This window comes from Amycolatopsis regifaucium (assembly GCF_001613935.1).
Classification (GTDB): domain Bacteria; phylum Actinomycetota; class Actinomycetes; order Mycobacteriales; family Pseudonocardiaceae; genus Amycolatopsis; species Amycolatopsis regifaucium.
The window spans coordinates 55048-112108 of record NZ_LQCI01000010.1 but is presented as its reverse complement, the minus strand read 5'-3'; the positions used below and the strand labels follow the sequence as shown (position 1 = coordinate 112108).

Sequence of the window (57061 nt, the reverse complement as noted above, 5' to 3'; positions counted from 1 at the left end):
CTTAAGTCGAAGTCAAGGCTAGCCTGGCGACGTGACGAGACTGGCTGAACACCTGAGCATCGGGCAGGTCGCCGACCGCAGCGGCGTGCCCCACACCGCTTTGCGCTTCTACGAGGACAAAGGGCTGATCAGCTCGGAGCGCTCGGCGGGCAACCAGCGGCGGTATCCGCGTTCGGTGCTGCGCCGGATCGCCTTCATCCGGGCCGCGCAACGGGTCGGGCTCAGCCTCGACGACATCAGCTCGGCACTGGACACCTTACCCAAGGACCACGCCCCCACGAAGGCGGACTGGGCACGGCTTTCCCGCGGCTGGCAGGACGAATTGGACGCGCGGATCGACGCACTGCAACGACTGCGGGACAGGCTGACCGGCTGCGTCGGCTGCGGTTGCCTGTCCCTGCGCAGCTGCGGGCTGTACAACGCCGACGACCAGATGTCCCGGTTCGGCCCCGGCGCGGGCAAACTGCGCCCGGCTTCCGAGGGCGGCATCTGAATTGCCGTTGCCACGCCGGTGCCGGATATGCGTCACTGGACGCGTAATGGACAAGAAACACCTCATCCGAGCCTCGAAACGGCTCTCCCGGCACCTGCGGCACGCACCCGGTGACATCGGCATCACCCTCACCTCCGACGGCTGGGTCGAAGTCGAGACCCTCTTGGCCGCCTTGGCCCGGCACGGAACGCGGCTCAGCCGTGCCCAGCTCGACGAAGTGGTGGAGGGCAACGACAAACGACGCTTCGCCTCCGACGAAAGCGGGCTGCGGATCCGCGTCGGCCAAGGGCACAGCGTCGACGTCGACCTCGAACTGCCCGCCGCCACCCCACCCGATGTCCTCTATCACGGGACGGTGTCGCGGTTCCTCGACGCGATCCTGCGTGAAGGCCTCCGGCCGATGAAGCGGCACGCCGTGCACCTTTCGGCGACCACGGAGACCGCGCGGGCCGTCGGAGCCCGGCGCGGGGTCCCGGTCCTGCTCACCGCCGCGGTCCCGCCGGAGTTCCTCCGCCGTCTCCCGTGAGTACGCCGTTGGCGCGCAGGAGCCCCAACATGCCCACGGTGAACATCCCGTTCCACTCCAGCGTGGCCGCGGGCGAATAGCTGGCGTAGTCCACCCGCCAACCGCCGTCTTCGCGCTGCCCGCCCGCGATCCGCCGGAGATCGGCCTCGACGACCTCGGGATCGAAGAGCTTCCGGGCCGGGCCACCGGGTTCGGGGGCGAAGTCGAGCGGGCGCATGGCTTCACCCTCGATCCCGCCGCCGACCGCGACCACGCCGTCGTCCGGGACGAACCGGCCGAGTTTCTCGACCAGGCGGGTGTCGCCGAGCGCGTCCACCAGTTTCATCGCGAAAGCGAGGACGAGCGCGTGCGGTGCCTCGTCGATCTTCTCGATCTCGTCGAGGCAATAGCGGGTGGCCTTCGTCAGCCAGGGATGGGCAGCGACCGCGGGGTCGTGCGCGGCGACCCGGTGCGCGGCGACCGCGACGATCGCGGTGATCTGAAGCGAAGAGACCGACGCATCCGCGCCCGCCCAGAACGGCGCGCTGCCGAACGGATCCGGCATCGGCAGGGCGAAGGGGACGCCGCCGTCCGGCAGAGAGACCGAGTCGAGCCAGTCGCAGAGTTCGGCCGCCCGCGGGCTGGTCACCGGGCCGATGTCGGCGAAGACCTCGAAGGCGTGCAGTGCTCCCCCGGGCTGACTGGTGACCGAACGGCAGTCCGGTTCGAGGCCGTGCCCGTAGCCGCCGTCGGGATTGCGGTAACCCTCCAGTGCGGCGAGGGCGGCCGCCGGGTCGCCGTCGCGGAAGAGGACCTCGAACCGCCGCCGGTCGAGCAACCTGGCCTGGGTGGCCATGAAGGTGGCGGCCCCGTTCAAATCGATGCGCATACCGCCAGGGTCGCGCGCATCGCGGCGCCTGTCTTGAACACATCGGTCAGGTGCGGCGGCGGGGGCGGTTGTAGAGCTTGCGGCCGACGCTGAGGAGCGTTTCGCGCAGCGTCTCGTCGTCGAGCGAGGCGACCTCGGGCGAGCCGCCGGCGAGGGCGATCCCGGCCAGGAGCACCTGCGCGGTGACCATCCCCAGCACGTCCGGCTCCGGTCCGGCGAGAATCTCCAGCAGCCGGTTCTTGAAGCTTTCCGAGCGGTGGACGGATTTTTCGACCGCCCGCGCGATGCCGGGGTCGCTGGAGAACAGGGCGACCAGTGCCCGATGCCGCACCACGAGGTCGACGAAGCCGTCCAGCAGATGGTCGATCTGCGCGCCGCGGCTGCGCTGGGCGCGGGCGTCGTCGACGATGCCCTCCAGCTCGCGCAGCACCGGCTCGGCGACGGATTCGGTGATTTCCGCCTTCGTCTTGAAGTGGTAATAGACGGCCGCCTTGGTGACCCCCAGCGCGTCCGCGATCATCTGCAGCGAGGTGCCTTCCACGCCGTGTTCGCTGAACAGCCGCAACGCCGTGCTCAGCAGTCGCGTGCGGGTGTCCTCCGCCCGGACGACGTCCATGATCCCTCCTCGTTCAGCCGTCGGAGGTTACGTCAAGCCCAGCCGTCCGGCCAAACCAGTACTAGCCGTGCGGCTAGTCACATACTTGCCGATCGGCTTGTTGCGCCCTAGCCGATCGGCTAGCTTGAAGTGAACCTGATCGAGTGAACGGGAGACTCTTGTGGCCAGCTTCCTGTACCGCCTCGGCCGGTTCTCGTTCCGGCGCCGGGTACTGGTGACGGCGGTCTGGGCCGCCGTCCTGGTCGCCCTCGGCGCGGGCGCGCTGACCCTGTCCGGCCAGCTTTCGAACTCGGTGACCATCCCCGGGACCGAATCCCAGCGGGCGATCGACCAGCTCGCGGACCGCTTCCCCGAGGCGGCGGCCGGTGGCGCGACCGCGCGCGTGGTCATCTCGACGCCCGGCGACATCACCGACGCCGGCGGACAGGCGACGATCGCGGGCTTGGTCACCGGCCTCCAAAACGCGCCGAAGGTCGCCGGAGTGGTCAACCCCCTGCAGGCCCAGGCCGTTTCGCCGGACAAGCACGTCGCATTGGCCCAGGTCAGCTACCGCGTGCCCGGCTTCGAACTCACCGACGCCGACCGCGAGGGCCTGATGGCCGCCGCGGGCCCCGCCAAGGCCGCCGGGTACACCGTGGAATTCGGCGGTGACGCCGTCCAGGCGATGCCCGCCACGAACGCCACCGAAGGCATCGGTGTCGCCGTCGCCGCCGTCGTCCTGATCATCACCTTCGGTTCGCTGCTCGCGGCCGGGATCCCGCTGCTGACCGCGCTCATCGGCGTCGGCATCGGCATGGCGGGCATCACGACGGCGTCCGGCTTCCTCGAGCTGAACACGAACACGCCCGTCCTGGCGCTGATGATCGGCCTCGCCGTCGGCATCGACTACGCGCTCTTCATCGTTTCCCGCTACCGGCACGAACTCGAGGTCGGCCGCGACCCGGAAGAAGCGGCGGGACGTGCCACCGGCACGGCGGGCTCCGCCGTCGTGTTCGCCGGGCTGACCGTGATCATCGCGCTCGCCGGACTCACCGTCGTCGGCATCCCGTTCCTCGGCGAGATGGGCGTCGCCGCGGCGATCACCGTCGCCATCGCCGTCGTCATCGCGCTCACCCTGCTTCCCGCCATCTTCGGGTTCGCGGGCGGCAAGCTGCGGGGCGGCAAGATCCGCCTGCGCCGCAAGGAAGGCGCGACGACACATGGCGAGCGCTGGGCGCGGTTCGTGGCCCGCCACCGGATCCCGGTGCTGATCGCCGCGATCGCCGGACTCGCGGTCGTCGCCGTCCCGGCCGCGAGCATGCAGCTCGGCCTGCCGAACGACAGCACCGCCGCGCCGGACACCACCCAGCGCAAGGCCTACGACACCGTCGCCCGCAGCTTCGGCGAAGGCGCCAACGGGCCGTTGGTGATCGTCGTCGACCTCGCGGGCAGCAAGGACCGGCAAGCCGCGCTTCAACAGGCCGCCGCCGGGATCGGCGGACTGCCGGAGCGTCCGATCCTCACACCGCCGAAGACCAACCGGGACGGCGACCTCGCGCTGCTGACCGTCATCCCGAAGAGTGGCCCGAGCAGTACCGCGACCGAAGACCTCGTCAGCGACATCCGCGGCCTGAACGCGGGGCTGGGCACGGCCACCGGCGCCTCGCTGGCGGTGACCGGGCAGACCGCGGCCAACATCGACGTCTCCGAGAAGCTCGCGGACGCGATGCTGCCGTACCTCGCGCTGATCGTCGGGCTCGCGTTCCTGTTGCTGATGCTGGTGTTCCGGTCGGTCGTGGTCCCGCTGAAGGCGACACTGGGCTTCCTCGGCTCCGTGGTCGCGACGTTCGGTGCCGTGGTCGCGGTGTTCCAGTGGGGCTGGCTCACCGACCTGCTCGGGGTGAAGACGACCGGGCCGATCATGAGCATGCTGCCGATCCTGCTGATCGGCGTGCTGTTCGGGCTCGCGATGGACTACCAGGTGTTCCTGGTGACACGGATGCGTGAGGAGTACGTCCACGGCGCCGACCCGCAGCAGGCGATGGTCACCGGCTTCCGGCACGGGTCCCGCGTCGTGGTCGCCGCCGCGCTGATCATGATCAGCGTGTTCGCCGGCTTCGTCCTCGCCGAGTCCTCGCTGATCCAGTCGATCGGATTCGCGCTGGCCTTCGGCGTGCTGGTGGACGCGTTCGTGATCCGGATGACCATCGTGCCGGCACTGATGTCGCTGCTCGGCCGCGGTGCCTGGTGGCTGCCGAAGTGGCTCGACCGGGTGCTGCCCGACGTCGACGTCGAAGGCGAGAAGCTCACGAAGCAGCTCGACAGCCGTGACGAGCGCGAGCTGGTACGGAGCTGACGGACGGGAGCCTTTCCCCGCTGCCCCATGGGGAAAGGCTCCCGTGCTTCACAGATCCGCTTCGGTACGGCCGAGAACCAGCCGGTCGAACAGCGCGCCCCCGCCGTTGGACCGGAGGCCCACCGCTTGGATCACCGGCGGTTTGCCCGGACTCGTGTCTTAGGCCAGCCAGGCGATGGCGCCGCCGATCGCCAGGAGCGCGCCGATGCCCAGGATGACGGCCAGGAACTTGACGCTCTTCCAGGTCGCGTAGACGCCGCCGATCAGGAAGCCGCCGAGCGCGAACAACAGCACGGCGATGGTCGAGTTACTCACGCCGGTCACCCTGCCACACGGCCGCGCCCGCCCGGCCCCCGGGTACCGCCGCGTTTCGTCCTCTGAACGCGGTAGTTGCACACGCAAGAACCGCACTTAGAGGACGAAACGCGTGGGTCAGAGGACGCCCTTCGTGGACGGGATGCCGCCCGCGCGCGGGTCCGGCTCGGTGGCGGCACGCAGAGCGCGCGCCACGGCCTTGTACTCGGCTTCGGCGATGTGGTGCGGGTCGCGGCCGTGCAGGACACGCACGTGCAACGCGATCTGCGCGTGAAACGACAGCGAGTCGAACACGTGCCGCGTCAGCACGAACGGGTAGTTCCCGCCGATGGTGAAGCCGTTGAACTGCTCCGGCTCGCCGAGGTGCACGCAGTACGGGCGCCCGGAGACGTCGATCGCGGCGTGCGCGAGGGTTTCGTCCATCGGGATCCAGGCGTCGCCGAACCGGCGGATGCCGCTCTTGTCACCCAGTGCCTGCCGCAGCGCCTGGCCGAGCACGATCGCGGTGTCCTCGACGGTGTGGTGCGCGTCGATGTGCACGTCACCGGTCGCCTGCACCTTCAGGTCGAGCGAGCCGTGCACCCCGAACGCGGTGAGCATGTGGTCGTAGAACGGGACACCGGTGTCGATCTCCACCTGGCCCGTGCCGTCCAGGTCGAGCTGGACCGAAATGGACGATTCCTTGGTGGTGCGGTCCACCTTGCCGACGCGACTCATCGCGGCACCTCCTTGCTGGCCTCGAGAAAGGCGTCGTTCTCTTCCGGCGTACCGATGGTCACCCGCAGATGTCCTTCGATGCCGACGTCCCTGATCAGCACACCGTTGTCCAAATAGGACTTCCAGGTCGCGGGCGCGTCCGCGAAGCGTCCGAAGAGGACGAAGTTCGCGTCGCTCGGGACCGGCGTGAACCCCAAGCCCAGCAACGATTCCACCACGCGGTCGCGTTCGGCCGCGAGTTTGGCGACCGAGGCGAGGGTGGCGTCCGCGTGCCGCAGGGCCGCGCGTGCCGCGGCCTGCGTGAGCTTCGAGAGGTGGTACGGCAAGCGCACCAGCTGCAAAGCGTCGACGATCGCCGGCGCCGCCGCGAGATAACCGAGCCGTCCGCCCGCGAAGGCGAACGCCTTGCTCATCGTGCGCGACACGATCAGCTTCGCGGGATACTCCTCGAGCAGCTCGATGGCACTCGGCTGCGACGAGAACTCCGCGTACGCCTCGTCGACCACGACGATCCCCGGTGCGGCTTCGAGCAGGCCGCGCAGCTCGCCGAACGGGATCGACCCGCCCGTCGGGTTGTTCGGGCTGGTCACGAAGACGATGTCCGGACGGCGTTCGCGCACCAGCGCGGCCGCCTTCTCGGTGTCGAGGGTGAAATCGTCGCGGCGCGGCACCGGCAGCCAGTCGGTGCGGGTGCCGGCCGAGATGATCGGGTGCATCGAGTACGACGGCTCGAAACCCAGCGCCGACCGTCCGGGGCCGCCGAACGCCTGCAGGATCTGCTGCAGGATCTCGTTGGACCCGTTGGCGGCCCACACATTCGACTCCGAAAGCAGCACGCGGGTGGAGACCGCGAGGTAGTCCGCGAGGTCCTGCCGGAGCGCGACGGCGTCGCGATCGGGGTAGCGGTGCAGTGAAGCGGCCTCGGCGCGGACGGCCTCGGCGACGTCCGCCACCAGCGCGTCCGGCGGCGGGTACGGGTTTTCGTTGGTGTTGAGCCGGATCGGCACGTCCAGCTGCGGCGCGCCGTACGGGGTCTTGCCCCGCAGGTCCTCGCGCAACGGGAGCGAGTCGAGCGTGATCTCCTCGCCGATGGTCATGCCCGCTCTCCCTCGAATCGCGCCGTGATGGCCTCGCCGTGCGCGGGCAGGTCCTCGGCGTTCGCCAGCGCGACGACGCGGCCCGCGATCTCACGCAGCGCGTCCTGGCTGTAGTCGACGACGTGCACACCCTTGAGGAAGCTCTGCACCGAAAGCCCGGACGAGTGCCGCGCGAACCCGCCGGTGGGCAGGACGTGATTCGACCCGGCGCAGTAGTCGCCGAGCGAGACCGGCGCGTAGGCCCCGACGAAGATCGCGCCCGCGTTGCGCACGCGAGCGGCGACCTCCCGCGCGTTCGCGGTCTGGATCTCCAGGTGCTCGGCCGCGTAGGCGTCCACGACGCGGATACCGTCGTCCACCCCCGCCACCAGGATGATGCCGGACTGCTTGCCGCTCAACGCCTCCGTCACCCGCTCGGCGTGCTTGGTCGCGGCGACACGCCCGGCCAGTTCCTTGTCGACCGCGTCCGCGAGTTCCTCGGACGTGGTGACCAGCACGCTCGCGGCGAGCGGATCGTGCTCGGCCTGGCTGATCAGGTCGGCGGCGACGTGCACCGGATGGGCGGTCTCGTCGGCGAGGATCGCGATCTCGGTCGGCCCCGCCTCGGAGTCGATGCCGATGATCCCGCGCAGCAGCCGCTTGGCCGCGGTGAGGTAGATGTTGCCGGGACCGGTGACGATGTCGACCGGCTCCAGCGTCGTGCCGTCGGTGTCGGTACCGCCGTAGGCCAGCAGCGCGACGGCCTGCGCCCCGCCGACGGCCCACACCTCGTCGACACCCAGCAGCTCCGCGGCCGCGAGGATCGTCGGGTGCGGCAGCCCGCCGAACGCGGCCTGCGGCGGCGAGCACAGCACCAGCGTGCCGACACCGGCGATCTGCGCCGGGACGACGTTCATCACCACGGTCGAGGGGTACACCGCGAGCCCGCCCGGCGCGTACAGCCCGACGCGCTCGACCGGGATCCAGCGCTCGGTGACGGTGCCGCCGTCGACGACGTCGGTCGTGACGTCCTGACGGCGCTGATCGCCGTGGACCTTCCTGGCGCGGACGATGGACTCCTCCAGCGCCTCACGGACGACCGGATCCAGGTTCTCCAGCGCGCGGGTGAGTTCCGCGGAGGCGACGCGCACACCGCCGGGGCGGACCTTGTCGAACTTCTCCGTGTATTCGAGCACCGCGTCGACGCCGCGGTCGCGGACGGCCTCGACCACCGGCCGTACGTGATGCAGCGCCGCGTCCACGTCGTACTCGGCACGCGGGAGCGTGCTCCTGAGTTCGGCCACAGACGGGAGGTGTCCACGCAGGTCGGTACGGTTCAGCATGGCTCAAGGGTACGAGGTGGCCGGATCGCCCCGAGCAGGCACACTGGGGTGGTGACCAGTGATCCCACGATGAGGGAGACCGCCGTGCCGCGGATCGCGTTGTGCCAGCTCACCGCGACCGAGAGTCCAGAAACGAACCTGAAGCTGATTCGCGAAGGCGTGGCGGCCGCGGCGGCCGACGGCGCGCGGATCGTGGTCTTCCCCGAAGCGACGATGGCGCGCTTCGGGGTCCCGTTGAAACCATTGGCCGAGCCGCTGGACGGACCGTGGGCGTCCACTGTGGCGTCCATCGCCGAAGAGCACGGTGTGGTGATCGCGGCGGGCATGTTCACGCCGTCGCCCGATGGTCGCGTGAGCAACACGCTGCTCGTCACCGGCGGCGGACATCACTTCGGCTACGACAAGATCCACCTGTACGACGCGTTCGGATTCGCCGAATCCGACACGGTCGCGCCGGGGACGGCGCCGGTCACGTTCGAGATCGACGGGGTCACGTTCGGCGTCGCGACCTGCTACGACATCCGCTTCCCCGAACTGTTCCGGAAGCTGGCCGACGACGGGGCCGACATCGTCCTCGTGCCGACGTCCTGGGGCGCGGGCGAGGGCAAACGCGAGCAGTGGGAGGTGCTCGTGCGCGCCCGCGCGCTCGACTCCGGCTGCTGGGTCCTCGGCTGCGGGCAGGCGGATCCGGCCGCGAGCGGGACTCAGGTGAACCCGAAGGCGCCGACCGGGATCGGCTACTCGACGGTGTCCGACGGTTTCGGGCGCGTCCACGCGCGACTGGGGGCCGGACCGGAAACGGTGGTCCTCGACATCGATCCGGCGGTCAGCGGGAAGGCGCGGGCGGCGACGGGGGCGCTGGCGAACCGTCGCCTTTAGCGTCGACTGATCGCTCGAAGAAGGATTCGAGCACCACGATCGTCTGTGTGCCGGTGACGCCTTCGATGGCGTACAGGCGGCGCAGTGACGCCTGCAGTTCCTCGGTGGTCGGCGTGCGCACCTTCACCAGCAGCGAGGCCGGCCCCGCGATGACGTGCGCCTCCACCACCTCCGGCAACGCCTCCAGTGCGGCCTTGGTCGGCGAATCGCCCATCCACGAGTTGGCCTCGACCAGCACGAACGCCATCACCCCTCGGCCGACCGCGGCCGGGTCGACGTCGACGGTCGTGCGCCGGATGACGCCCTGCTCCCGCAGTTTGCGGACTCGTTCGTGCGCGGCGCCCGCCGACAATCCGACCGTTTTCCCGAGCGCGGCGTACGCCTGAGTCGCGTCCTGCTGCAGCTCGGTGAGCAACATGCGATCTACGTCATCCATAGGTTGACCATATCAAGTTCGGCGGCTCATGATGATTGCAATATCTTATTCAGTCAACTGGGGGTTTACATGGACATGGTCAAGGCGCGCTTCGAGGTCCTCGACGAACGATTCGCCCGCGTCAACGGGGACGAGTGGATGCAGCGCCTGCACACGGGCTGCCGGTGGACCGAGGGGCCCGCCTACTTCCCCGCCGGCCGGTACCTGGTCTTCAGCGACATCCCGAACGACCGTGTGCTGCGCTGGGACGAGACGACGGGCGCGGTCGGCGTGTTCCGTGAACCGGCCGGATTCCACAACGGGCACACGGTCGACCGGCAGGGCAGGCTCGTCAGCTGCGAACAGGGCAACCGCCGGGTGACACGCACCGAACACGACGGCACCACCACCGTGCTCGCGGAGACCTATCAGGGCAAGAAGTTCAACAGCCCCAACGATGTCGTCGTGGCCTCGGACGGCGCGATCTGGTTCACCGACCCCAGTTACGGGATCGACAGCGACTACGAAGGCCATCAGGCCGAAAGCGAGATCGGCGGCTGCCACGTCTACCGTGCCGACCCGGTGGACGGCTCCGTGCGCATCGTCGCGGACGACTTCTCGCGTCCGAACGGGCTCGCGTTCTCGTTGGACGAATCACGGCTCCACATCGTGGACACGCGGCAGAAACCCAGTCACATCAGGGTTTTCGAGGTGAAGGACGGAACACTCTCCGGCGGCGCGATCTTCGCGACCTGCGACGCCGGTGGCTTCGACGGCGTCCGGGTGGACGCCGCCGGCCGGGTGTGGGCCGCCGCGCACGACGGTCTGCACTGCTTCGCACCCGACGGCACGCGGATCGGGAAGCTGCTCGTCCCCGAGGTGTGCTCGAACCTGACCTTCGGCGGGCCGCGACGGAACGACCTGTTCATCACCGCGTCGAGTTCGGTCTACACGCTGCGGGTGAACTTCTCCGGGCCACGCGTTTAGTCCTCTGAACGCGGTGGTCGCGCGGGGCGACTACCGCACTTAGAGGACTGAACGCGAGGATCTAGCGCAGCAGGCCTTCCCGGATCGCCACCCGCACGAACCCGGCCCGCCGCCGTTCCCCGGTCTTGTCCCGGATGCGGTCGAGATAGGACCGCACCGTCCGCACGCTGATGTTCAGGATCTCCGCCACGTCGACGTCCCGTTCACCGGCCGCGACCAGCCGCAGGACCTGCTTCTCCCGTTCGGACAGCACGATCTTCGGACCGGCGTGCCGGTCTTCGCTGTCCTGGATGATCATCCCGGCCAGCGTCGGCGACACGTACGCGTTGTCGTCGGCGATGGTGCGGATGGCGCGCAGAAGCTCATCGCCGTCGACGTCCTTGGAGAGGAAGCCCTTCGCCCCGGCCTGCATGGCGCCCAGCACTTCGGGCTGTTCGGCGTGCGCGGACACCACGAGCACCTTGTGCCCCATCTGCCCCACTTCGAGGACCGCCGCGGCGTCCTGGACGCCGCGCAGCTTCAGGTCGAGCACGACGACGCTGCCCGGAGGCTGTTGCTGGACGGCGAACCGCGCGACCGAGTCGGCGACGGCGCCCAGCGCGATGTCGGGCGCTTCGGTGAGGACACGTGCGACGGCGTCCCGGTACAACGGATGGTCTTCGATCACCCCGACGTTGATCGGTGTGGTGCGTTTCGGCTGCTCGTCTGCGTTCACCGGCGTCCTTCGAATCCGCCCGCGTCGTCGCGGGGCGCGATCGGCCGAGACGGGCCGGGCACCTCCGACGGAGACGCGAGCCCGAGCTGGATGGCCTTGCGGACCAGACCGGCCCGCCTTCTCTCTCCGAGTTTGTCACGGATCCGGTCCAGATAACCGCGCACCGTCCGGACCCCGATACCGAGGATGCGGGCGATGTCGACGTCGCGTTCGCCCGCGGCGACCAGCCGCAGGACCTGCTTCTCCCGCGCGGAGAGCGCGACGTCCGGGGCCGGCACGGGCCGGTCGGCGTTGTCCTTGATGATCATTCCGGCCACCACCGCGGAGACGTAGGCACGGCCCTGCGCGACCGTCCTGATCGCGGTCAGCAGTTCGTCGACGTCGACGTCCTTGGACAGGAATCCCTTGGCACCGGCGGCGATCGCGCCGAGCACCTGTTCGGATTCCGCCTGCGCGGACACCACGAGCACGTGATGCCCCAGTTCGCACACCTGCAGTACGGCGGCCGCCCCGGCGATCCCCGGCAGGCCGAGGTCGAGCAGCACCACACTGCCGGGCGGTTGCGGGTGGGCGTGGAACTTGGCGACCGAATCGACCACCGCGCCGAGTTCGATCCCTTCGGCCTCGGTGAGGACCCGGACCACGGCATGCCGGTACAACGGATGGTCTTCGATCACCGCGACGTCGACCCGGTCGGTCTCCGGCCTGTCTTCAGTCATCTGCACTTTCCCGCTCACCCCGTCCCACCTGCCGAGGACACCGTCCGGCCCGCCCGCGCCGGATCCAGCGCGGGCCCTCGCGGCACCAGTGCCAGTAATCCATTCGGAACCGGTTGCCGTCCGGCTTGGCCGTATCCGAGCGAAGCGAGTGCCTCGGTACTCGCCACCGGGTACTTCGACCCCGTGTCGGTCACGACGTACACCGTGCCGGAACCGGATTCCGTCACCACCGCACCTCCCGACGGAGGTACGAAAACCTCATCGGCGACCAACGCGTCCGTACGCGCCGTCACCGGGATCGCCTTCGCACCTTGCGGCAACGGGACCTGTGCGGAGATAACGATTCGAGAACCCTGCGCGCACAAGGTCACGGACTGTCCGGTAACGGGCGCTTTTCGCGGGATCCGGTCCGGATACTCCGCGGGATCGGCCCCGCCCGCCCTGGCCGTGCCGACCTTCGGCACCGCGGCGACGTCGGCCGCGCGCACCGCGACGGGCGCCGGGACGCCGGTGTAGGCGTCGGCGTTCTGCGGTGTGTTGATCAGCAGGCTCGCCTCGGTCTGGCCGATCGGTTCGAGTCCGTCGGCGTGGACGAGGTAGTACGAAGTCGCGTCGCCCGGCGACGCCATCGCGTCGATCACGCCGAGCACCGAACCGACCTTCGTCGCGGTGTCACCGACCCGGGGACCGCTCCGCCCGGCGTCCTCGACCGCGCGGTAGGCCAGATCGCGTCCGGCGGCGACGGTGCCGATCCACCGGGAGGACACCGCGATCGCCGGATAGGTGTCGAACTGCAGCGCCGCGGCGGCCTCCGGGGTGAGCTTGTAGCGGCGCCCCGCCGTCACGAGATAGCGCTCGCCCTCGGGGACGCGGACCACGACGGCCTGGTCCCTCGGGAGGTCGATTCCGGCGGCGGGCGCGCCGAGGAGCACCGTCGTCGCGGGTTCGGCCGACGCGGGCGCGTCCTGTGTCGTGCGTGAGCAGCTCGTCCACGGCGTGGTCACCAGCGCGGCGGCCGCGGGCAGCGAATCGGGGGCCCCTGGGATGCCGATCTGCGCGCCGCGCGGCGCCTTCGCGAGCTTCTCCGAGGGGACGGTGACGGTGGCATCGCCGTTGCCGCCCGCCATCAGCCGCGCGGAGGCGTAGTTGAGCACCGGATGCAGCGCGCCGTCCTGGCCGAGGATGTACCGCGCGCCGGTTTCCTCCTCGACGATCACCTTGCCGCCCGCCAGCCAGTCCTTACCGCCGGAGGGGTTCAGCAGGCCGATCACGCCGAACACGGCGGTGATCAGGAGGGCGACGCCGAGACCGCACAACGTCCCGATGACCAGTCTGCGGCTCGGGGCGACGGGATGATTGGCGTCCGCCGAGACCAATGCCGAAACCAGTCTCCTGCGGAGGAATTGGTAGGCCTGGATCTGGTCCCGCTGCGTCCACACGCTCCCGTCCCCCGCCGTTCGTACCCGCCCCGATCGAGGGTGTTCACGTTAGGTTCCGACCGCGATCTGCGGTGAGGGTAATTTTTACGCCCTCCCGCGCGCGAGCGGGCACTACCGTCGGGCGCGTGCACGGAGGAGGGGAATTCCTTGTCGGTTGACGCCCCGGCCCGCCCGGCCCCGGAAGAGGCGCCCGCTCGCGGCACCGCGGGCACGGCGCCGCTGCCCTGGCTGCTGCCGATCCGCCCGCTGCAGGCGGCGCTCTGGGAGATCGCCGGGATGGCCGTCCTGCTGGCCTTCACCGTCGACGGGATTCCGCAGCCGGCGCGGATCAGCATCATCGTCGCGGCAGGCATCCTCGTGCTGACGACGTCGGTCCGGTTCGCCGGACGCCACGCCGCCGGGTGGCTGCTCACCTGGGCCGCTTACCGGCTGAAGCGGCGCGACAAGAGCGAAGTCCCCGATCCGCTGCACCGGCTCGCCGGTCCCGTCCGGGTGCGCCAGCACGTCGACCGCGCGGGCAACCGGTTCGGGGTCGCCGAGGTCGGCGACGGCTGGAGCGCCATCGTGCGGCTCACCCCCGGCGCGATGTCACCCGGGCCGGACACGCTGGTCGGCATCCTGCGCGAGACCTACGCGAGCACCGGGATCCCGCTGTCCAGTGCGCAACTGCTGACCTGGACCGTCCCCAATGGACAGTCGGTGCTCCGGGTCCGCTGGCTCGCCGTCCGGTACCGGCCAGCGGACGCGCCGATCGCGGCGCGAGCCCGCGGCGGCGGCGAACTCGGCGCGCTGCGGAGCACCGCATGCGCGGCACTGGCGCTGATGGGTTCGTTGGCGGAGGCCGGATTCGAGAGCACCGTGCTCGAATCCGGTGAGGTGGCGCGGGAACTGCGCGTCGCGCTCGGCAGCGGCCAGGACGCGCCGGTGCACGGCTGGCGATCCTGGGACTGGGGTGGCGCTTCGCAGGTCTGCTACCGGCCGCGGTCGGAGCGGGATCTCGCGCGCACACTGGATCTTCACGTACCCGGTTCGGCGTTCACCGCGACTTCGTACACGCTGCACCGTTCTCCTGGCGGGCGTGAGAAGTCCGAGGTGACCATCCGGGTCGGCGGACGGCCGGGAGCGGAGCCGGTGCGGCCTCATGGGATCGCGGTTGCTCCGCTGCACGGACGGCACGCGGCGGCGGTCCGGCGGACCCTGCCACTGGCCCTGGAGGACTGAGGGGACGGTTCGCGGAGGGCTCCTTTCCTCTCTGAGGGTAGGGAAGGAGCCCTCCACGAACGTAAATCCACCGCATTTCGTCCTCTGAATGCGGTAGTTGTGTGGGGCAAGTACCGCATTCAGAGGACGAAACGCGTGGGAGGCGAGGGGTGGTCAGCCGCGCACGGCCTCGTAGACCCCGGCGATCATGCCCACGAACGGGATCAACGAGAGCAGCACCAGGAACTCGATGATGTCGAGAGTCCTTGCCCAGTAGGGAGAACGGCGTCCCTTCGCGACGCGCGTCGCGTAGGTGAGGCAGACGCCCGCCGCGACGACGACGGCACAGCCCGCGCCGAACACGAACGAGCGCGGTCCGCCGGCGGCGAGCCAGAAACCGGCGGCCGCCAAGGCCGCCGCGCCGAAACCGATGAGCACGACCCGCTGCGAGCGACCGGCGAACGCGCGCGAGCGCAACATCAGCGCCAGTCCCAGCAGCGCGCACAAGCCCGCCTCCCAAGCCCCGCCGGAAGACGACAGCACCACCGAAGCCGAGACCACGACCAGCCCGAGCGCGACGAGCAGGCCGGTCAGCAAGGCCTGCGCGTAAGTCGTGCCGCCGACCATGTCCTCGCCGAGCGAGGGGTTCTCGTCGGCGCGGAACGCGTCCATGTCGTCGGGCACCCGGGGCAGCGGCAGCCTGCCGAGCCGCAGCGCCAGCATCGGCGCCACCGCGGCCAGCGCCGTCGCCACGACGGCGACCACCGCGGCCGCCGAAACCGCGCGGACCTCGGCCAGCAGGGTGATGGCGGTGGTGATCGCGCCGAGCCCGGCGGAAACCGTCACCGCGACGAACCACGGCAGCCGGTCCGCCACCGAAACGGCCGCGATCACGCCGTACACGGTCACGACGGCGAGTCCGGCGGCCAGCGGTCCCGCCGACAGCGAGAACAGCGGATGCGGCGGCAGGACCGACATCCCGGCCAGCAGCGCGGCACCGACCCCGGCGAGCGCACCGGCGGCACCGGCCTCCGCGTCACCGTACGCGCGGCTCAGCGCGCCACCGCCGAGCACGAGGACCAGCGCGAGCAACCCGGTCCCGATCGGCGCCAGCACACTGCCCGACGCGGCCGCCTGCACGAGCAGGCCACCGGCGAGCAGCAGCACCACCGACGCGACGATGCCCGCCTTGCGCGCCACCGCCGGACCCCAGCGGCCGGGGCCCGACTCGGCGACGCTGGCGATCGAGTCGACGACGTCGTCGAACAGCAGCGGGCCCCGCGGGCGTTCCCGCGGGGTCAGGTGCAGCACTTCACCGTCGCGTACCTGCGCCGCGGCGACCGTGAGCCCGAGCGCCAGCGGAGCGCCGCCGAGCCGCGACAGCACCCAGCCCGGATGCTCGGCCGACGCCTGCCCCGAAGCGCCCGCGAGCCGGACGAGCTGCGGGACCAGTTCGGCGAACGTGCTCTGCTGCGGCAGCGCCACGTCGACGCGCGCCCGCGGTGTCACCACCGTGACGCGCCGGGTGGAGCCCGCGATCGCGGCGGTCATGCTTCGATCGACTTGGCGGACTCGATGACCGGGGCGAACTTGGCGCTGCTGGCCTCGGCCAGTTTCTGCAGCCCGTTGTTGACCGCCTCCAGCACGATCTCCGAGAGGTTGCGCGCGTCGTACTGGCGCAGCGCGCGCGGGTCGATGTCGATCGAGGTGAACCGGCCGTCACCGCGCAGCACGACGGTGACCTCGTTCTGCCGCGAGTGCGCCTTGACCTCCATCGCCTCGACCGAACGCTGGATGCGCTGCACCTCTTCGGTCTGCTTGCGGACCTGGTCCAGCAACTCGTCCATGTCCGGCATGGCGTAGGGGTCGGTGGTCACGAGTCTTCTCCTTCATCTGCGGGGAAATCCCGCCGGACGTGGACACTGCCCACGAACCGGCGGAAGTCGTCGCCGAGCCGGCGTGCCGTCTCGGGCGTCGCGGTACAGGCGATCTCGAGGATCAGCCGGTCGGCCGGGGTCGTGCCGGGTACGGTCAGCAGGACCTGGGTCTGCACGAGTTCCTGTCCCTCGCCGGTGCGGACGCGCAGGACCTGCGTCACACCGGGAGCGTCCGGAGCGCCGATCACCTTGCGCCGCAGCACTTCGAGCGCGGCCATGGTCCGGCCGAGGCGTTCGACGGCCTCGTCGGCGATGTCGGTGACCCCCGCGTGGTCGGGCCGCTGCCCGACACTCAACGTGATGTTCGGGGTGAACTCCCCGTCCGGCGCGGAGTGCACGGCCACGAAGACCGCCCCCTCGGCGCCGACCGACGCGGGCTCGACCGGTACCCAGCCTTCGGGGATGTCGAAGCCGAGCGGGAGGGAAACCCGGTCCTGGGCCATCGTTTCACTCATCCCGGTCACCAGGTGCCCACGTAAGACACAGCGTCGTCCCACGCCTCGCCGACGGCGTCCGCCGCCTGGCCCGCGGCGCCGCTCACCGCGTCGACGGCCGCACCGCCGTACTCCCCCACGGTGTCCGCGATCTTCGGCAGGTCGATGTCGATCTTCGCGCCGACCCCGGCGCCGAGGCCGAGTGCGACACCCGCCTTGAAGTTGACCTTGATATGCCCGGCGTCGTAGACGGCTTGACCGTCGAGCTGCGCGCCGAGTCCATATTGGAGGGTGCCGCTCGCACCGACACCGATGCCCGCCACGTCGGCGGCGAGTTCACCTTCGACCTTGCCACCGACGAAAGCGTTGGCGTGCAAGCCGACACCGTGCGCACCCGCCTGGACCGAACCGTTGACCTCACCGCCGACGAACGCGGTCCCCTTGGCGCTGCCCGAAGCGACGCCCCATTCCTTCTTGCCTTCGAGTTCTTCCTTGAACGCCGCCAGTTCGGCGTGCCCGGACGCCTTGACGTCCCAGCCCTGCGAGGAGACCTTGGCGTCCCAACCCGGAGTGAAACCGTCTTGTTCTTGCTTCCATTTGGCGTACGTGATTTCGGTGCTGTGCCACGCCTTGTCACGAAGGCCTTCGGGCTTCGGCCTGCCGAACGGCGTGTCGGCGGCACGCGGGGCACGCGTGCCTTCGAGACCGTCCCAGGTGAGCTTCTTCCAGCCGGAATTGCCGAACCAGGACGGCTGCGACCGCGGCCGTTTGCGCCCGTCGAGGGTTTCGCCGTTGAGCCAGTACAGCGGCCCGCGGCCCCATTTGCCGAGTTCGTGCTCGATCCGGCCGACGCCTTCCGGGGGGAACAGCCGCGCGAGTTCGTCGCTCAGTTCGTCGGCGATCTCCTGCGCCGCCTGCGCCGCGCGTTCGCCGAGCTGCCGGGCGGCGGAGATGAACGCGTCGACCGCGCCCGCGTTCGCCGTCCGCGCCTGGCTGGTGAGCTGGGCGGCGTACTGGTCGAACTGCGCGAGGATCGAGTCCACACAGGACCGTGCGCCCTGCAGTGCCCGCGCGCCCGCACGGAGCCTGCTCGACTGGTCGCTCAGTTTCGCGCCGAGTTCGGCGAGTTCCTGGCTCAGTTTCGCGGCCGAAGTGGCGAACGCGAGGTAGGCGTCGCCCTCCCAGGACGCGTTCAGCGTCTTGGCCGCCTGGCCGATCTCCTCCGCGCGGCCCGAAACCGTGGAGGCCCGCTCGCCGCAACGTTGCGCCGACCCGTTCAGCGCCGAGGGATCACCGGTGACCCGCTGCTGGTACTCGACCACGAGCCGCCGGTAATTCGACAGGATCGAGCCGACGACGCCCGACGCGTCGACCACACCGCTCCCCCACACGGCTACCTGCCCTTCGCCGGTGAATCCGCGCCCGCATCGATGTCGATGTGCTGCTCGAAGTGCTTACCGCCGTAATTCATGTCGATGTCGATATCGATGTCCTGCCCGCCCGGCGCCTGCACGGTGGACTTCCCGGTGCTCAGGTCGGTGGTGATGGTGACCGTGTTCCCGGTGCCCGCGCTCGGCAGCGCTCCGCCGGTGGATCCGGAACCCGCGCCACCACCCGAGGGTCTGTCCACCGGGATCCACGCGTCGGCGCCGCCGGGCCAGTTGCCCTGGGAGCCGTTGCCGCCCAACGCCGGCGGCCGGTACTGGGTGAACGGCGGCGTCTCGCCCGGCGTGGAACCACCTCCGGAAGCACCGCCCGCGCCGCCACCGGTGCCGCCGATCGCGCCCTGCCCCGCACCGCCGGCGACCGAACCCGGTGCCTGCGGGCTGGCGACCGGCGTACCGGAGACGGCCGCGTTGCCCGCGGAAGGATTGCCGGAGTCGTTGTGCCCGAACAGTTTCTGGACCTCGCCGATGATGGCGGCGATCTGGGTGATCTGGTTCGCGAGGTCGACGACACCGAGCGCTTTCAGCAGCGCGCCGATCGCGGTGATGAACGCGCGCAACGAGGCGCTGGTGGCGGTGGAAAGCGCGACGGCGGCGCCGTAGGTCCACGGATTCGACATCAGGCCCGCGACCGTCGGGTTCACCGCCGAGACCACCGCTTTGTAGGCCGTCTGGGCGGTCTTGACGAGCGTCCCGGCGACGCCGAGCAGTTCGGCGCCCTTCTGCACCACCTGGATGATCTTGTTGAGCGAGTTCAGCGAGTCGGTGATCTTCTTCAGCGCCGAGTCGGACGCGCCACCGGACCAGACCTTGCCCAGCTGCTCGGCGGCCTTCGTCACCTCGTTGTACATGGTGAGGAACTCGTTGGCCTTCTTGAGCACCTCGAGCACGTGCTTCGCGATCTGCTCCGGCTGCCCGGTGAGGATCTGCGGCAGGATGGTGATCGGCCCGCCCGAGGACGCCGTGGCGTCCATCGCGCTGGAATTCGGGTAAGTCAGCATGGAACCTCGCTCCTCAGGCCGGAAGTCAGACGGACGCCGGGCGGTACACGCTGACCTTCGCGAGGCCGTTGATGTCCGCTTCGACGATGCCGTGGTTGTAGAGCAGCCCGCCTTCCCCGGCGATGGCGATGATCGGCTTGCTGTCGGAGAACAGGAGCGGTTCGACCACGACGACGTCGCCGCTGTGCACCCCACCGGGGACGTCGCCGAAGTTGCGCGCCGTGCCCGCGTAGACCTCGATGACCCCCACCCGCGCCTGGTTGTCGGCGTCACCGGCGAGCCAGTCGTTGAAGTCCGAGACACCCTGGAACCGCGCGTCGGTGATCGGGTGGTCGCCGAGCTGCCCGAGCCGCGCGTCCCCCAGGTAGCGCAGGACGTTGCCGACGGACGACGGCTCGCCGTTCGCGCCCGCGCTGTCGTTGATGGCCAGCGTCGCCAGTTCGGAAGCGTGCGAATTCCCCCAGATCGACGACCCCGACCCGGCCCCGCCCGCCGGACGGCCGCCGTAACCACCCGCGACCGCCTCGTCGGCGGCCTGGTAGGCGTCGGCGCTGCTCTTGATGAAGCCGTTGATCTGCTGCAGCAGTTGCAGGAGGGTGCGGACGGCGACCACCTGCTGGCTCTGCATGGCCGCGTTGGCCGCCGCCACCGCGCTGCCGAACGTGGCGAACGACGTCGGCTGCAGTACGGTGCGCTCGAGGTCGGCGACGACGTTGATGCCCTGCATGATGATGCCGCCCAGGTTCCCGACCGCCGAGCGCATGGCCTCGGGCTCCGCCCGGTACTCGCCCGTGCCGACCATGGCTCTCCTTCTCTCGTTCCCCCACGTCTGCGCCTGTGCCAGCAGCGTAAGTTCGTCACCAGACGCGAGCGGACGGCAAAAGTACCCACCGCGAGGGCGGCACGAGTGGCCAGAATGATCGGCAGGATTACCCACAAGCGGCCAGAAAGACCCTGATGAGCGCCACTCGCGACCGCCTGCCGGCCCTGGGCGAGCAGCCCGGTGAAATCGTCCTGCAGTCCCCGCCGATGCTGCCGAAAGGCGCCGGCGGCGGAGCCATGCAGCTGCTGATGTTCATGCCGATGATGCTGGGCATGGGTGCCATGTCGTTCGTCTACATCGGACGCGACGGCGGCGTGATGACCTATATCTTCGGCGCGTTGTTCCTCACCGCGATGGCGGGCATGGTCGTGATGTCGCTCGGTCGCGGCGGCGCGGCGAAGAAGGCGCAGATCAACGAGGAACGCCGGGACTACCAGCGGTATCTGACCGGTCTGCGCGGTCAGGTCCGCGACATCGCGGACAACCAGCGCGCGGCCATGACGGCGTTGCAGCCCGATCCGGTCGACCTGTGGGCGTACATCGAAACGGGCAGGCTGTGGGATCGCCGCCGGTCGGACTCGCAGTTCGGGCAGGTGCGCGTCGGGACCGGGCCGCAGCGGCTCGCGACGCCGTTGAAGGCGCCGCAGACCGTGCCGCTCGAAGACCTCGACCCGGTGTGCTCGACGAACCTCAAGCACTTCATCCGCACCTACTCGACGGTCGACGGACTCCCGGTCGCGATCTCGCTGCGGTCGTTCGCGCAGGCCACGCTCTCCGGCCGCCGCCCGGACACGCTCGGGACCGCGCGGGCCCTGCTGACCCAGCTCGCGACCTTCCACTCACCCGGCGACCTGCGGATCGCGCTGTGCGTCAAGGACGACCGGTCGCACGACTGGGAATGGGCGAAGTGGCTGCCGCACGTCGCCTCCACCGCCGCGGACGCCGCCGGTCCGCGACGGCTGGTCGACGCCGACTCCGGCAAGCTCGCCGATCTGCTCGGCCCCGACCTCGGCGACCGGCCCGCGTTCACCCGGCGGCCGGAATCCCGGCTGGACCTGCCGCACCTCGTCGTGATCGTGGACGGCGGGCATACCCTCGGGGACTCCCGGCTCGTCGCCGAGGAGGGCAGGCTCGGTGTCACGGTGGTGGAGATCGGCACGGAGCAGCCGCGTTCGGCGTCGTCCGAACGGCTTCTCAGCCTGCACGTGAGCCCGGAGCAGCTGGGAATGGTCGTCGGTGACGGCACCGAGCAGCGGCTCGGTTTCCTCGGCACACCGGACACTTTGGACCGCGGGGCCGCCGAAGCGCTGGCCAGGATGCTCACCCCGCTGTTCCAGGGGGCGGCGGTGGTCAGCGAGGCACCGATGTCGGCGACGTTCGGGCTGGCCGGGCTGCTCGGGATCGGCGACCCGCGCGACACCGACACCGCGGTCACCTGGGCTCCGCGTTCGGCGCGCGACCGGTTGCGGATCCCGCTCGGCGTCAATCCCGAAGGCAGGCCCGTCGACCTGGACCTCAAGGAGTCGGCGGAAGGCGGGATGGGCCCGCACGGGCTGGTCATCGGCGCGACCGGATCCGGGAAGAGCGAACTGCTGCGGACGCTGGTCACCGCGCTCGCCGTCACGCACTCCTCGGAGAAGCTCAACCTCGCGCTCATCGACTTCAAGGGCGGTGCGACGTTCGCGGGGATGACCGGACTGCCGCACACCTGCGCGGTCATCACCAACCTGTCCGACGATCTCGCGCTGGTCGACCGCATGGCGGACGCGCTGAACGGCGAACTGTTGCGACGTCAGGAGCTTCTGCACGCGGCGGGGAACTACGCGTCGGTGCGGGACTACGAAAAGGCCAGGGAATCCGGCGTCAACCTGCGGCCGCTGCCGTCGTTGCTGGTGATCATCGACGAATTCAGCGAACTGCTGTCCTCGCGGCCGGAGTTCATCGATCTGTTCGTCGCGATCGGGCGGCTGGGGCGGAGCCTCGGGATCCATCTGCTGCTGGCGTCGCAACGACTGGAAGAAGGACGGCTGCGCGGGCTGGATTCCCACCTGTCGTACCGCATCGGCCTGCGGACGTTCTCCGCGTCGGAAAGCCGTGCGGTGCTCGGTGTCGCGGACGCCTACCAGCTTCCGCCCGTGCCGGGTTCGGCGTATTTGAAGTCCGACAACGACACCCTTATCCGACTCAAGGCCGCGTATGTGTCGGGTGAACTGCCCCCGCGCAGCAAGATCGTACGGAAGGACGGTCAGAGCCTGGGGTTGATGCCGTTCACGCTGGCGCCGGTGGAGATCCCGGTGACCGTCGAGGCGGAAGAACCGGTGGAAAAAGGCACCGGCGAGACGATCATCGGCGCGATGCTCTCTCGGCTCGAAGGCAAAGGCCCGGAAGCGCACCAGATCTGGCTTCCGCCGCTGGCCGACCCCCCGACGCTGGACCAGTTGCTGCCGCCGCTCGGCGAGGACCCGGAACGCGGTCTGTGTCCGCTGGGCTGGGGCGGCAACGGCAAGCTGATGATCCCGGTCGCCTTGGTGGACAAGCCGTTCGAACAGCGGCGCGACATGCTGTGGGCCGATTTCTCCGGTGCCGCCGGGCACGCGCTGATCGTCGGGGCCCCGCAGAGCGGCAAGAGCACACTGATGCGGGACATCGCCGCGATGCTCGCGCTCACCCACACGCCGGAAGAGGTCCAGCTGTTCGTGCTGGACATGGGTGGTGGCGCGCTGGCGCCGATCGCCGGGCTGCCGCACGTGTCCGGCTATGCCACGCGGCGCGACGCTCAGCGCTGCCGCCGGGTCGTGGCCGAACTCACGACCTTGCTCGAACAACGTGAGGAGTTCTTCTCCGCCAACGGGATCGAGTCGATCACGGCGTTCCGCCAGCGGCGCTCCGAGTTCCGCGAAAGCACCGAAGGCAGGGAATTCGGCGACGTCTTCCTGTTCGTGGACAACTGGACGACGATCCGGCAGGAATACGAACAGCTGGAGGAGCAGATCACCAGTCTGGCCTCTCGAGGGCTCGGTTTCGGGATCCACGTCGTCGTCTCGATCAACCAGTGGATGGGCATGCGGGCGCCGCTGCGTGACGCCATCGGCACCAAGTTCGAGCTGCGGCTCGGCGAGCCCGCCGACTCGCTGATCGACCGCAAGATCGCGCAGAACGTTCCGGCGGACAAGCCGGGCCGCGGGCTGACGGCGGACAAACTGCACTTCCTCGCGGCGCTCCCGCGAATCGATTCGGATCAGCGACCGGAGACCGTCGGCGCCGGTGGGCTGGACCTGAACCGGCGGATTTCCGCCGCATGGAAGGGACAGCCCGCGCCGTCGGTGCGGCTGCTGCCGCCCGAGATCCCGCTCGACTCGCTGGAGGCGGGGCCGCGCAAACAGGTCACCCTCGGCATCGCGGAATCGAATCTGCGGCCGGTGCACCTCGATTTCGCGACCGAACCGCATTTCGTGGCGTTCGGCGACGTGGAATCCGGCAAGAGCTCGCTCCTGCGCGCCATCGCGCACGGCATCACCGCGAAGTATTCGCCGGAGGAAGCCGCGATCGTGGTCGCCGACTACCGGCGAGGGATGCTCGGCGCGGTGGCGGAATCGCATCTGCTGGGCTACGCGGGTTCCGAAACCGCGTTGACCGGGCTGATCGACCAATGCCAGCAGGCCATGCGGAACCGGCTTCCCGGCGCGGACGTCACGCCGGAGCAGTTGCGGAACCGGTCATGGTGGCGGGGACCGGAACTGTTCGTCCTCGTCGACGACTACGAAATGGTCGCGACCGTGGGCCGGAACCCGCTGCAACCACTGCTGGAATTCCTGCCGCAGGCACGGGACATCGGACTTCACCTGGTCATCGCGCGCGGCAGCGGCGGCGCCGGGCGTTCGCTGTTCGAGCCTGTGCTGCAACGGATCCGCGAACTGGGATCGCCGGGAATCGTGATGTCCGGGTCGCGTGACGAGGGCGCGCTGCTCGGGGACGTCAAGCCGGAGCCGCAGCCCGCCGGGCGCGGGGTGCTGGTCTCACGGCGGCACGGGACGGGGCTGGTCCAGGTGGCTTGGACGAAGCCCGTGGAGGACTGAGTTCAGCGGGCCAGCGCGAGCAGCTCGTCGATCGCCTGCGCGGGTCCGCCGTGGGTGAGGTGCGCGATGGCGAACATCGGTGCGATCACCCGGCTCCAGGCATACAACCGGTCGCCGTCGAGTCCGCAGGCCGTCGCCACCTGATGGCATCGGGCCTCGACACCTTCGTGCCCGGCACCGGCGACCACGTAATCCACGGCGTCGAAGCACGGGTCGCCCACGCACGCCTTCGGGTCGATCGCGATCAGCCCGCGTTCCGGCCCGCCGTCCAGGACGTTGCCGAGGTGCAGATCGCCATGCAGCAACACTCGTTTCGATTGAGTGTCCAGCAAGCTCTCGCAGCGCTGGATCGACCGCTGCCAGTCCGCTTGGCCGATCCTCGCGCCGATAGCCGGTTCGGACAGTCTTCCGCCGATCCGGGCGAAAGCCTCGTCGAACCGGCCACGCAGATCCCACGGCCACTCCTCGGGCGCGGGCACCGCGTGCAGCGCGGTGAGCAACTCGCCCCAGCGCTGCGGCAAGGATTCCCGCGGCAGGTCTTCGGCGATGGTGCCGGGCAGGACCTCCTCCAGCACCATCGCCCCGGCGTCCGCGTCGGCGGCCAGGACGGCGGGCACCCGTCGCGATGGCGCGAAGATCCGCAGCATCGCTTCCTGCCTGGCCACCAGTTCCCGGTCCAGACTGAGCTTGAGGACAGCCGGGGTTCCATCCGGCCATCGACAGCGCAGGACGACGGAAGAAGCACCACTGTCGAACATCTCCCCCAGCACGAAACCCCATCGAGAGGCCAGTTTCGCGCCGAGGCCGGGGACTTCGGCGAGCCAACCCTCGGCATCGGGACCGAAGCGACTCACCAATCTCGCGTTGACTTCTGCCAGGTTCACCTCGTCAGCTTGCCTTCCGCTCGTCCATTCGGGCATCTCGACCCGCGCGACGCCGGCCGATACCCTCGCGGAGTCCTGAGCTTGGATCCGCCCGCTCGCCGAATGGGGAGATCCCGACGTCCCTGAAATGGTTTATAGCGTCACGAAGAGCGTCGTGTCCACGGTCGCGAGAATCGCCTTCCATTCAGGCCTGCTCCCCGATCTTCACCGGCCCGTGGCCGACACGCTCGATCTCCCCGAACTGGCGACCGCACGCGCGAGGACGATCACTTGGCATCACCTGCTGCAGCAGACCGGTCAATGGGACGGCGAACGCTGGGGCGACGCCACTGGGCATGCGGTTCCGCAGTCAGTTGCCGGATGGCTTGAAGTAGGCGGTGGTCGGTGTCGCCGAGTCGACATAACCCCCAGGACGTCGCGGACAGCGTCACCTCGGAACGCTGTCGCCGGTGGTTCCGCCGCCGCGATCGCGCCACCTGTGACGGTTCGCGCGACAGCGAGCAAATGCAGGCAGGGCGACGTTCTACCGGCGGTCGAGATTCCGGAGGGCATCGCCGTCTCGAACTCGACGCGGACTTCGAAGCCCTTTCGCCGAGCGAAACGACTCGGCGTACCCCGGGAATCGCGCAGGAGGGCGAGGCCCGTCGTTGGGTACCGCCTGCGAGTCACCCTGCGAGCATCAGGGCGACCCATCCGCCGACGGCTACGGCGAGCGTGCCGAAGACGAATCCGAGCCACCGCGGGTAGGTGTAGTCGTCGATGACGAGTTCGCGTACCAAGGCGATGAGCAGGCCGACCGCGGCGAACACGATGAGGATCACGTCCGTGTTCACGGTGTTGCGCAGATCCACGACCGTGGCGCCCTTGCGCAGGAACACGATCTTTCCGGTCGCCGTCGAGACCTGCACAACCACCGGAGTGCCCGGCTCGGTGTCGATCGCCTGCCGGCCGTTGCCGAACTCGAAGTCCCCCGCCGCGCCGCGGACGGTGATGAAATAGGTGGAGTGCGGCTCCGGGTCCTGTGACGACATGTAGGTCTCCTGCCGGTGCGCGATGACCGTGCCCTCGATGCTGGAGGTCGGCGCGTCCCGCACGTTCAGGTCGTGCACGGCGTAGGCGAGAATGCCGGCCGGAATCCCGAACCACAGCAGGGTTGCGAGGAGCCGTATCACCAGCATCACCGCAGCGTAGAGGCGGTGTGCGACATGCAGAGAGGGCGTAACTGACCGCAGCCCCGATCCGAGCCGGGCGGTCCGGTCGGATGCCGTCATCGCAAGCGCCGATCGTGAGCGGTCGCTTCGGCTGCCGTGCGCTGGCGCCCCACGAGTACGTCCAGTCTGAACCCAGGAGACCAGGTCGCCGTCCGGGCGATCATGGTGGTGGACGGCGGAATAGGGAGGGCTGGTTGGCGAAGCGACGGTACGTGGCGAGGGCGTGCCCGGCGGGTACAGGATCTGGGACTACAAGTCGTCGCGGTGGTGGGGCGACCAGTACGGACTGTGGCCCGACGACTTACTCGCCGAACTGAACGGCGCACGTGACTCCGCGCGGATCACCGCCCTTTCAAGCGCTGCCGGGCACTCCGGCGCTGAGCCTGAGGAAGAACTGGCGGCCGCTGCGGACGGCAGCCGGGGCCCGGCCGCTCATCGCCATGAGCGGGAAGCAAGTCGTGGTCGACCTCGAACCGGTGTCTACGAAGTACCCTCACCGCATGTTTCACCCCGTGAACCGAGCCTCGTTCACGCACGCTTCGCTGCCAATCGCCCCCGCGAGCTGCCACTCCGCAACAACTCGGAATGGGAGCGGTTCAGGCTGGGACTGCGGGAGAAGGACATGGACGACAAGGGTGGCACTGGTCGGAGGCGACCGGCTGTCCGTCTATCGCGGATGCTTGGCCGTGTCACCATCAGCCCTCTGACTTCGAACGCGACCCCGTTGGATGCTGGCCATGCCGCTCCGGCCGCTGGACCGCGCTCTCATTGGCATGACAGAGCAGCGGATGGCGAAACGCCGCGTCAGCTCGAACGCCGGACCTGCCGCAGAACAGGCCGCAGGACGACCGGCTCGCGAGCCTGACACTCGCCTGACGTTCGAGTTCCTGAGCGGCGAGGGCAGGGAGTACACGAAGCACGTCTTCGCCCTGCATAACGCGTTCGCTCCCAACTGAGCCCGACCCGAAGAACGTCGTCGACCCTCCACCCTCCGAAGTTACGGATAGCGCCGTTTTCACCGTTCACTCTCCGCGTAAATCCGGTCACTGAACTCGATGGTGATCGAACTCACGTTCGAGTATGATCATGGGCATGACCCAAACTCTTGTCTATAACCCGAAAGCCGCTCGCTTTCTTGACGCCGCCTTCGACGAAGAGGTCTTGCTCCGTCAGGCGCAGGGCCGTCAAGTGCGCGCGTTAGCCGAGTTCGCCGCCGTGGGCGGTTCGCGAAGATCAGTGACCGAGGAGGTGGCGTTATGCTTCTCGGTCTCCCGCAATCAAGCGTTCCTGCTCGTCGAAACCTCCTGCGCCCTGGTAGCGCGGCTGCCGAACACGTTGGCGGCACTGGAAAAAGGCGATATCGACCTGTACAAGGCTTCCAAGGTCACGCAGCTGACCAGGGAAGTGTCGGACGAGGTCGCCGCGCAGGTGGATGAATGGTTGGTCAAGCGGCTGGCCGATCGCGATCCGACCGCGATTCGCGGTTCGGTAAGTCACGCGGTGCAGAAGTTCGACCCCGAGGGCTATCGGGAACGAGCGGCGAAGAAACGCGCCTTACGTCAGGTCTCGCTGAAACACGACGACGAGACCATGTCCACGCTGTCCGGCCATCTTCCCGCCGAGGTCGCCAGTTCGATCTACGCCTCGTTGGTCCGCACCGCCCGAGAACGCCGGGCGAAGGACAAGTCCCGCACCCTGGAGCAGCATCGTGCCGATGTGTTCGCCGAGCGACTGCTCGCCGAAGACGGCCGTGGAAAGCCTCGTGCGCACATCCACGTCTACGTGGACTTCCTGACTCTGCTCGGTGCGCGCAAGGATCCCGCGTTCCTGGCGGGGTACGGACCGGTCCCGGACTGGCTGGTGCGGGAGATCGCCTCAGAACCGGACTCGACCTGGTCCCGGCTGATCACCAACCCCGCCAATGGGCAACTCCTCGAAGCAGGCGCCGACAAGTATCGATCACCGGCCTCACTGGCCCGCTTGATCAAGGCGCGGGACCGGGAATGCACCCACCCCGGTTGTCACCGTCCGGCGGAGTTCTCCGAGATCGGCCACATCACCGGCTGGGCCCACGACGGTAAAACCGATCACCACAACTGCCACGGCGCCTGCAAGATCCACAACATGCTCAAGGAAGAACCCGGTTGGACAGCCGAACCCACCGGCAACGGCGGCATGACCATCACGACTCCTACTGGCCGCACGTACACGGCGGCGCCGGAACCACTCCACGAGCCACGTCCAGCGGAGGAGGACGACGACCCACCGCCCTACTGAGGGGTACTTCAACCGCTATGCCACTCATCTGACGAGGCACCGGTCGCCCACCCGCGAGTCGGTCACAGGTGGGCGACCGGGGTACAGCTCAGGCTCGCCCGGCACAGCGGTGACGAAGTCCTCGCCCTACTGCGATCCGGAACGCGTTCTCCGTTGCGAGCCGGCCACAACGTGTGCTGTCAGCCCCACACGTAGAGGTCCCAGCTCCAGGGAAAGGTGTACCTGCACTCGAACTGACGGCCGGTCGTCGCACCGAAGAACGCGCAAAGTACGGGGTCCGGGTACCACCCGACCCAGTGCCAAGAGCCTGCGGCGGCGAGCGACGTGGCCGATTCCCTGACCTCGGTCGAAGGACTCGCCGCGGCGGTCGACGTGGTCAGCGGTGCGGTGAAAAGCATCGCCGCCATCATGATCGGGACGAACGACCGGAGACGACTGCGGAGATTCATGGGTGACTCCTCCTGAACTAGGTTGCTGTGTCTTGCGGAAAATGGTGCTGTCCGGCACCTCTGTCGCCGCACCCTCAGGTGCAGGCGAGGAAGGCGGACCGGAACCGTGGCCGTACCTCGACCCGTACGAAGGCCGTCGGCAGACCGTGCCAAAGAGTGGTCTGGCCCGAGAGGCCGAACGCTGTGCCCTCCGCATAAAACGGTGGGTCGGCACCGAAGCGACGCCAGTCGACATCGACCAGCCCGTCGCCGGCGCGATGCCACAGGTAGACAAATCCCCAACTGGGCCCGTTGTACAACGAAGTCCACCCGGTGGGTTCACACAAGACGAATTGGGCGGTGGACATCACCTCACCTCAGCTTTCCGGCACGAGCCGCCGCCGCGGTGCCCGCCCGGCAACGCAGCAGGGCGATGTAGACGCGTTCGGCGAGTTCGCCTTCGTGTCGGATCGGGAACAGTTCCGCCGGAAGATGAGCGCGGATCGCCTTCTCGGTGATGTCATGCCCCGCCGCGACGAACCTGCTGCGCGGCAGCAGTTTCACGAGCGGCGTCGGATCCGTGATCGGATAGCGGACCTTTTCCGCCCTGGCCAGTTTGACCGCCAGCGCACAGATCCTCAGATCCGGGACCACGTGCAGCGCGATGTCGAGCGCCTCGAAGTCCTGCGGTTCGAAGGTGATCCGGTCGCCTGGTCCCTTCCAGCTGTCCGGTGCGGCGGAGCCCGGAGGCGCGGGAGCGGCGGCTGCCGAATCGGCCGCGCCCGCGCCCACCGCTCCGATGCCGAGAGCTCCGATACCGACGGCGGCTCCGGTGCGGAGCACCGAACGTCGGGACAGGTCCTCGTATTCTTCTGAATGATCCATTATTTCTCCCGTGCTGCGCACACGAATATGTGAAGAACATTCGACTGTTTGCGTGTGTGGTCGGCGGTCACACGAACGGTGGTGAGAGTCACCCATTCGCTCGCGACCGGGACCTGATCGATTACCGTGACAAGGAATTCTGCGGCGTTACCTCTTTCATCTCAGTACATCCGCTGCTTCGGATCCCGGCAGAGGAAGCTCTTTCCACTCCGCTGTCCGCCGTTGATGAGATGGTGCGCCGCGGATCTGCAGGGCGACCTTGTGCGAACCTTGTTACCGAGGCCAAAATGGGTTTCACCGCGACGGATCGCCGGTTCGATGCGCCGCGAAATGGCGGAATTCCCCTCTGGAGAGTGCGCACGAAATGGAGTTCCGGTTACTGGGCGAACTGGAAGTGTCGGTGCCCGGTCGACGACTGGCCGCCGGGCAACCTCGCCAGCAGGCGGTCTTGGCGGTACTGCTCGTCGACGCCGGGCGCCCGGTTTCGGCGGCCACACTGGTGCACCGGGTATGGGGTGAGAAACCGCCGCCGGAGGCACTCAACGCGCTCTACTCCCATCTCAGCCGAATCCGGAACCTGCTGGCCGAAGGTGCGGTGGACGGCATCCTGCTCGAACGCCGCCAAGCGGGGTACGTCCTGCGCACGGATCCGGATTCCGTTGACCTGCACCGATTCCGGCGGCTGGCGGAGTGGTCCATCCACCCCGGCCGGACGGAGACCGAACAGGCGGCCACGGCGGCCGAAGCGCTGTCACTGTGGCGTGGCGCGCCGATGGCAGGACTTTCCGGGGAATGGGTCGAAGCCGTCCGTGACGACTACGAGCAGCTGCGCCTGCGAACGGCGATCCGCTGGGCCCGCGCCGAGCTGGCGTTGGGGCACTCGGATGCGATTCTCGACGCCTTACCCGCCTATATCGCCGAATATCCGTTGGCCGAGCCCCTCGAAGCCGTGCTGATCGAAGCTTTGCGCGCGAGCGGGCGCGCGGCTGAGGCTCTCGACCGTTACGCCAAAGTCCGGCGCCGCCTGTCCGACGCTCTCGGCAGCGAACCCGGACAGGAACTACAGGCGCTGCACCAGTCGATCCTCGAAGGGGAGCGGCGGTCGCCGGCCACGCCGGCGAGCCCCGTCACCCGGCCGGCGCAGCTTCCGCTCGACATCGCCGGTTTCGTCGGGCGGGAGCGGGAGCTTCGGGAACTGGACAGACTGCTGGACGCGTCGGGCCCGCCCTCGTCGGCCGTCGTGATCAGCTCGGTGTGCGGCAGCGCGGGAATCGGCAAGACCGCACTGGCCGTGCGCTGGGGTCACCAGGCCGCGAGCCGGTTCCCGGACGGGCAGCTGTACCTCAACCTCCGCGGTTACGGCCCGGTGCCTGCCATGACGCCACATGAGGCGCTCGCCATCCTGCTGCAGGCGCTGGGCGTCGTGGCGGAGCAGCTGCCGCCGACCGAGGAGGGACGCTCGGGCCTCTACCGGTCACTGCTCGACGGACGCCGGATGCTGGTGATCCTGGACAACGCCCGTGGTGCCGAGCAGATCCGGCCGTTGCTGCCGGGCAGTCCGACATGTGCCGTGGTGGTCACCAGCCGAGCCGACCTCCCCGGCCTGACCGCCCTTCACGGTGCCCGCCGGGTGGCCTTGGCGGTCCTGGGTCAGGCCGAGGCCGAAGAACTCCTCACCCGGCTGATCGGCAACGACCGGATAGCGGCGGAGCCGACGGCCGCGGCAGAGATCGCGCGGCTCTGCGCGTACCTGCCGTTGGCCTTGCGCATCGCGGCGGCCCTGCTCATCCGGCGCCCGGAAATGCCGATCGCCGTGATCGCCGACCGGCTCGCCAACGGCGACCGGATCGCTCAGCTCACCGTCGACGGTGACAGCGAAGTCGCCGTCGGTGCGGCGTTCGACCTGTCGTACGAGGCGCTGGACATCGACGCCCGGCGGTTGTTCCGTCGGCTGGGCCTGATCCCCGGCTCCGACTTCGACGTCCACGCGGCGGCACACCTCACCGACGTGCCGGTCGAGGAGGCGGAGCGCCTGCTCGACCGGCTGGCCGACGCGAACCTGGTCGAACCCTATGCCGCGGAACGATTCCGGTTCCATGACTTGCTGCGGCTCTACGCGGACCACCGATCCCGCCTCGACGATCCGCCCGCCGAGCGGCAAGCGTGCCTCCGGCGCTTGTACGGCTATTACCGCAGCAGGAGCGCGGCCGCGCTGCACTTGGTCCAGCCCGCGGTGTGGCTGCTGGGGCAGGGGCCGGACGACCCGGGCGTACGCCCCCCGCGGTTCACCGACCGGGTCGCCGCGCTGACTTGGTTCGAGACCGAGCGGGGGAACATCGTCGCCGCGCTCGTCGCGGCCGGGAAGACGCCGCAGCCTCACACCTGGGAGCTGGCCGAGAGTTTCGGCAAATACCTGTGGATCAGCGGGTGCGGCGAGGATGCGCTGGACGTCTGCCAGGCGGGCCTCACCGCGGCACGGCATGCCGGGAATCCGAGGGCCGAAATCATCCTGCACACGCTGATCGCCGGTGCTCAGCGCAGCGTCGGACGCCCCGAGCTGACCGTCCGCCACCTCACCGAGGCGGGGACCTTGGCGCGGCGGATCGGAGACCTCTCCATGGAGGCGATCGCGTTGATCGGCCTCGGCACGATCTGCCGTGGCCTCGCGCGGTTGCGTGAAGCGGAGCAGCACCTCCGTCAGGCACTCGCCCTTCACGAGCGGCTGGAAAGCCCGGACCTTCCCGTCACCCGGCTCTACCTCGGCCTCGTCCTTCAGGACGTCGGTGAGCTCGACGACGCCGAAACCCAGCTGAGCAAGGCGTTGGCCGAGTTCGACGCCGCCGACGACCGGCACCGGATCGTGCTGACCTGCTCCGCTCTCGCCAGAGTGTGCCGCGCCGGCAAGCGGTTGGCGGAGGCCATGCGGTATGCCGAGCGGGCACACCGGGTCGCCAGGGATACCGGACTCCCGGTGATCGAAGCCGGTGCCCTCCTCGGCCTCGCCGACGCCTGTCTCGACCGGGATCTCGCGGACGAGGCGCTCACCCACGCCCGCGCCGCGGCGCGGATCGCCGATTCCACCGCGAATCGCCGGTTGGAAGGCCAGGCGCGCACGACGCTCGCGGAGATCCACTCCCGGCTCGGCGACCACGGTGACGCCGCGGAACACGCGCGCGCCGCCGTTTCCATTCATCGCGAAATGGGGCGCCGGCTCTACGAGGCCCGCACGCTTTGCGTGCTGGGGCACGCGGTGCGCCGGCTGGACGGTGTCGCGGCGGCCCGTGAGCACTGGCAGCAGGCACACGATCTCTATGCCGCGGCGGGCAGTCGCCAGGCCGAGCAGCTCCGCGAACTGCTCGCGGTGTCCCGGTGACGGCCGGAGTGACTCAGCGAACCCGCGCGGCGATCTCCCGGGCACACACCAAAGCCTCGCTCGATCCCGTGTCCACCTCGAGGTCGTAGGCCACCCGCCGGTGCACGAGTTCCGCCTGTGCCTCGGCCATCCCCACGACCCGGTCCGCGCGCCAGCTGCCGCCCGGCGGCGATGACGCCGTCGCACCGGACGTCGATCCACAGCACCTCGAGGCCGTCCAACGCTTCCCGGCACCGCCGTTGTGACGCCGCCCCGCCGAGGAAAGCGTCGTCGATGATGATCCGGGCCCCCGCACGGACCATGCCGCGACACCGGCCATCCACGCGTCCTCGATCCGGTGGAAGGCGGACCCGACGCTCACTCCACCGTCCGGAGCGAAGTCGATCCCCTCGGCCAAGGCGGCGGGCATCGCCGAGATCAGCGCTGGAGCCACCGTTCAGGATCACTTGAGTTCCCACCGAAACACCCTAGAGGGCTGGACCGGAAAGGACGGGTCACGCGTTTCCCGCAAATCGGATACAACAGACCGCCGGCCTCCGGTTACCGACTTCGGTAGGTTACAAAAACCCTTACCGCCGCCTAACTTGGTGAAACCGTTTCAAGTCGAAACGAGCTCCCCGAAGCAGGCCGAAGGGCGTATTCATGCGTATGTCCAAGATTGTCGCAGCGGTGGCCGGTGCCGCCGCGGCCTTGACCCTTGCCGTGACCCCTGCCGCGAACGCGGGCCAGGACATCATCGGCGGCGGCACCGTGAGTTCCGCGCCGTGGGGCGCCCAGATCTACTGGGACGACGCCACCGCGTTCGGCGGTTTCAACTGCTCCGGCACCATAATCGCCCCGCAGTGGGTCCTCACCGCGAAGCACTGCCTCAACAAGCCCGGCATGCACGTCAAGGTCGGGAACGTGAACCTGGGCCAGGGCACCGCGGCCGACGTCGACCAGCAGAAGGCCGCCCCGAGCGGCGACATCGCGTTGCTGCATCTCAAGACGGCGGTCAACACGACGTACATGAAGCTCGGCACCGCCAACCCGGCGACCGGCACCACCAACCAGATCTACGGCTGGGGCCGCACGCAGGGCACCAACCCGCCGTCGAGCGTCCTGAAGACGGCCAACGTCCGCATCACCGGAACCAGCAGCGACGCCTACGGCGGTCAGGCCATCGCGAGCGTCGGCGTCAACGGTTCGGCGTGGCACGGCGACTCGGGCGGCCCGCAGCTCTCGGGCGGGGTCCAGGTCGGCGTCTGCTCGACCGGCAGCAACTCCGGCACGAACCCGCAGGGCACCCAGAACTACGCCAGCGTCGCGGCCAGCCGCAGCTGGATCCGCACCACCGCGGGAGTCTAAGACGAACGAGTCCGAAAACCCGGGAAAGGGCCGTTCAGGAACGAACGGCCCTTTCCTCGCGCAGGAAATTCAGGCGCACTTCGACTTCGGACTGACCATCGACACCGAGCCGACCTTGTCACCGTTGACGGTGAACTCGTAGACCCAGTCAGGTTTCCCGTCGACAGGCACCTGGAACCGGCCGTTGTCGCCCGCCTTCATCCCCTTGGCGTCGTAAGCGGTCTTCAGTTCGTTCAACGACGAACCGGCGCCGATCCCTTCGGCCGTCTTGGCATCCGAAGGAGCCGCGAGTTCGCGCAACCCGTCCTTGCCGAACGACGCACCCCCGGCGGCGGCGAACGCCTTGTCGCGTTCTTCCCGCTTGGTCGCGAGATCCGCCGAAGCCATCGCGGCGTCGGCGTACAGCTTGGCGTCCGCTGCGTCCTTCTCCGCGGCCTTGGCACTGTCCGCCGCGGACGAGCCCGGCTTGGCGTCCGGATTCGCCTGCGCCTCGTCGGCCTTCTTGTTCAGCTCCTTGGCCTTGGCCTCGACATCGGCCTCCGCCTTCATCCGCGCCGGGTCGGGTGCCGGGCCTCCGGTGTAGGAGAAGTCGACGCAACCATCCAAAGTGGACGTCGGTGCCGAAGCGAGTTTTCCGCCCGCCAGTGCGGCGTCCTTGGCCATTCCCAGGGTGAGGCCGCGGTATCCCGCCGGGCCGAACACCTCGGGCGCCGCTGAATCAGCCGCCGCGCTGGTCGCTTCGGGCGAAGCCGAGGAGCACGCCACCCCACCGGTCAGCACCGCCGCGGCGGTGAGCAGGACGCCCGCGCGGCTGCCCGAAATTCGCCTGTAAGTCCGTGTCTTGTGCACGCATACCCCCTTCATTCCCCCGAAAGCTATCGGATCCCGATGGAAGTCCCGAGTGGATTTCGTGGAGGTACGGTGAAGATCACGCCGGCTGGTGCAGCGGCGGCCGCGCCCGGAGCGAAAGCATCGAACCGGCCGCCACGACGATGACGATCCCGGTGCCCGCGACCAGGGTCCAGAAGTCGGGATGCACGATGGACTGCCCTCGCTGCGCCTGCCAGGTGAGCAGCGCCAGCAGCCCGGCGAAGCCCACGGACGCGGTCCGCACCAGGTTCCGCCGCACGAAGTCCGATTCGAGCACCGGATGCCTCCTGGCGAGCATGAGAAGTCCGAAAGCGACCAGAGGCAGCACCTGGATCGCGTGGATCCCGAAGAAATGCGGGATCCGCAGGTCCCCGCCCACGGTGCTCCAGCCGACCACCGGCAGCCCTGGCCCGCCATCGGGTACCCCGACCGCGTGGGCACCGACGATCGACGGCCGCTCTCCCGCCCGGAACTGAGCCTTCTGCTGCTCGTTCGGGGTGAACATCAGCAACGCGATCCCGATGCCCGCCACCGACAACGCGGCACCCGCGCGTAACGCGGAGTTCATCGCCCGGTCGGGAAGACGCTGGAACAGCAGGAGAATCGCGATCGCCGCGGTCGCCGCCCATCCGGTGAAGGCGCCGTTCGCGACCATGTTGTTGATCCATTGGTCGGTCGGCGTCGCCCGGTTGAAGTGCAGTGTCCGGCCGCGGACGATGATCTGCCAGCACAGCAACGCCATGTCCATTCCGAGGCCGACCGCGAACACCGTGCCGAGCCACCAGCCGATCCGGCGACCGCGGGTCAGCTGCCCGATCAGCCAGGCCAGTGTCACCGCGTAGAGGCCCACGGAAATCGTGAACTTGAGCGGCTTGAGCCAGATGGGCGCGTCGACGAGGCTGCGATCGTCGAAAACGAGACCGCCGAGCGCGATCACCCCGAGTACCGCCATCGCCGCCGCCAAGATCATCAGCGGCCGATGCGGTACTGTCCTGGATCCCTTGTCCACCATGGATTCGAGGGTGCCGGTGACCCCTTCCGGAGACACTGGCGTACTCCCCCGGATCGGGGGTGGGGAAAGCCCTACCGCCGACCTGTGGGTAATAGTGCCGTCACCCCGACCGGCAGTTGTGCCGTTTGACCACACTCCCCTCTTTTCTAGCGTGTCCTTCACAAGAGCAGACAGGGGCGCCCTGGTGCTCACCGGGATTTCCAGCGAGATGAGAGGAGGTGGCCCATCAATGACCGGTACGGGATATCAGGCAGACGCAGCTGCGATGGCGCGCGCCGTCCAGGGGTTCGAGGAAACCGCGTCGAACGCCAAGACCACCATGGCCAGCTTGGAGAGCGAGCTGACCCAGACCCTGCACAACTACAAGGGTGACCAGGCGGTCGCGTTCTGGGATCTGCAGCGCCGTCTGCAGGAGAAGATGACCGTCGCCGTGAACGAGCTCAACACGATGTCGCGCCTTGTCCACGAGAGCAACCGGAACTACAACTCGGGTGACGAGCAGGTCCGGGAAAGCCTGACCGGGGTCAGCGGAACCGTCGACCAGACCGTGATCCACCGGCTGAACCCCTGATCCGCGAGAGGACCACCAATCATGGCTGACGTCGTCGAAATCAACTTCGCCGCGCTGCAGCACAGCTCGGCCTCGCTGGCCGCCAAGGCCAAGGCGCTCACCTCACAGCTCGAACAGCTGCACACGAACCTGCAGCCGATCACCCAGACCTGGTACGCCTCCGGCAGCTCCGCCGGTGAGGCGGCCCGCGCGTCCGAAACCCGCCTGCGTCAGGCCACCGCGGACATCGTGGCGATCATCGCGCAGTTCGGTGGCAAGGTCGGCGACGCCCACGATCTCCAGCACAGCCTGGAGAACCGCAACCAGGGTCTGTTCGCCGGCTGATCCCCATCCGTCGGCCGGCCGGTGCTTTCACCCCCCTCGGCACCGGCCGGCCGGCTTCGCGCGTAGTCGTCCTTCGATGGCATGGCCGATCACGAGAGAGCCGGGATCAATGCAAGACCAGTCGTACTACGTCCATTTGGAATCTCTGAAGGACTTCGTGCGGGAACTGGAGACCCAGATCCACGCGATGTCCAAGCCGAACGACTTCCTGCTGACCCTGAGCGAACAGCCGCTGTTGTTCGGCGAGTTCGGGGAGGCGGGCTCCCTCACCAAGGCGCATCAGGCGGCGGTCGCCGAGATGCAGGGCCTGCTGGATCAGGTCAAGGGCGCGATCACCTTCGCCCAGGAGGTCACCACGACCGTCGCCGACGGTTACGCGGCCGCCGACGAGTCGGTGGCGGTTGATATGAACCACGCCGGCCAGCAGACCGGGCTGCTGGATCCGCTGCTCAACGTCCTCGGCGGGGTCCTCGGTGGCACCGGCGGCTCTCACGGCGGGGGGAACAAGGGATGACCGGCACCGCGCACACGAACTTCGCCGCCTACTCCCATCAGCAGCTCTACGCGATGCTGCAGGCGGGCGATCCCAACACGGCACGTCACGCGGCCCACAAATGGCAGTCGACGGGTTCCAATCTGTTCGAACAGGCCGAGAACCTCACCGGCGAGCTCAAGGACTTCTCCGGCAGCTGGACCGGTGGCGCCGCCGACAAGTACCACACGATGATCACCGATCTGGTCGGCGGAATCCGCAAGGTCGCCCAGACCGCGCTCGCGATGAACAACCTTCTCGAGGACGCGGCGGACGCGCTGGTGAAGGCCAAGAAGGAAATGCCGGCGCCGGTCGCGGTGCCGGACGTTTCCCCGGCCGACGTCGCGCTCGCGGTCAATCCGCCGCTGCTGCCCCCGGATTCGTCACCGGCGACGATCGTCAACGCCGCGCAACAGCGGCAGCAGGCGATCGCGAACGTCGAGGCCCAGCAGCAGGCCGCGGGGGCGGCCAGCGCGGCGCACAGCAAGGCGATCGTGGTGATGACCCAGCTCGCGGGCGAATACACCGCGACCGAGGAGTCCATTCCGGCCTCGCCGAACGCCGTGTCCACGCCCCCGGTCACCGGTGGCGGCACCGCCCCTGGCGGCGCCGTCGGCAACGACATCGGCGGAACTCCCGGTGCCGGTGTCGGTCTCGTGCCGGGTGACAACACGCATCCGCTGCCGTCGGACGGCTCGACACCACCCGCCACGGGGCAGCCTGGCACGGGGCAGCCCGGCCAGCCCATCAAGTCGAACCCGTTGTTCGGTGACATGTTCACCGCCGGTCTCGCGGCGGCCTCGGCCGCCGCGTTCGGCCGGTTCGGCTCGATCATGCCGCGCGTACCCGGCTGGGCGACCGGCAAGAATCCCAAAGAGGACAAGAAAGACGGCGAGGTCGTCGGCGGAGGCGCCGGTGCGGGCGCCGGCGCCGGCGCGGGAGTGACCGCGGGCGGTGCCGGGGGCGGCATCCCGATCGGCGGTGGTGGCGCGCCGTCGCTGGACGGTGGCGCGATCGGTGCCGGCGGCGGTGGGTTCTCCGGTCCCGGCGAGGTACCGGCCGCGTTCTCCGGGCTGGCAGGCGATGGCGGCGCGGGCAGCGCGATGAGCGGTTTGGCCGGCGGAGCCGCCGGCGCCGCGGGCGCGGCGGCGGCCAAGGGCGCGATGCCGATGATGCCCATGATGCCGATGGGCATGGGCGCGGGCGGCGACCTCGGCTCCGGACGGCGGATCCCGCCGTGGCTCGTGGAGACCGAGAACGTCTGGGGCCAGTCGGCCCCGGTCGCTCCGGCCGTGCTCGGCGAAGAACCCGAACAGTACTGATTCCTTTGAGGGCAGGAGAGGCGGCTCGGTGATGGCATCCAGTGCGGGCGGATACCGGGTCGCCCCCGCCAGGCTCGAAGCGGCGGCGGCCGAGCTCGAACAGCGCGCGGGCGTGCTCAAGACCGCGCAGACCGCGCTGGCGGGTGAGAACGTTCCCGCCGCCGCGTTCGGCCGGGTTTCGGCGTCCAACGCGGCTTCGGCGACGTTCACCAAGACGATCAAGGACGTCGCGGGCAAACTGGACGGGCAGCTCACCAAGGCGACGGTGATCCACCAGGGACTCACCGCGGCGGCGGGCGGCTATCGGCGCGCCGACGTCCAGATCGCCGCCTCCTACCGGGCGCTGATGCCGGAGAACCCGTTGCCCAAGGCCGGAAATCCGGCGGGCATCGGTGGCTCGGCCGACACCGGGCAGTGGGCGACGGCGATCGCCCGGAACCGCGTCAAGGTCTCCGACGCGCTGACGGCGGAACGCGACAGGCTCGCGAACCTCTTGGCGCACGGCGGAAAAGCCGACGACATCGCGAACGCGCGCACCAGGATCGCGCTGTACGAAGACATCCTCGCCAACGACCGGCAGATCCTGCGGTTCGACTCGGCGGGCAACGGGCGTATCGCCGAACTGGTCGGCAGGATCGAGCCGGGCACCCGCAACGTCGGCCTGTTCGTCCCCGGCGTCAACACCTCGTTCGGTAACTTCCAGAGCTACGCCGACCTCGGCAAGAGCCTGGTCGCCGCGGACGCCACGGGCCGGACCGCGATGGTGGTCTGGGCCGACGGCGTCTTCCCCCAGAACGTCATCACCGAAGGACCGGCCGCGCATTACGCCCAGACGATGGCCCCCGAACTCAAAGCCTTCGGCGACGAACTGCGCGGGCAGATCGACAGCCACGCCGGTCCCGGCGTCGTCGTCACCGCCATCGGGCACAGCTACGGCGGCGCCACCGTGGGACTCGCGGAGCAACTCGGGCTCAGGGCCGACCAGGTGCTGCACGTCGAATCCGCGGGGATGGGCCACGGGATCTGGAGCCCGGACGACCTCCCGGCGAGCCAGGCCGGGGTCCAGCGGTACTCCATGACGGCTCCCCTCGATCCGATCGTGGTCGCGCAGGGCAACGCGGGACTGATCGAATGGCTCGGCGCCGGGCACGGAGCGGATCCCGACCGCTTCCCCGGCGTCGTCGAACTGGAAACCGGCCGGGACGCGAACGGCGCTCTGCAGTGGGGCTTCGATTCCCACAGCGGGGTGCTGAAACCGGGTTCGGATTCCTGGAACAACGTCTACGGTGTGCTCACGGGCGGACCGGTCACGCACGAGGGCTTCACCGGCGGCTCGCTGCGCGAGATGGCCGTCGAAGGCGTGGGCCGAGGCCTGTGAGGGGTGGGGCATGATCACCGGGAACACCGAACTCGACCGGCTGGCCGAGGATCTGACAGCGGTCATCGACGGCGTGGCGGGCACCTTCGGTACCAGCGCGGAGCGCACCGTGGACGGCGAACTGGACTGCGATCCGACCCAGCCGGGCCGCCTTTTCTGCCGCCAATACGGCCTTCGCGTCGACGACGCCTCCGACGCGGTCCGCAAACTCGTCGACGTCGTCCTGCCCATGCTGGAAGGTCAGGGCTGGCGGACGCGCGACCGCAGCAATCCGCGTGAGCTGATCGCCCAGTTCAGCCGCGACGGCGCCGACTTCAACGTGCACGTCTCCCGCGTCGGCGACGGCGTGGCCATCGTAGGCTCGACAGCCTGCGTACCCGTCCCCTAGAACCCCGGGGGTCGCGAAAGACCTCGTGAGCGGCAGTGGTGTCCCCCAGTACGCCGCTGCCGCTCACGAGGCACGAAACCGCGAAGGCCGCCAGCCCCGGCGTTTGCCGCGCCGGACCGCCGCCACCACCACGCCCGCCGCGACGGCGGCGGCCACCCCGGCGATGGCGAGTACCCCGGAAACCTTGTCCGTGCCTCCGCGAGCGGGGGCGGCAGCGGGAACGACGACGGTCTCCGGAGCGACATTCGGCGGTCCTCCCGGCCCCGGCGTACCGGCCGGGATGACGGCGGACACGGCGGCGTAGGCGTCGATCGAACCCCAACCCCGGCGCGGATCGTGCCCGCCGCTCGGGCCGCGGTGCGCGGTCAGGGTCAGCCGGGCGACGACCTGCTCCGGCGACAACTCGGGGTGATACGCGCGCACGAGCGCCGCGACACCCGCGACGTGCGCGGCGGCCAGGCTGGGATCGCTCACCGGCCACCGGTGCGCCACGGTCCCGCCCGCGCCGGCCGACGTGCTGACCAGCTCGGCGCCGGGCGCGGAAATCCCCAGATAGGAGCCGGACTCCGTCTGCACCGCCTCGCCTGCCTGGTTGGTCGAACCCACCGCGAGGACGCCGCGTGTCGCGGTCGGATAGGACGTCTGGCCCTGCTGCGTGCCCGCGGCGGGAGAGACGATCAGCGCGCCTTTCTCCCTGGCGCGCGACACCGCGCCGGTCAGTGCGGGGCTGTCCGAAGCGGCCGGGACGGCGATCAGGATGATCCCGGCCCCGCGGTTCAGCGCGGTTTCGATGGCGGAAGCGAGCTGGCCTGGATCGCCACCCCCGTTCACCTGCGTGTAGCGGAGCGGCAGGAGCTTCACCCCGGGCGCGATCCCGGCGAACGTCGTGGACGGATCCGGTTGCGCGCCGACGATCCCGGCGGCGATCGTGCCCCGGCCGTCGCAGTCGTCGGTCCCGGTGCCTTGGCCGCCGACGAGCTGACCGGGGGCGAACTGGCGGTTGCCGCCGTCCACACCGGTGCCGATCACCGCGACCAGCTGGCCGGCGCCACGCGAAAGCGGCCAGATCCGCGCGGGGTCGATCAGCCGTTGTCCCCACGGAACGGCGGCGGTGTAAGTGCCCGTCGGGTTCGCGCACTGCTCGGCGACCGCGGTCGCCGGGACGGGTGCGCCGAGCAGTGCCACGAAAGCGACGCTTCCCGCGACGGCACTTTTACCGGCAAAGCCCACCATTCCTCCAGAATTCCCTTGTCACACAAGGAAATTCTAGTGCTCCAGGTCAGCGCAGGTCCATCCCGAGGTCGAGCGCGGGCGAGGAATGGGTGAGTGCTCCGACCGCGAGGAAGTCCACCCCGGACTCCGCGTAGGCCCGCGCGACGTCCAGCCGCAATCCGCCGGAAGATTCCAGCCGGGTCTTCGGCGAGACTTCGTCGCGCCTGTCGACGGCCTTCGCGCATTCCCCCGGCGTGAAGTTGTCGAGCAGCACCTCGTCGGCGCCGGCGGCGAGTGCCTCCTCCAGCTGGGCCAGGTCGTCGACCTCGACCTCGCAGTGCAGTTCGGGCGCGTGCTCACGGGCCGCGGTGAGCGCCGCGGTCACCGAACCGGCGGCGACGACGTGGTTGTCCTTGATGAGTACCGCGTCACCGAGGCCTAGCCGGTGGTTCACCCCGCCGCCCGCGCGGACGGCGTACTTCTCCAGCAGCCGCAGTCCGGGCAAGGTCTTGCGGGAGTCCCGGATCCGACAGCCGGTACCGTCCACTTCGGACACCCAGGCGGCGGTCGCGGTGGCGATGCCGGACAGGTGGCACAACAAGTTCAGCGCGGTGCGTTCGGCGGTGAGCAGGCCACGCACCGGACCGCGCACGACCAGCGCCTGCTCCCCGGCGGTCAGCCGGTCACCGTCGTCGCGGGCGGCCATGACCTCCAGTCCGGAACCGAGGACGAGGTCGAACACCGCCAGCGCCACCGGGATCCCGGCGACCACGCCCGCCGTCCTCGGCGTGAGTTCGGCCAGCGTGGTGGCGGATTCGGGCACCGTGGCGTTCGTCGTCGCGTCGGGCCCGTACCGCAGGTCCTCGGTCAAGGCCGTCGTGACGACGCGGTGCACGTCGGGGACGTCGAGGCCGTGGTCGGCCAGCGCCTTGACGACCCATGGGGAGAATTCACTCATGCCACACCCTCCAAAGCGATCGGATCGGCCAGCACCGGCTGGCCCGACGGGCTGAGCCGGATGAGCTGACCGCGTTGCCAGGTGACCTCGTCGCGTTCGGGGAAATCGGTCCGCACGTGGCAGCCGCGGGACTCCGTCCGCCGCGCCGCCGCCGCGACCAACGCCTCCGCCACCAAGGTGAGTGCCGCGTCCTCGACGATCCGGGGAGTCCACAAGGGACTCTCGACGACCGAAAGATCCAGCACCGAACCGACGACCGCGAGGCCGTCGGCGTCCCGGCCGATGGCCGCGTACCGGCTCATCGCCCGCTGCAGCGCGTCGCGGTCGGCCACCGCGACCGTCGGCGGCGCCGTGAGCACACCGCGGCGCGGGTCGCCCAGCAGTCCGGCGGCGAGATCGATGGCGACCGCCTCGGCCACCCGCTGCCCGACCACGAGGCCTTCGAGCAAACTGTTGGACGCCAAGCGGTTCGCGCCGTGCAGACCGGTCCTCGCGACCTCACCCGCCGCGTAGAGGCCGCGGACGCCGGACCGTCCGTCCACAGTGGTCACCACACCACCGCAGGCGAAATGCGCGGCGGGGGTGACCGGGATCGGGTCCTTCACGGGATCGAGGCCGATCGCCGCGCACGCCGAGTACACGGTGGGGAACCGCTTCGCGAAGCCCGCGATCCCAGTGGCGTCAAGGAAAACGTGATCGTCGACGCCGCCGGGCGCCTGCACCATCCGGCGGGTGATCGCCGCCGACACGACGTCCCGCGGCGCGAGATCCCCGAGCGGATGCACGCCGCGCATGACCGAAGCGCCCGTCGCGTCGTGCAGGGTCGCGCCCTCGCCACGCACCGCCTCGGTGACCAGCGGAAGGCGGCCGCGCGCGCCGGGGGTGAACAGGACCGTCGGGTGGAACTGGACGAACTCGACGTCCGCGAGCTGCGCTCCCGCGCGCAACGCGAGCGCGAGCCCGTCCCCCGTGGCGATCTCCGGATTCGACGTAGCCTGGTAGAGCTGCCCCAGCCCGCCGCTGGCCAGCAGTACCGCCGGTGCCCGGACGACGCCGGGAACACCGTTGCGGTCCAAGACGGTCAAGCCGACCACCTCACCGGCGGGGGTGCGGATCGCGTCGACGGCGATGTGGTGCTCCAGCACCGGGATCCGCCGGTCACCGGCCTTCGCGACCAGTGTGCGTTCGACCTCGGCCCCGGTCGCGTCACCTCCGGCGTGGATGACGCGGAACGCGCTGTGCCCGCCTTCCCGCGTGCGCGCCAATTCGTCGCGGCCTTCGACGGCCGGGTCGAACCGGGCGCCCTCCGCCCGCAGCCTGGCCACCGCGGCCGGGCCACCGGCGATGATCGAGCGGACGGCGTCCTCGTCACAAAGCCCGGCGCCGGCGGTGAGCGTGTCCGCGGCGTGCTTGCCGACGGAGTCGCCTCGCTCGTGCTCACCCTCCAGCACGACCGCGATCCCGCCCTGCGCCCAACGGGTGTTCCCCTCGGAAACCGCGGCCTTGGTGACCACCAGGACATGCAGCCCGAGCTCCCGCGCGCGCAACGCGGCGGTGAGCCCGGCGACCCCGCTGCCGATCACCACGAGATCGGCGGCGGCCTCCCACACGGGGTTGGTTTTCGCCTGAAGGGCGGTAACCGGGCCGGTCATTCTCCGCCGCCAGGCTGACCGATCTCGATCATGCGCCGCACGGAAGCGCGGGCGCGGGCGGCGGTCTCGACGTCGACGTGAACCTCGTCGGCGCCCTCGCGCAGCGACCGCAGCAGGGCGGCGGGCGTGATCATCTTCATGTACCGGCAGGACGCCCGGTCGTTCACCGCGCGGAAGTCGATCTCCGGCGCGGCCTTGCGCAGCTGGTGGATCATGCCGATCTCGGTGGCCACGAGGACCGACTTCGCCTTGGTGTCACGAGCGGCGTGGACCATGTCGCCGGTGGAGAGGATCTTGACCCGCTCCGGGGCGACAGCACCCTCTCCCGCCAGGTACAGCGCCGAGGTCGCGCAGCCGCACTCCGGGTGGATGAACAGGTCGGCGTCGGGGTCTTCCGCGGCCCGCTCGGCCAGTTCGGCACCGTTGATGCCCGCGTGCACGTGGCATTCCCCGGCCCAGATGTGCATGTTCTCGCGACCGGTCACGCGCTTGACGTGCGCGCCGAGGAACTGGTCCGGCAGGAACAGCACCTCCTGGTCAGCGGGGATCGAAGCGACCACGTCGACGGCGTTCGACGACGTGCAGCAGATGTCGGTCTCCGCCTTGACCTCGGCCGTGGTGTTCACGTACGAAACGACGACGGCGCCGGGGTGCTCGGCCTTCCAGGCGCGCAGCTGCTCGCCGGTGATCGAGTCCGCGAGCGAGCAGCCCGCCCGCGCGTCCGGGATCAGGACCGTCTTCTCGGGCGCCAGGATCTTCGCCGTCTCGGCCATGAAGTGCACGCCGCAGAAGACGATGGTGGACGCGTCGCTGCTCGCCGCGATACGGCTGAGCGCGAGGGAATCGCCGGTGAAATCGGCGATGTCCTGGATCTCGGGGACCTGGTAGTTGTGCGCGAGCAGGACGGCGTCGCGCTTGCGAGCGAGGCTCCGCACCTCCTCCGCCCATGCGGCGTCGGCGACGACGCCACCGTACGGGGTCAGGTCGTTCTGCAGCGTGCTCGTCATCGTTCTGGCCCTCCGGACCGATTTGTCCACTCCCGGTTTTCGCCTTACAATCGAAAACCGTGCGAAGTCATCTTAACACCCAGACCCCCCTCGCCCACGAGGTTTTGGGAGCGGTCCTGCAAGTGCGCTCGGACACACTCCGGGTCCTGCTGTGGCGGCGCGCGCTCGATCCGCATCTGGGCCGCTGGTCCCTTCCCGGCGGCAGGCTGCGGCCCGACGAGGACGTCGAGGCGTCCATCCGGCGGCAGCTCGCCGAGAAGGTCGACGTCCGGCAGCTGAAGCATGTGGAGCAGCTGGCGGTGTTCAGCGCGCCGGACCGGGTGCCGGGCCCGCGCGTGGTGGCGACGGCGTTCCTCGGCCTCGTGCCGTCCGATGTGGACCCCGAGATCCCGGAAGACACCGAATGGCACGACGTCTCCGAGCTGCCTCGAACGGCGTTCGACCACGAGTCCATCGTGCTGCGCGCGCGGGACCGGCTCCGTTCGAAGCTCTGCTACACGAATCTCGGGTTCGCGCTCGCCCCGGAAGAGTTCACCGTATCGGCGTTACGGGGGCTGTACTCGGCTGCGCTGGGTTACCGGGTGTCCGCGACGAATCTGCAGCGTGTGTTGTCCCGGCGCGGGTTGCTCGTCCCCACCGGGCGCACCGCGCCGCCGGGCCGCAGCGGTGGTCGTCCGGCGGCACTGTTCTCCTTCGCGGGCAAGGGGATGCAGATCACCGACCCGTTCGCGGTGTTCCGCCCACCTGTCCGGAAGTGACCGTCCTGCGAAGTCCTCGCTGTCCCCGTACCTTGAACGGGTGACCGAGCCGAGCGAGGAGTCCACCGGGAAGGCGATCTTGCCGCTGTTCCCGCTACAGACCGTGCTTCTGCCTGGAACACACCTTCCACTGCACATCTTCGAACCGCGGTACCGGCAACTGATGACGGATCTCGTCGGTGACGTCATCCCGGACCGCGAATTCGGGGTCATCGCCCTGCGCACGACGATGAACCGGGAAGTCAGCGGAACCGAGCACGTCCACGGGATCGGCTGCAGCACGGTGTTGCGGGAGGCGAAACGGCTGCCGGACGGCAGATTCGACGTCGTCACCACCGCGCGGCGCCGGTTCCGGCTGCTGGAGATCGACCGCGTTTCCGCGCCGTACCTGATCGGCTCGGTCGAATGGGTGCCCGACGACCGGGTCTCGACGGTGCACGGTGACACCGTGACCAGGCTCGCCGACGTCGCCAAGGCCGCGCACCGGCGCTACTGCGAATCCGCCTGGCACGCCGATGACTGGACCACTCCGCCCGAGGACGGCGACATCGGCGCGCTCGCCTATCGGCTCACCGCGGACTGCCTGCTCCCGCTGGAGGACCGGCAGCGCCTGCTGGAGGAGACCAATCCGCTGCGGCGACTGCGGATCGCGTGCCGCCTGCTGACGCGCGAGGCCGGGTTCCTGAACACCCTTGGCGCGGTGCCGATGCCGCCGGGGGAACTGGGCGAGTTCTCGCGTCCTTCGAACCTGAACTGAGGCCCTCAAGTGCAATGAAAGGCCCCTTCATCGCAAATTTTGCGATGAAGGGGCCTTTCATTGCACGGCGCGAGACCCTACTTATCGGCCTTCGAAGCCCCTTCAGAGCCCTCTTCCGACCCGTTCCCGCCGCCGAACTTGCTCCACACCTTGCCCGCCGCCCCGGAAACCGCCTCGCCGACGTCGCTGAACACCTTCGTCAGCGGGTCGGCCGAGCTGTTCCAAGAGTCCTTGTACGACTTCGCGGCCGACTTCAGGTCGTCGGTCCAGTTGGAGGACGGCGCGTCCTCGTCGCGGCGCGGGTACTCGCCGGCCAGGATCGCCCGGTACTCCTCCGAAGCGGCCCACTTCTGCAGTTGCGCGGCGCGCACGACGGCCAGCGGATGCGACATCGTCTCGACGTAGCGCAGCTTCAGGTAGCTGTCGCGGATGTCGTCGACCGACTCGTACTCCGACGCCTGCTGCAGGAACGCCGGGATGTCGATCTTCGACGGGTCGATGCCGCCCGCCACCAGGATCTGCGACCGCAGCGCGGCGGTCGGGTCCTGCGAGCACAGCAGCCCGGCGCGGTCGCAGGACAGTTCGGCCTTGCGGTACCACTCGCGCAGCGCGGCGATGACGACGCGGATGCCGATGGCGCTCACCGGCGTCCACGACATCGACATCTGCAGGCCGATCAGCCGGAGCATGATCGTGCGGTACACCGCGTGCCCGGACAGGACGTGCCCCATCTCGTGCCCGATCACGAACCGCAGCGACGCGAGGTCCATCGACTCGACCATCGCGGTGTTGAGCACGATGAACGGCTCGTCCATGCCGATGGTCTGCGCGTTGACCTCGGGGCTGCGGGCGACGAACAGGTTCGGCACGCGGTCGAGGTCGAGCGTTTCGGCGCATTCGTTGCGCAGCTTGTCCAGTTCCGGATACTGCTTCGGGCCGACCCGGATCGCGGACGCCAGCGCCATGAGCCGCTCACCGCGTTCGCTGTAGAAACCCGAAATCGCCTTCACGACCTGCGCGAATCCGGGTACCGCGCGCAGGGTGGCCAGCGCCCCGCGGTCGACGGGGTGTTCGTAGGCCCGCGGGCTGATACCCGGGAACCGGACGGCGTTGTGCCGGGAAACCTCGATGTCGTCAGTCAAGAAAAGCCCCCTAGAGAAGTCCCGGCCCACCCTAGAGGAAAAACGTCAGCCGAGGCGACGACCCAGGTCTTCCCGGCCGTTCCACGCGGTCAGCAGCGTGTAGGCCAGCGTGGTCATCAGCGGCGCGGCGAGCATGATCCACGGTGATTCGATCTGCGGCGCCTTCATGATGACGTCGCCCACGGCGGGTGCCGCTGCGATCTCGTAGCGGCCGTTGGCGAACGAGACGCCCATCGTCGTGCCCAGCCAGCCCGCGAGGGTCGCGCCCCCGGTCGCGGCGATCAGCACGACCGGACCGCGGCGCTCCCGCAGGAGCCAGGTCACGACGCCGATCAGCAGCCCGGCGCCGAGCGCGAGGAAACCGTAGATGGCGAGGTCGTCGAAGCGGTGCCAGCTCTCCAGTTCCAGCGGCGTGAGGCCGCCTTCGGCGTTGACCACCCGCATGCGCTGCGGCGGCGCGAGCCGAGACCACAGCCACGCCAGCGGGAAGCCGAGCAGCCCGGCCGTGGACAGCACGCTGACCGCGGGCAGCAGATCGGCCTTGACGACGACCTTGGGGTACGGACGCCGCGGCCTCGGCAGCATGGGGACCGACCAGGGGTCGGACACGCTGGAAGACAGGTGTGCCGGTTTGCCCGACGTCTCGCCCAACCCGGACCCCTCCCTCACGCTGCTTGTGCAGAGCGTAACCAATGACGGCCCCAGCGCACGCAACCCGGCGCCGAGTCGCACCCAACTCCCGCGTTCAGTCCTCTAAGTGCGGTAGTTGCACGCGCAAGTACCGCGTTCAGAGGACTGAACGCGGAGCGAGTCAGCCCGCGAGTTCGCCGTGCCGGCTGCACCGCGCGGTCCAGCCCACCGGGGTGATCTGGACGACCATCCGCCGCGCGCAGAAGGTGCAGTAGCGCGGCGGTTCGAGTGCGGTTCTCGGGTTGTGGCAAGCGGGATGTTCGGCACCGTCCTCGGACGGTTGTCCACAATGGACGCAGAACGCCGGTCGGTCAGAGGACGTCACTGATCGCCTTCACCGGCATCTTCAGCTCTTCGAGCATCTCCAGATCCGCGGTGGCCGGGCGGCCGAGGTTGGTCAGGTAATTGCCGACGATGATCGCGTTGATCCCGCCGAGCATGCCCTGCTTGGTGCCCAGATCGCCGAAGGTCAGCTCCCGGCCGCCGGAGAACCGCAGCAGCGGCCGCGGCATCGCCAGCCGGAACGCGGCCACGGTGCGCAGCGCGTCCTTGCCTTCGACGACCTCGTAGCCCTCGTACGGCGTACCCGGCTGCGGGATGAGGAAGTTCATCGTGCACTCGTCGGGGTTCAGCTCGGCCAGCTGCGCGGCGAACTCGGCGCGCTGCTCGATGCTCTCTCCCATGCCGATGATGCCGCCGCAGCAGACCTCCATGCCCGCCTCGCGGATCATGCGCAGGGTCTCCCAGCGCTCTTCCCACGTGTGCGTGGTGACGACGTTCGCGAAATGCGAGCGCGCGGTCTCCAGGTTGTGGTTGTAGCGGTGCACCCCCATCTCGACGAGTTCGTCGACCTGCTCCTGGGTGAGCATGCCGAGCGAACAGGCGATCTGGATGTCGTTGCCGTCCTCGCGGATCGCCTTGATCCCTTCGCGGACCTGCGAGAGCAGCCGCTTGTCGGGGCCGCGGACGGCGGCGACGATGCAGAATTCGGTCGCGCCGGTCTCGGCGGTCTGGCGGGCGGCCTTGACCAGGCCGGGGATGTCCAGCCACGCCGAACGCACCGGCGTCGGGAACCGGCCGGACTGCGAGCAGAAGTGGCAGTCCTCGGGGCAGCCGCCGGTTTTGAGGCTGATGATGCCCTCGACCTCGACCTCGGGGCCGCACCAGCGCATCCGGACCTCGTGGGCCAGCGCCAGCAGATCGGTCAGGTGGTCGTCGTCGAGCCGCAGCACTTCGAGGATCTGCTCCTCGCTGAGCCCGACGCCACGCTCGAGGACCTGGTCACGCGCCACGGCGAGGATGTCGACGGTCTCCGGGGCTGTGGTCACGAGGCGGCTCCTGTTCGAGGTGGGGCGGCAAAGCAAAGGCACATCATCGTGCACGACCGGACGCCTCGCACACAGCGACGCAGGTCACTTCTGCGCCGACGCGCGGCCGGCGAAGCGTTCGGGGTCGAATTCCCCGCCGAACCACGGCGAGAGACCCGCCTTGGCCAGCGCGGTGAATTCCGCGGGCTCGGCGGTGCCCATCCCGGCGGGCAGCACGCCCAGCAGCGGGGCACCGGCGGCGACCGGCAGGTCCTCGAGATTCGACACCGCCGCCAGGTCGGGCTCGTCGGGCCAGGCACCGACGATCACCCCGGCCACGGTGAGCCCGCGTTTGGTCGCGACCTCGGCGGTCAGCGCGGTCGCGTTGAGCGTGCCCAGCCCGGCCTCGGCCACGATGATGACCAGCGCGCCGAGCGACCAGGCGACGTCGGCCAGCGTGGCGCCGTCGGCGTCGAACCGGACCAGCAGACCGCCCGCGCCCTCGATGAGGGTGAGGTCGTGGTCGCCGTCGAGCTCGCTCGCGGCGGCGGCGATCTCGCTCGGGGAAAGCGTCGGCAGCCCGGACAGCCGCGCGGCCGCTTCCGGCGACAACGGATCCGGATATCGCAGCAGCTCGCGGGTGGTGACCGGACCGGCGAGGCGGGTGACGTCGGCGAGGTCGCCGGGTTCGTCCGGGCCCACCCCGGTCTGGGCCGGTTTCAGTACGGCGACACGCTGGCCTTGACCGGCGGCCAGTGCGGCGATGGCGGCGGTTGAGATCGTCTTGCCGACACCCGTACCGGTGCCGGTCATGACCAGCATGCTCACGTACCGAGAACTTAGTGGGTCCGGATCGAGCCGTGCTGAACGGCTCCGCTAGCTCCCCGAAGCGGCGACGGCGCCGACGGGTGAGAACGACGGCCCGCCGTCGTCCGACAGGTAGACCTGGGCGGCGCCGACGTCGAAGTACATGCCGGTCAGGTGCAGGTCGCCCCGTGCCTCCGCCTCGGCGATCAGCGGGTAGTCACGCAGATGGTCCAGCTGCTGCAGCACGTTCTGCAGGGCCAGCCGGTTGACCTCGGCGTCGGGACGCTCACCGTCGAGGGTCACCGAGACCTCGCGCTTGGCGCTCGGCTCGGCGTGCCGCAGCCAGGAGGTCAGCATCGGCGTGCCGTCGGGGGCGCCGGTGGCCAGCGCCTGCATCGCGCCGCAGCCGGAGTGCCCGCAGACCACGATTTCGCGCACCTTCAGCACGCCGACGGCGAACTCGACGGTGGCACCCATCGACGGATCGGCCTGGCGGGCGGGCACCAGGTTCCCGATGTTGCGGACGGTGAACAGGTCGCCGGGACCACTCGTGGTGATCATGTTCGGCACGATCCGCGCGTCACCGCAGGTGATGAACAGGGTGTGCGGCGACTGACCGCCTGCCAGCTTGCTGAGCGCGGGCTGCATGAGCGCGGCGGTGCGCCGCTGGAACTCGGTCGCGCCGCGCAGGGTCGGGCCGCCGCGCTGGCCGGGCACCTCGACGTCCTTGGCCTGCCAGTCCGACCACGGTGCGAGGAACCGGGGCACCGAACGCACCGCGGCCGTCCTGGACAACGTGGGATCGCCGGACTTGCCGTTGGCGAACCACGGATGCCCGATTTCGTCGACGAGCACTTCGCCGCCCGCGCGCTCGTGTCCCTGCTGCCAGTTCGAAAGGCTTTCGAAGGCGGCGTGATCGAGGTAGTCGACGACAAGCTCCAGGGTGACCTTCGCGCCGTTGGGCACGGTCGCGAGCACCCGGCTGAGCCTCGGCACCGAAAGGAACGTCAGGACGCCTTCGACGACGACACGCCACTCGTCACCGTCGCGTTCGGCGTGGATCCCGGACCACACCGTGCGGCGCAGCATCAGCAGCACGGACAACGCGATGCCGAGCAGCACACCGGTGAGCAGGTCGAAGACGACGACACCGGCGAGCGTCACCAGGTACAGGCCCAGGTCACCGTGTTTGAGGACCATCTTCATGTGGCCGGGGTTGACCAGCTTCGCGCCGACGTGGACGAGCAGTCCGGCCAGTGCCGCGAGCGGGATGTTCTGGATCAGCCCGGCGAACGCGGCGACGAACACCAGGATCCAGACGCCGTGCAGGATCGCGGACACTCGGGTGCGGGCACCGGCGGCGACGTTGGTCGAGCTGCGGACGATCACGCCGGTGACGGGGAGACCGCCCAGCGCGCCCGAGGTCATGTTCGCGGCACCCTGGCCGATCAGTTCGCGGTCGAGGTTCGACCGCGGCCCGGTGTGCATCTTGTCGACCGCGACGGCCGAGAGCAGGCTTTCCACGCTGGCGATCAGCGCGATGGTGACGACCGCGACGGCGAACGCGCCCCAGCCGCCGTCCGGCAGTTGGGGAGCGAAGCGGATGGAGAGCAGGTCTCCAGGCAGTTCGACGCGGGGCAGGGTCATCCCGGTGGTCACGGACAGCACGGTCACGACCGCGATGGCGGCCAGCGGCCCGGGGATCTTCCGGACGGACTCGGGCAGCCGCGGCCACAGCAGCAGGATACCGATGGTGAGGACACCGATCAGGGCGGCGGTGTCGTGGTGGCCGACGATCTGCGCGGGCAGTTCGGCGATGTTCGCGAGCGCGGAGCTCTGCGCCGAGCCGCCCAGCACGACGTGGAGCTGACCGAGGACGATGGTGACACCGATTCCGGCGAGCATGCCGTGCACGATGGCGGGCGAGATCGCGAGCGCCGCGCGGGCGATCCGGCTCAGCCCGAGCAGGATCTGCAGCCCGCCGGCGGCGACGGTGATGGCGCAGGTGGTCGCCCACCCGAAGGTCGCGATCGTTTCCGCCATGATCACCGTCAGTCCGGCGGCCGGACCACTGACCTGGAGCGCGGAGCCGCCGAGCGCGCCGGCGACCACACCGCCGACGACGGCGGCGATCAGCCCCGCGACGATCGGCGCCCCTGAAGCGAGCGCGATCCCCAGCGAGAGCGGGACCGCGACGAGGAACACCACCAGCGATGCGGGCAGGTCGTGCCGAAGCACGGCGCGAGGTTGGAACTTTTTTGACGTGGCCAGCATGATCACCAGGAAACTGGTGATTTGTCCGCTTTGCACCACCTGATCGAGTGAATATCGTCCCGCAGAAGGGTGGCATGGCCCACTTTCGAGCTGCATTGTTACTTCGAGATGACTTCGACGTTTCGAACGACCTCATGGCTCTCACGTGCTGGGATCCACACCCTCGACTGCGTGAAGGCCCTCTTCACTGCGTCCAACGCAGTGAAGAGGGCCTTCACGTACTTACGAACTCACCGGCGAAGCAGCCGACGTGAACGACCGGTGTGCCGCGTCGAGCAGGTACACGCTCGCCTTCCCGACGTCGAAGTACATCCCGGTGAGCCGGAGTTCACCGCGCGCCAGCGCCGCGTCGACGACCGGGTACGAGCGCAGATTCTCCAGTTGCTGCACCACGTTGTGCAGGGCGAGCTGATCGGTCTCGCGGTCGGGACGCGCGCCGTCGAGCAGCACCGGCCCTTCGCTTTCCCTGCGCCGCAACGTTTGTTCGCCGTGACGCAGCCAGCCACCCAGCCGCACGAACCCGGTGGGCGCGTCCCCGAGCAGCGCCTTCATCGCACCGCAGCCGGAATGCCCGCACACCACCACTTCCCGCACCCGCAACAGCCCGACGGCGTACTCGATCGCCGCCCCCACCGAGAAATCCGCTTCGGTACTGGCGTGCGGGACGAGGTTTCCGATGTTCCGCACGGTGAACAGATCCCCCGGACCGCTGGTGGTGATCAGGTTCGGCACGATCCGCGCGTCGCCACAGGTGACGAACAGCGTATGCGGCCGTTGCCCGTCGGCCAGTCCGTCCCAGGTCCGCCGCAGCAGCGGCGCCGTCCGCCGCTGGAACTCCGAAGCACCGCGGCACAACGGGACACTGCCGCCGCGCTGCCCCGGCAGTTCGAGATGTTCCGCCTGCCACTCCGACCACGGCGCGAGCCAGCGCGGCACCACCCGGGACGCGACGCCGCGCCGCACGGTCGGCACCCCCGCCTTGCCGCGCCCGAACCACGGATGACCGATCTCGTCGACGATCACGACTCCCCCGGCCCGCTCGTGTGCCCGCTGCCAGCCGCGCAGGCAGTCGAAAGCGGCGTGGTCGAGATAGTCGACGAAGAGTTCCAGCGTCACCTCCGCCCGCTCGGGGACCCCGGCGAGGACGGTCGTGAGCCTTGGCACGGAAAGGAAAGTGAGCGCGCCCTCGATGACGACGCGGGTCCGCGCGCCGTCCGGTTCGACGTGGATGCCGGAGAACAGCATCCGGCGCAGCATCAGCACGAGCGCCACCGCGATCCCCGCGACGACGCCGGTGAGCAGATTGACGGCGACGGCACCGGTCAAGGTCGCGAGGTAGACCGGCAGGTCGCCGTGGCGGCGGACCTCGCGGAGGCTGGTGAGGTTGACGAGTTTGGCGCCGACGTAGACGAGGAGTCCGGCGAGCGCGGCGAGCGGGATCAGCCGCAGCGCGTCGGTCAGGAACAGGCAGCAGCCGAGGATCCAGACGCTGTGCAGGATCGTCGACATCCGGGTGCGGGCGCCCGCTTCGAAGTTGGTCATGGTGCGCACGACGACGCCGGTGACCGGGAAGCCGCCGAACGAGCCGGCGGCGACGTTCGCCAGTCCCTGCCCGATCAGTTCGCGGTTGAGGTCGGTGCGCGGCCCGTCGCGCAGCTTGTCGATGGCGAGGGCCGACAGCAGGCTTTCGAGGCTGGCGATGAGCGCGATGCTGAGCACGGCGGCGGCGATCGCCGCCCAGGAACCGGACGGCGCTTCGGGGACGAAACCCAGCCCTGGCAGGCCGTTCGGGAGATCGACGCGCGGCAGGTCCATGCCCGCCGCGACGGAAAGGCCGGTGGCCACCGCGACGGCGGCCAGCGGGCCGGGGACGCGGCGCACGGAACTCGGCATCCGGGTCCAGGCCAGCAGGACACCGACGGTGACCACGCCGATCAGCGCGGCCTGGTCGTGGTGGCCGACGAGCTGACCGGGCAACGCGAGGACGTTCGCGATCGCGGAACCCTGCGCCGCTCCGCCGAGTACGACGTGCAGCTGCCCGAGGACGATGATCAGGCCGATTCCGGCGAGCAGGCCGTGCACGATGGCCGGCGAGATCGCCAACGCGGCCTTGGCGACGCGGCTGATGCCGAACAGGATTTGGACCACGCCCGCCGCGGCGGTGATGGCGCAGGTGGCGGCCCAGCCGAAGGCGGCGATCGTCTCCGCGAGGACGACGGTCAGCGCGGCGGAAGGGCCGCTGACCTGAAGGGCGGAACCGCCGCAGAGGCTCGCGACGAGTCCGCCGACGACGGCGGAGACGAGACCGGCGAGCAAGGGTGCTCCGGCGGCGTGGGCGACGCCGAGCGAGAGAGGGACGGCCACGAGGAAGACGACGACCGAAGCCGGGATGTCGTGGCGAAGGTTCTTCAGGAGGGTCGATGTGGGGTTGCGGCGGCCCGGTGGCCCGGTGTCGTGCTCGTCACCAACGATGTCGATCATGGGGGCAGGAAACCCGATCGGCGCGCAAAAGTCCGCTACGCAAAGGATTCTCAGGTTTGCTTGCGCACCGAAGAACTAGAGCATAACGGATTTTTGCGACAAACCGCTCACAACGGCTCTCGATCGGACTCGCCCGTTCGCCTGACCAAGATCAACCGATGATCACGCACTGTACCGAGCGTGGCCTTCCCGGTTTCCTGTGGCTGCCGTCACACTCTTTGGGCTGAATTTTGCCGTTTTTACGCTTTTTGTGCGGTCGCCACCATTGCGGAAGTGATCGCGGTGAGGTCGTCGGCGCCGGAAATGTAGGGCGGCATCGCGTAGATCAGGTTCCGGAACGGCCGCAGCCAGACCCCGTTCGCGGTGAGGACCTCGGTCGCCACCGCCATGTCCACCGGATGGTCCAGCTCCACCACGCCGATGGCACCGAGCACCCGCACGTCGGCGACCGCGGACAGCCCGCGAGCGGGTTCGAGCCCGGCTTTCAGCGCGGCCTCGATCCTCGGGACGTCGGACTTCCAGCCACCTTCGGCCAAGATCCCCAGCGAGGCGTTGGCCACCGCCGAGGCCAGCGGGTTCGCCATGAACGTCGGCCCGTGCGCGAGCACCGGCAGTTCGCCGCGTGAGATGCCGTCGGCGATCCGCGGCGTGCACAGTGCCGCCGCCATCGTCAGGTAACCGCCCGTCAGCGCCTTGCCGAGACAGAGGACGTCGGGGGTCACCCCGGCGTGTTCGGCGGCGAACATCCGGCCGGTGCGGCCGAACCCGGTGGCGATCTCGTCGAAGATCAGCAGGACGCCGTTGGCTTCGGTGATCTCCCGCAACGCGCGCAGGTACGCGGGCGGGTGGAACCGC

The 57061-nt window shown here is 69.4% G+C and carries 52 protein-coding genes and 1 pseudogene (1 of these 53 cut by a window edge); 18 read left to right on the top strand and 35 right to left on the bottom strand.

The window, feature by feature from the left end:
- Positions 1-31 precede the first annotated feature (31 nt).
- Together soxR and AVL48_RS12855 are read left to right on the top strand one after the other, a co-directional pair.
- Positions 32-493, top strand: a complete 462-nt coding sequence (soxR, locus tag AVL48_RS12860) for a redox-sensitive transcriptional activator SoxR (protein ID WP_061983198.1) — start codon at positions 32-34, stop codon at positions 491-493.
- A 46-nt stretch (positions 494-539) separates the two neighbouring features.
- Positions 540-1019 carry an RNA 2'-phosphotransferase gene (locus AVL48_RS12855; RefSeq protein WP_074038081.1) on the top strand — a complete coding sequence of 160 codons (480 nt, stop codon included), beginning with the start codon at positions 540-542 and terminating at the stop codon, positions 1017-1019.
- Here AVL48_RS12855 and AVL48_RS12850 read toward each other — a convergent pair.
- Complete coding sequence (locus AVL48_RS12850) at positions 976-1887, bottom strand: prenyltransferase/squalene oxidase repeat-containing protein (RefSeq protein ID WP_061983197.1); 912 nt, start codon at positions 1885-1887, stop codon at positions 976-978. The two genes, AVL48_RS12855 and AVL48_RS12850, sit on opposite strands and share 44 nt — an antisense overlap.
- 46 nt (positions 1888-1933) lie before the next feature.
- On the bottom strand, positions 1934-2503 hold the full coding sequence (locus AVL48_RS12845; protein WP_061983196.1) for a TetR/AcrR family transcriptional regulator: 570 nt from the start codon (positions 2501-2503) through the stop codon (positions 1934-1936).
- A 160-nt stretch (positions 2504-2663) separates the two neighbouring features.
- On the opposite strand from AVL48_RS12845, the gene AVL48_RS12840 reads away from it, so the two are divergent.
- A complete protein-coding gene (locus AVL48_RS12840) occupies positions 2664-4838 on the top strand; it encodes an MMPL family transporter (protein WP_061983195.1) in 2175 nt (724 codons plus the stop codon).
- A 159-nt stretch (positions 4839-4997) separates the two neighbouring features.
- On the opposite strand, the gene AVL48_RS39530 is transcribed toward AVL48_RS12840, so the two are convergent.
- The 4 genes from AVL48_RS39530 to hisD form a co-directional block, all read right to left on the bottom strand.
- Positions 4998-5153: a hypothetical protein gene (locus AVL48_RS39530; RefSeq protein ID WP_167386337.1), complete on the bottom strand. Its 156-nt coding sequence runs from the start codon at positions 5151-5153 to the stop codon at positions 4998-5000.
- 117 nt (positions 5154-5270) lie between these two features.
- Complete coding sequence (gene hisB, locus AVL48_RS12835) at positions 5271-5870, bottom strand: imidazoleglycerol-phosphate dehydratase HisB (RefSeq protein WP_061983194.1); 600 nt, start codon at positions 5868-5870, stop codon at positions 5271-5273.
- Entirely contained in the window at positions 5867-6967 is a 1101-nt protein-coding gene (locus tag AVL48_RS12830) for a histidinol-phosphate transaminase (protein WP_061983193.1), read from the bottom strand. Before AVL48_RS12830 ends, hisB begins: the two co-directional genes overlap by 4 nt.
- Positions 6964-8289 (bottom strand): histidinol dehydrogenase, encoded by a 1326-nt coding sequence (hisD, locus tag AVL48_RS12825; RefSeq protein WP_061983192.1) that lies wholly within the window; start codon positions 8287-8289, stop codon positions 6964-6966. The genes AVL48_RS12830 and hisD overlap by 4 nt, the downstream gene beginning before the upstream one ends.
- 84 nt (positions 8290-8373) lie before the next feature.
- Between hisD and AVL48_RS12820 the strand changes: the two genes are divergently transcribed.
- Positions 8374-9168: a carbon-nitrogen hydrolase family protein gene (locus tag AVL48_RS12820; protein ID WP_061983343.1), complete on the top strand. Its 795-nt coding sequence runs from the start codon at positions 8374-8376 to the stop codon at positions 9166-9168.
- Here AVL48_RS12820 and AVL48_RS12815 read toward each other — a convergent pair.
- Positions 9116-9604: an Lrp/AsnC family transcriptional regulator gene (locus AVL48_RS12815; RefSeq protein WP_061983191.1), complete on the bottom strand. Its 489-nt coding sequence runs from the start codon at positions 9602-9604 to the stop codon at positions 9116-9118. The genes AVL48_RS12820 and AVL48_RS12815 overlap by 53 nt on opposite strands.
- Before the next feature lie 69 nt (positions 9605-9673).
- Between AVL48_RS12815 and AVL48_RS12810 the strand changes: the two genes are divergently transcribed.
- Entirely contained in the window at positions 9674-10570 is an 897-nt protein-coding gene (locus AVL48_RS12810) for an SMP-30/gluconolactonase/LRE family protein (protein WP_061983190.1), read from the top strand.
- Positions 10571-10631: 61 nt separating this feature from the next.
- On the opposite strand, the gene AVL48_RS12805 is transcribed toward AVL48_RS12810, so the two are convergent.
- Genes AVL48_RS12805 through eccB form a run of 3 tightly spaced genes read right to left on the bottom strand, consistent with a single transcriptional unit; the run spans position 10632 to position 13443 of the window.
- Positions 10632-11285 (bottom strand): response regulator, encoded by a 654-nt coding sequence (locus tag AVL48_RS12805; protein ID WP_061983189.1) that lies wholly within the window; start codon positions 11283-11285, stop codon positions 10632-10634.
- Entirely contained in the window at positions 11282-12004 is a 723-nt protein-coding gene (locus tag AVL48_RS12800) for a response regulator transcription factor (protein ID WP_244162312.1), read from the bottom strand. Before AVL48_RS12800 ends, AVL48_RS12805 begins: the two co-directional genes overlap by 4 nt.
- Before the next feature lie 14 nt (positions 12005-12018).
- The gene (eccB, locus tag AVL48_RS12795; protein ID WP_061983187.1) at positions 12019-13443 is read right to left on the bottom strand and encodes a type VII secretion protein EccB; all 1425 of its coding nucleotides are present in this window, start codon (positions 13441-13443) and stop codon (positions 12019-12021) included.
- Positions 13444-13590: 147 nt separating this feature from the next.
- Between eccB and AVL48_RS12790 the strand changes: the two genes are divergently transcribed.
- A complete protein-coding gene (locus tag AVL48_RS12790; protein ID WP_061983186.1) occupies positions 13591-14664 on the top strand; it encodes a type VII secretion protein EccE in 1074 nt (357 codons plus the stop codon).
- Positions 14665-14817: 153 nt separating this feature from the next.
- Here the strand turns inward: AVL48_RS12790 and eccD are convergent, their stop codons facing one another.
- The 6 genes from eccD to AVL48_RS12760 are packed head-to-tail and all read right to left on the bottom strand — an operon-like array spanning position 14818 to position 20262.
- The gene (gene eccD / locus AVL48_RS12785; protein ID WP_061983185.1) at positions 14818-16194 is read right to left on the bottom strand and encodes a type VII secretion integral membrane protein EccD; all 1377 of its coding nucleotides are present in this window, start codon (positions 16192-16194) and stop codon (positions 14818-14820) included.
- On the bottom strand, positions 16191-16520 hold the full coding sequence (locus AVL48_RS12780) for a YbaB/EbfC family nucleoid-associated protein (protein ID WP_233223736.1): 330 nt from the start codon (positions 16518-16520) through the stop codon (positions 16191-16193). The genes eccD and AVL48_RS12780 overlap by 4 nt, the downstream gene beginning before the upstream one ends.
- On the bottom strand, positions 16517-17035 hold the full coding sequence (locus AVL48_RS12775) for a hypothetical protein (protein WP_244162313.1): 519 nt from the start codon (positions 17033-17035) through the stop codon (positions 16517-16519). Before AVL48_RS12775 ends, AVL48_RS12780 begins: the two co-directional genes overlap by 4 nt.
- 5 nt (positions 17036-17040) lie before the next feature.
- Entirely contained in the window at positions 17041-18390 is a 1350-nt protein-coding gene (locus AVL48_RS12770; protein WP_082857632.1) for a WXG100 family type VII secretion target, read from the bottom strand.
- Between the two features lie 17 nt (positions 18391-18407).
- A complete protein-coding gene (locus AVL48_RS12765; RefSeq protein WP_061983183.1) occupies positions 18408-19460 on the bottom strand; it encodes a hypothetical protein in 1053 nt (350 codons plus the stop codon).
- A 25-nt stretch (positions 19461-19485) separates the two neighbouring features.
- A complete protein-coding gene (locus AVL48_RS12760; protein WP_061983182.1) occupies positions 19486-20262 on the bottom strand; it encodes a WXG100 family type VII secretion target in 777 nt (258 codons plus the stop codon).
- Positions 20263-20417: 155 nt separating this feature from the next.
- On the opposite strand from AVL48_RS12760, the gene eccCa reads away from it, so the two are divergent.
- On the top strand, positions 20418-24359 hold the full coding sequence (gene eccCa / locus AVL48_RS12755; RefSeq protein ID WP_061983181.1) for a type VII secretion protein EccCa: 3942 nt from the start codon (positions 20418-20420) through the stop codon (positions 24357-24359).
- A gap of 2 nt (positions 24360-24361) precedes the next feature.
- Here the strand turns inward: eccCa and AVL48_RS12750 are convergent, their stop codons facing one another.
- Positions 24362-25243 carry an aminoglycoside phosphotransferase family protein gene (locus tag AVL48_RS12750; RefSeq protein WP_244162314.1) on the bottom strand — a complete coding sequence of 294 codons (882 nt, stop codon included), beginning with the start codon at positions 25241-25243 and terminating at the stop codon, positions 24362-24364.
- 665 nt (positions 25244-25908) lie between these two features.
- A complete protein-coding gene (locus AVL48_RS12745; RefSeq protein ID WP_063054103.1) occupies positions 25909-26421 on the bottom strand; it encodes a hypothetical protein in 513 nt (170 codons plus the stop codon).
- A 1269-nt stretch (positions 26422-27690) separates the two neighbouring features.
- Between AVL48_RS12745 and AVL48_RS12735 the strand changes: the two genes are divergently transcribed.
- Positions 27691-28731, top strand: coding sequence for an HNH endonuclease signature motif containing protein (locus AVL48_RS12735; RefSeq protein WP_061983177.1), 1041 nt, complete (start codon positions 27691-27693; stop codon positions 28729-28731).
- Between the two features lie 179 nt (positions 28732-28910).
- Here AVL48_RS12735 and AVL48_RS12730 read toward each other — a convergent pair whose 3' ends face one another.
- Both AVL48_RS12730 and AVL48_RS12720 read right to left on the bottom strand, forming a co-directional pair.
- Positions 28911-29180, bottom strand: coding sequence for a hypothetical protein (locus AVL48_RS12730; RefSeq protein WP_061983176.1), 270 nt, complete (start codon positions 29178-29180; stop codon positions 28911-28913).
- 351 nt (positions 29181-29531) lie between these two features.
- Positions 29532-30044, bottom strand: a complete 513-nt coding sequence (locus AVL48_RS12720) for a hypothetical protein (protein ID WP_061983174.1) — start codon at positions 30042-30044, stop codon at positions 29532-29534.
- A 364-nt stretch (positions 30045-30408) separates the two neighbouring features.
- On the opposite strand from AVL48_RS12720, the gene AVL48_RS12715 reads away from it, so the two are divergent.
- Complete coding sequence (locus AVL48_RS12715) at positions 30409-33417, top strand: AfsR/SARP family transcriptional regulator (RefSeq protein ID WP_061983173.1); 3009 nt, start codon at positions 30409-30411, stop codon at positions 33415-33417.
- 13 nt (positions 33418-33430) lie between these two features.
- Here AVL48_RS12715 and AVL48_RS12710 read toward each other — a convergent pair.
- Positions 33431-33719: pseudogene (locus tag AVL48_RS12710) on the bottom strand (phosphotransferase-like protein).
- A gap of 346 nt (positions 33720-34065) precedes the next feature.
- On the opposite strand from AVL48_RS12710, the gene AVL48_RS12705 reads away from it, so the two are divergent.
- Entirely contained in the window at positions 34066-34764 is a 699-nt protein-coding gene (locus AVL48_RS12705) for a S1 family peptidase (protein ID WP_061983172.1), read from the top strand.
- Between the two features lie 69 nt (positions 34765-34833).
- On the opposite strand, the gene AVL48_RS12700 is transcribed toward AVL48_RS12705, so the two are convergent.
- Both AVL48_RS12700 and AVL48_RS12695 read right to left on the bottom strand, forming a co-directional pair.
- A complete protein-coding gene (locus tag AVL48_RS12700) occupies positions 34834-35613 on the bottom strand; it encodes a hypothetical protein (RefSeq protein WP_244162315.1) in 780 nt (259 codons plus the stop codon).
- 79 nt (positions 35614-35692) lie between these two features.
- Positions 35693-36646: a hypothetical protein gene (locus AVL48_RS12695; protein WP_061983340.1), complete on the bottom strand. Its 954-nt coding sequence runs from the start codon at positions 36644-36646 to the stop codon at positions 35693-35695.
- 229 nt (positions 36647-36875) lie between these two features.
- Here AVL48_RS12695 and AVL48_RS12690 point away from each other — a divergent pair, with 229 nt between their 5' ends.
- The 6 genes from AVL48_RS12690 (at position 36876) to AVL48_RS12665 (ending at position 41161) form a co-directional block, all read left to right on the top strand.
- Complete coding sequence (locus AVL48_RS12690; RefSeq protein WP_074038084.1) at positions 36876-37217, top strand: WXG100 family type VII secretion target; 342 nt, start codon at positions 36876-36878, stop codon at positions 37215-37217.
- Between the two features lie 21 nt (positions 37218-37238).
- Complete coding sequence (locus tag AVL48_RS12685; RefSeq protein WP_005155348.1) at positions 37239-37541, top strand: hypothetical protein; 303 nt, start codon at positions 37239-37241, stop codon at positions 37539-37541.
- Between the two features lie 109 nt (positions 37542-37650).
- The gene (locus AVL48_RS12680) at positions 37651-38055 is read left to right on the top strand and encodes a hypothetical protein (RefSeq protein WP_061983170.1); all 405 of its coding nucleotides are present in this window, start codon (positions 37651-37653) and stop codon (positions 38053-38055) included.
- Positions 38052-39395, top strand: a complete 1344-nt coding sequence (locus AVL48_RS12675; RefSeq protein ID WP_061983169.1) for a WXG100 family type VII secretion target — start codon at positions 38052-38054, stop codon at positions 39393-39395. Before AVL48_RS12680 ends, AVL48_RS12675 begins: the two co-directional genes overlap by 4 nt.
- 31 nt (positions 39396-39426) lie before the next feature.
- On the top strand, positions 39427-40773 hold the full coding sequence (locus AVL48_RS12670; protein WP_061983168.1) for an alpha/beta hydrolase: 1347 nt from the start codon (positions 39427-39429) through the stop codon (positions 40771-40773).
- Positions 40774-40783: 10 nt separating this feature from the next.
- Positions 40784-41161 carry a hypothetical protein gene (locus AVL48_RS12665; protein WP_061983167.1) on the top strand — a complete coding sequence of 126 codons (378 nt, stop codon included), beginning with the start codon at positions 40784-40786 and terminating at the stop codon, positions 41159-41161.
- A gap of 63 nt (positions 41162-41224) precedes the next feature.
- Here AVL48_RS12665 and AVL48_RS12660 read toward each other — a convergent pair whose 3' ends face one another.
- From AVL48_RS12660 to nadA, 4 genes are read right to left on the bottom strand one after another with little or no spacing between them, the layout of a single operon-like run.
- A complete protein-coding gene (locus AVL48_RS12660; protein WP_061983166.1) occupies positions 41225-42394 on the bottom strand; it encodes a S8 family serine peptidase in 1170 nt (389 codons plus the stop codon).
- A gap of 46 nt (positions 42395-42440) precedes the next feature.
- On the bottom strand, positions 42441-43331 hold the full coding sequence (nadC, locus tag AVL48_RS12655; protein ID WP_061983165.1) for a carboxylating nicotinate-nucleotide diphosphorylase: 891 nt from the start codon (positions 43329-43331) through the stop codon (positions 42441-42443).
- Positions 43328-44983 carry an L-aspartate oxidase gene (locus tag AVL48_RS12650; RefSeq protein WP_074038085.1) on the bottom strand — a complete coding sequence of 552 codons (1656 nt, stop codon included), beginning with the start codon at positions 44981-44983 and terminating at the stop codon, positions 43328-43330. The genes nadC and AVL48_RS12650 overlap by 4 nt, the downstream gene beginning before the upstream one ends.
- Positions 44980-45990: a quinolinate synthase NadA gene (nadA, locus tag AVL48_RS12645; protein ID WP_061983164.1), complete on the bottom strand. Its 1011-nt coding sequence runs from the start codon at positions 45988-45990 to the stop codon at positions 44980-44982. The genes AVL48_RS12650 and nadA overlap by 4 nt, the downstream gene beginning before the upstream one ends.
- A 122-nt stretch (positions 45991-46112) precedes the next feature.
- Here nadA and AVL48_RS12640 point away from each other — a divergent pair, with 122 nt between their 5' ends.
- Both AVL48_RS12640 and AVL48_RS12635 read left to right on the top strand, forming a co-directional pair.
- Entirely contained in the window at positions 46113-46748 is a 636-nt protein-coding gene (locus tag AVL48_RS12640) for an NUDIX hydrolase (protein WP_061983163.1), read from the top strand.
- Positions 46749-46788: 40 nt separating this feature from the next.
- Positions 46789-47505: an LON peptidase substrate-binding domain-containing protein gene (locus tag AVL48_RS12635; RefSeq protein WP_061983162.1), complete on the top strand. Its 717-nt coding sequence runs from the start codon at positions 46789-46791 to the stop codon at positions 47503-47505.
- 77 nt (positions 47506-47582) lie between these two features.
- Here AVL48_RS12635 and AVL48_RS12630 read toward each other — a convergent pair whose 3' ends face one another.
- The 8 genes from AVL48_RS12630 to AVL48_RS12595 form a co-directional block, all read right to left on the bottom strand.
- The gene (locus AVL48_RS12630) at positions 47583-48647 is read right to left on the bottom strand and encodes a M48 family metallopeptidase (RefSeq protein ID WP_061983161.1); all 1065 of its coding nucleotides are present in this window, start codon (positions 48645-48647) and stop codon (positions 47583-47585) included.
- Between the two features lie 45 nt (positions 48648-48692).
- A complete protein-coding gene (locus AVL48_RS12625) occupies positions 48693-49298 on the bottom strand; it encodes a DUF2567 domain-containing protein (RefSeq protein ID WP_061983160.1) in 606 nt (201 codons plus the stop codon).
- A gap of 160 nt (positions 49299-49458) precedes the next feature.
- Positions 49459-49662 carry a biotin synthase auxiliary protein BsaP gene (bsaP, locus tag AVL48_RS12620; protein WP_061983159.1) on the bottom strand — a complete coding sequence of 68 codons (204 nt, stop codon included), beginning with the start codon at positions 49660-49662 and terminating at the stop codon, positions 49459-49461.
- Positions 49649-50665 carry a biotin synthase BioB gene (gene bioB, locus AVL48_RS12615; RefSeq protein ID WP_061983158.1) on the bottom strand — a complete coding sequence of 339 codons (1017 nt, stop codon included), beginning with the start codon at positions 50663-50665 and terminating at the stop codon, positions 49649-49651. Before bioB ends, bsaP begins: the two co-directional genes overlap by 14 nt.
- 84 nt (positions 50666-50749) lie before the next feature.
- The gene (gene bioD, locus AVL48_RS12610) at positions 50750-51466 is read right to left on the bottom strand and encodes a dethiobiotin synthase (protein WP_177242360.1); all 717 of its coding nucleotides are present in this window, start codon (positions 51464-51466) and stop codon (positions 50750-50752) included.
- Positions 51467-51520: 54 nt separating this feature from the next.
- The gene (locus AVL48_RS12605; RefSeq protein ID WP_061983338.1) at positions 51521-53725 is read right to left on the bottom strand and encodes a bifunctional SulP family inorganic anion transporter/carbonic anhydrase; all 2205 of its coding nucleotides are present in this window, start codon (positions 53723-53725) and stop codon (positions 51521-51523) included.
- 222 nt (positions 53726-53947) lie between these two features.
- Positions 53948-56206 (bottom strand): bifunctional SulP family inorganic anion transporter/carbonic anhydrase, encoded by a 2259-nt coding sequence (locus AVL48_RS12600; protein WP_061983156.1) that lies wholly within the window; start codon positions 56204-56206, stop codon positions 53948-53950.
- Positions 56207-56445: 239 nt separating this feature from the next.
- Positions 56446-57061, bottom strand: the 3' portion of a protein-coding gene (locus AVL48_RS12595; protein WP_061983155.1) for an adenosylmethionine--8-amino-7-oxononanoate transaminase. Its footprint extends 665 nt past the window's final position; 616 of the gene's 1281 nt are visible here — the last part of the coding sequence; its start codon lies beyond the right edge, outside the window — the gene reads right to left on this strand; its stop codon occupies positions 56446-56448.

Coding starts and splice junctions, on each gene's coding strand:
- AVL48_RS12855 (WP_074038081.1), top strand. CDS start 540: ATGGACAAGAAACACCTCATCCGAGCCTCGAAACGGCTCTCCCGGCAC.
- AVL48_RS12850 (WP_061983197.1), bottom strand. CDS start 1,887: ATGCGCATCGATTTGAACGGGGCCGCCACCTTCATGGCCACCCAGGCC.
- AVL48_RS12845 (WP_061983196.1), bottom strand. CDS start 2,503: ATGGACGTCGTCCGGGCGGAGGACACCCGCACGCGACTGCTGAGCACG.
- hisB (WP_061983194.1), bottom strand. CDS start 5,870: ATGAGTCGCGTCGGCAAGGTGGACCGCACCACCAAGGAATCGTCCATT.
- AVL48_RS12830 (WP_061983193.1), bottom strand. CDS start 6,967: ATGACCATCGGCGAGGAGATCACGCTCGACTCGCTCCCGTTGCGCGAG.
- hisD (WP_061983192.1), bottom strand. CDS start 8,289: ATGCTGAACCGTACCGACCTGCGTGGACACCTCCCGTCTGTGGCCGAA.
- AVL48_RS12815 (WP_061983191.1), bottom strand. CDS start 9,604: ATGGATGACGTAGATCGCATGTTGCTCACCGAGCTGCAGCAGGACGCG.
- AVL48_RS12810 (WP_061983190.1), top strand. CDS start 9,674: ATGGACATGGTCAAGGCGCGCTTCGAGGTCCTCGACGAACGATTCGCC.
- AVL48_RS12800 (WP_244162312.1), bottom strand. CDS start 12,004: ATGACTGAAGACAGGCCGGAGACCGACCGGGTCGACGTCGCGGTGATC.
- eccD (WP_061983185.1), bottom strand. CDS start 16,194: ATGACCGCCGCGATCGCGGGCTCCACCCGGCGCGTCACGGTGGTGACA.
- AVL48_RS12775 (WP_244162313.1), bottom strand. CDS start 17,035: ATGAGTGAAACGATGGCCCAGGACCGGGTTTCCCTCCCGCTCGGCTTC.
- AVL48_RS12765 (WP_061983183.1), bottom strand. CDS start 19,460: ATGCTGACTTACCCGAATTCCAGCGCGATGGACGCCACGGCGTCCTCG.
- AVL48_RS12760 (WP_061983182.1), bottom strand. CDS start 20,262: ATGGTCGGCACGGGCGAGTACCGGGCGGAGCCCGAGGCCATGCGCTCG.
- eccCa (WP_061983181.1), top strand. CDS start 20,418: ATGAGCGCCACTCGCGACCGCCTGCCGGCCCTGGGCGAGCAGCCCGGT.
- AVL48_RS12745 (WP_063054103.1), bottom strand. CDS start 26,421: ATGCTGGTGATACGGCTCCTCGCAACCCTGCTGTGGTTCGGGATTCCG.
- AVL48_RS12730 (WP_061983176.1), bottom strand. CDS start 29,180: ATGAATCTCCGCAGTCGTCTCCGGTCGTTCGTCCCGATCATGATGGCG.
- AVL48_RS12720 (WP_061983174.1), bottom strand. CDS start 30,044: ATGGATCATTCAGAAGAATACGAGGACCTGTCCCGACGTTCGGTGCTC.
- AVL48_RS12715 (WP_061983173.1), top strand. CDS start 30,409: ATGGAGTTCCGGTTACTGGGCGAACTGGAAGTGTCGGTGCCCGGTCGA.
- AVL48_RS12705 (WP_061983172.1), top strand. CDS start 34,066: ATGTCCAAGATTGTCGCAGCGGTGGCCGGTGCCGCCGCGGCCTTGACC.
- AVL48_RS12695 (WP_061983340.1), bottom strand. CDS start 36,646: ATGGTGGACAAGGGATCCAGGACAGTACCGCATCGGCCGCTGATGATC.
- AVL48_RS12690 (WP_074038084.1), top strand. CDS start 36,876: ATGACCGGTACGGGATATCAGGCAGACGCAGCTGCGATGGCGCGCGCC.
- AVL48_RS12685 (WP_005155348.1), top strand. CDS start 37,239: ATGGCTGACGTCGTCGAAATCAACTTCGCCGCGCTGCAGCACAGCTCG.
- AVL48_RS12680 (WP_061983170.1), top strand. CDS start 37,651: ATGCAAGACCAGTCGTACTACGTCCATTTGGAATCTCTGAAGGACTTC.
- AVL48_RS12675 (WP_061983169.1), top strand. CDS start 38,052: ATGACCGGCACCGCGCACACGAACTTCGCCGCCTACTCCCATCAGCAG.
- AVL48_RS12670 (WP_061983168.1), top strand. CDS start 39,427: ATGGCATCCAGTGCGGGCGGATACCGGGTCGCCCCCGCCAGGCTCGAA.
- AVL48_RS12665 (WP_061983167.1), top strand. CDS start 40,784: ATGATCACCGGGAACACCGAACTCGACCGGCTGGCCGAGGATCTGACA.
- AVL48_RS12660 (WP_061983166.1), bottom strand. CDS start 42,394: ATGGTGGGCTTTGCCGGTAAAAGTGCCGTCGCGGGAAGCGTCGCTTTC.
- nadC (WP_061983165.1), bottom strand. CDS start 43,331: ATGAGTGAATTCTCCCCATGGGTCGTCAAGGCGCTGGCCGACCACGGC.
- AVL48_RS12650 (WP_074038085.1), bottom strand. CDS start 44,983: ATGACCGGCCCGGTTACCGCCCTTCAGGCGAAAACCAACCCCGTGTGG.
- nadA (WP_061983164.1), bottom strand. CDS start 45,990: ATGACGAGCACGCTGCAGAACGACCTGACCCCGTACGGTGGCGTCGTC.
- bioD (WP_177242360.1), bottom strand. CDS start 51,466: ATGCTGGTCATGACCGGCACCGGTACGGGTGTCGGCAAGACGATCTCA.
- AVL48_RS12605 (WP_061983338.1), bottom strand. CDS start 53,725: ATGCTGGCCACGTCAAAAAAGTTCCAACCTCGCGCCGTGCTTCGGCAC.
- AVL48_RS12600 (WP_061983156.1), bottom strand. CDS start 56,206: ATGATCGACATCGTTGGTGACGAGCACGACACCGGGCCACCGGGCCGC.